The following is a 56341-nucleotide window of genomic DNA, read 5'->3' as shown; positions in this document are numbered from 1 at the left end:
CGTTCATCGCCAACGCCACCGACGGCAAGTCGAAATTCCTGTCGATCGACTACAAGGACCCCACCATCAAGGTCGTCGGTCCTGCAGCGATCGTGCGCTTCCACTGGCTGGGCGAACAGGAGATGGCAGCCGACGGGAAGAAAGTATCGACCAACCTTCACATCCTGATGAACTGGCAGAAGCAGGGCGACGAGTGGAAGCTCCTGTCGCGGGCAGCAACGAAGTTGTGACGACTCTTACCCTCTCCCCCTGTGGGAGAGGGTGGCTCGTCGCGTAGCGACGAGCCAGGTGAGGGGTTGCCTCAGCGAACCCCTCTCTCTGAATCTCGAGAACGCCGAAATATACCCGTCCTCCGGCGCTTCGCGCCACCTTCTCCCACAAGGGGAGAAGGAAGAAAACAGCAGTATCAAGGGCGGCAAAAAATTCCGACCTCGCTCCGCGAGCCCGGAATCACCAGCAGGCGCTTACGCCGCTTCCTTCACATCACCGTTCACCAGCTTGCGCGCGGCGCGTTCGGCTTCGCGGGCGTTGCGGAAGAGCTGGCCTTCGAGACGGTTGAATCGGTGGGACGAGGCAAAGAAGCAATAGCCTCCCGAAGAACGAACGACGATACCTGCGGTCTGCGAATTGACTTCGATGATGTAGCTGTCCGGCATGGTCCGTGGATTCCTCAGTGCGGGCAAATAACGGCACTCATGCCCAAAGGTTCCCAGGCATTTTGAGGCCGCTTCCACCCCGAATCGACACGCAATTGAGTACGCCGAGACCTCATCCGTTTTATGACTGGTTCTTGGCGAAGCGGCGACGAAGATGACTCACTGGTGCCGCGTTTGACGGCGCTTGCCACGCATTTGTGAGATGAGGCAGAGCGTCGCGCGCGATTACGTCGCGATGACAGTGTCGGTCGAGCGAACCGCTTGCGGGCGACCATGTTCGTCGATCGAGACGTAGGTGAAGTTGCCGTCGGTGACGAGGAACGGATGCTCCTCCCCGCGGCGCAGCGCCCACGCTTCCAGATGCACGGTGAGCGAGGTGCGGCCGACGCGCACGAGATTGGCGTAGACCGACACGAGATCGCCGACATAGACCGCCTTGCGAAAGTTCATCGCCTCGATCGCAACCGTCACGGTCCGCGATTTCGCGACCTTCGAGGCAAACACGCCGCCGCCGACGTCCATCTGACTCAGCAGCCAGCCGCCGAAGATGTCGCCATTCGCGTTGGTATCGGCGGGCATCGCCAGCGTACGGATGCAGAGATCGCCGTTAGGCCCGGGGGCGGAGCTGATAGGGGCGTGGACATGCGTATCGGTCATATGGTTGGTCTCCCGCGGCTCTCGGCTCTGGATACAAAGCCGCGGCGCCTTGCGCAACATCGACACGAGGCAAGCTTGCGCTATCCAATCGGCCGCGGCGACCCGACGAGGATTCCGGTATCGTTCAGTTTGCGTTGCCACTCCGCATCGTCAGCCCGCGGCGCGCGTCCGGTCGTCGCCGTTACCAACCGTTCCAGCCTGCTCCATAGCCGGAGACGGTCGCACGGATAATTGGCCCATCCATTGATGACACAATAGCGGATGGTGTGGTCACGGTGATGACACCAATGATGTTCGGGTGAGCAGACCAGATGCAGCCGTTGCGCCATGCGCAGGAGCAGCGGGCGGACCGGCCGGTGCGCGAGATTGTGAAAGCTCATGCCAAACAGCATGCAGGTCGCGATCACGAACCAGACGATCATCAGCGCATAGGTGAGCGCGGAAACCGGAAACAACGCCGTGACGGTGGCCGCGACTCCGATCACCGCCGCGCTCGGCGCCGCACCGAGAGACGCCTGGTCGAGGAATCCGTAGAGCAAAACGTGGCCGGGGTGGGTGTGATGCTCCCGCGTGATCGCGATGCCGCGGCCGAGCATCCCCTCGTCGAGCCAGGTGTCGACCACCCAATGCACCAGCCCTGAAAACAGATCAGCGAGGAAATATCCGGCCAGGAGCGCCACGATCAACCACGGCCAGCGCAATCCCACCGCGGGATAACGCCCGACGAGATAGCCTGCGCAACAAAGGATCACGACGACATCGGCCCCGCAGCACAGCCGCGTGATGATGATCTCGCGCAGGGTCGCTTGCTTGAAGAACGGGATCGTGGGCACCGGCGACGGCCCCCTATTGCAAACTGTCCCAGCCCGCATCCGGCGCAAAACGTCCGCCGAATCGCTCGGCGAGCCCGCGCAACGTGGACACGACATTCTCCACGCCGCGCGTGCGCGCATAGTTCAGCGGGCCGCCGCGGAACGGTGCATAGCCGGTCCCGAAGATCATGGCGCCGTCGACCGCATCGGCATCGTCGACGATGCCCTCGCGAAGGGCAGCAACGCAGACATTGGACATCGGCAGCATCAGGCGGTCGATCATCTGGTCGGTGACGCGCGGACCGGTCTCGGGTAGCGGTGCCTTCTCGGCCTTGCCGTCCTTCCAGGTATAGAAGCCCTTGCCGGTCTTGCGGCCGAGCTCGCCCTTGGCGACCTTGTCGCGCAGCCAGGCCGGCGTCGGCGGCAGGAGATCGCCGAACTTGGTGCGCAGCATGTCGCCGACGTCGAGGCAGATGTCGAGCCCGACCTGATCGGCCAGCTCGATCGGGCCCATCGGCATGCCGAACTGCTCGGCCGCGGCGTCGATCAGACGCTGGTCGATCTTCTCGTCCAGCATCACCATCGCCTCCAGCATGTAGGGCGTCAGCGCGCGGTTGACGAGAAAGCCCGGCGAGCTCTTCACAGGCAATGGCAAGCGATCGATCGCACCGACGAAAGCGAGCGCGTCTTTCAGCACCCGCGGGTCGTTGCCGTCATGGCTGACGACCTCGACCAGCTGCAGCCGCGACACCGGATTGAAGAAATGCAGGCCGACCAGCCGCTCCGGTCGCGCCAACGTGGTGCGCAGATCCTGAAGCGGGATGCTCGAGGTGTTGGTGGCAAGGATCGCGCCCGGCTTCATGCGCGGCTCCAGCCCGGCATAGACCTTCTGCTTGAGCTCGAGCTTTTCCGGCACCGCCTCGATGATCAGATCGGCGTTGCGGACGCCTTCGCCGTCCATGTCAGGGATGAGACGATCGAGCGCGTCGCGCACCTCGGTCGGCTTGCGGATGATCTTGCCGTAGAGTTCGGCGGCGCGCTTCACCGCGCCCGCGATCGGCGCCGCCTTCATGTCGGCGAGCGAGACGCGCAGTCCCTGCCCGGCTACCCAAGCCGCGATGTCGCCGCCCATGGCGCCGGCGCCGATGACGTGGACGTGCTTGATGATGTTGCCGCTGCCGGCCGCCTTCTTCATCTGCTCGCGCAGGAAGAAGACGCGGATCAGGTTCTGGGCGGTCGGCGTCACCATCAGCTTGGCGAACGAAGCCTGCTCCGCCTTCAGCATCGCGGCCTTGTTGCCGCCATGGGTCTCCCAGAGATCGATCAGCGCGTAAGGCGCCGGATAGTGCTCGCGGGACGCGGCCTTCGCCGCCTCCGAGCGCATGCGCCTGGCCAGGAGACCGCGCACGAAGCCAAAATTGGCTGCACGCCCGAGCAGGCCGGGCTTGGCCCGCTTCAGGCGGCCGAACAGCGCGTCCTTCACCGCGCCCCGGACATGGCGCTCTTGAGTCACGGTATCGACGAGGCCGAGCGATCTGGCGCGGCGTGCGTCGATGGTGCGGCCGGTCAGCATCAGCGCCATCGACTGGGTGGGATTGACCAGCGCGGTGAGCCGCGCGGTGCCGCCGAGGCCGGGATGCAGGCCCAGCATCACCTCCGGAAAGCCGAAGCGTGCGCCGTCGATGGCGATGCGCGACTGGCAGGCCAGCGCAACCTCGAGCCCGCCGCCGAGGCAGAAGCCGTGGATGACCGCGACCGTTGGTAGCTTCAAGGCTTCCAGATGATCGACCACCGCGTGCGCGGCGCGGATTCGCGTCTCCACCATCTCGGGATCATCAGCGCCGCGGAATTCGTTGACGTCGGCGCCGGCGATAAAGCCGGACGGTTTTGCCGAGCGGATCACGAGGCCGGCCGGGCGTTCGGTCTCGATCGCCGCGAGCACGGCGTCGAACTCCTCCATCACCTCCGAGGACAGCGTGTTGGCGCTTGCATTAGCGCGGTCGAACAGCAGCCAGGCGACGCCGTCTTCATCGCGCGTCAGCTTGAAGTGCCTGTACGGACTGTCCGTCGCGGGCTTGGGCCCGAGTTCGAGCACGCGGTCGCCGAGCGCGGTCATGATCTTGGAATCCATGGTCACACCGCCTCGATCAGCATGGCGCCGCCGAGCCCGCCGCCGATGCATTCGGTGGCAATTCCGCGCCGCGTGCCGAGCCGCTTCATCGCGTTGACCAGATGCAGCACGATGCGGTTGCCGGAAGTGCCGACGGGATGGCCGAGCGAGATGGCGCCGCCATCGACGTTGAGCTTGTCACGGTCGATCTCACCGGCCGCGCCGTCGAGCCTGAGAATCTCGCGGCAGAACTTGTCGTCATTCCAGGCAGCCAAGCAGCCGAGCACCTGCGTCGCGAAGGCTTCGTTGAGCTCCCAGGTCTCGACGTCCTTGATGGTGAGGCCGTTGCGTTGGAGCAGCGGCGTTGCCGACATCACGGGGCCAAGCCCCATGATGGCAGGATCGAGCGCGGCCCAGTGGCTGTCGACGATCGCGGCTTTCGGCGTGAGCCTGTGCTTTGCGACCGCGGCGTCGGAGGCGAGGATCACCCAAGAGGCGCCGTCGGTGATCTGCGAGGAATTGCCGGCGGTGACCTGGCCCCAGGGGCGCTCGAACACCGGTCTCAGCTTGGCCAGCGTCTCCGCCGTGGAGTCCGGCCGCACGCCATCGTCATGGTCGAAGAACTTGCCGTCGCGGGAGAACGCGGTCTCAACCTCACCCTTGAGAAAGCCCGCACTTTGCGCCTGGGCGAGCCGGCGGTGGCTCTCGGCGGCATAGGCATCGGATTGCGCGCGCGTAATGCCGAAGAGATGGCCGACGACCTCGGCGGTCTGGCCCATGTTCAGATCGGTGACGGGATCGGTCAGCCCGCGCTCGAGCCCGATGATCGGCTTGAGATCGCGCGGGCGCAACTTGAAGGCGGCCGCGAGCTTGGCGGCGACGCCCTTGGCGGTGGCAAGGCCGGCGAACCAGCGCACGCCGGAGTTAGGCCAAACCAGCGGCGCGTGGCTCAGCGCCTCGGTCCCGCCGGCGAGGATCATGTCGGCATGGCCTTCGCGGATGTAGCGGTAGGCGGTGTCGATCGACTGCATGCCGGAGCCGCAATTGATCTGCACGGTGAAGGCGACCATGTCCTCGCCCATGCCGAGCCGGAGCGCGGCAACGCGGGCCGGGTTCATCTCGTCCGCAATCACGTTGACGCAGCCGAGGATGACCTGGTCGAAATCCGTGGGCGCAAACGGCTGGCGCGCCAGCAGCGGCCGTCCGCATTGCACGGCGAGATCGACCGGCGTGAAGGGCCCCGGCCCCGAGCGCGCCTTTAGAAACGGCGTCCGGCTGCCGTCGACGATGAAAACCGGTCGTGCCATCAGCTCGCCGCCCTCTGTTCACCGAGTTCCTGGAAGAACTGATGCACATTGACGGTTTTCTTGTAAATCGGCGACAGCGCCTCCGGCGCAAAATCGTCGACCTCGATTACTTTTGTGACGGCTTCATGAGCCGCGGCCAGTTGCTCGCCCTCGGCCTGCGTGATCACGCCCTTAGCGACGGCATCCTTCCAGTCTCGGATATGCGCGGCGCGCATGCGCTTGGCGATGGCATCGGTACTTGCGACCAGCAGGAACGCGCGCTCCAGCCGGGCAAAGCCGCCGTCGTCATCGACATTGGCGAGATCCGGCGTGAGGCGCTCGCGCGCCGCCGACGGCTCCAGCACGATGGCCGCGCATTGGTGCACGACGCGGTCGGAGGGGCCGAGCACGCGGGCGCCGAACGGCTGGACCACGAGCTTGAGGAAGCCGGCAACAAAGCGGTTGGGCAGATTGGCGAGGATTTCGGCCAGCCGGTTCTCGATCGTCTTGAAGCCGGTCGCCATGCACCATTCCAGCGCGGCAAAGTCCTCCTTCTGCCGGCCCTCGTCCTGCCAGCGTTTTAGCGCGGCCGACAGCAGATAAAGCTCGGAGAGAATGTCGCCGAAACGCGCCGACAGCATCTCCTTGCGCTTGAGCGCGCCGCCCAGCGTCAGCAATGCCATGTCGGCGCAGAGCGCGAACGCAGCGGAGTAGCGCGAGAGCTGGCGATAGAACGGTGTGGCATCGCCCGCATCCGGCGCCATCGCAAAGGCGCCGAAGGTCCAGCTGCGGCCGAAGGCACGGAACAAGGTGCGGAGGCTATGGCCGACATGTTTCCAGAACGCCTTGTCGAACGCGGTCAGCCCGCGCTCGCGATCGGTATCGGCCAGCGCGTTCATCTCGTCGAGCAGGTAGGGATGCGCGCGGATGGCGCCCTGCCCGAACACGATGAGATTGCGGGTCAGGATGTTGGCGCCCTCGACCGTGATCCCGACCGGCACGGCGCGGTGCAGATTGCCGAGATAGTTCTGCGGACCGTCGATCACGGCCTTGCCGCCATGGATGTCCATGGCGTCGTCGATCGCGGTGCGCATTCGCTCGGTGGCGTGCAACTTCATGATGCCGGAGATGACGGCGGGATGAACGCCGGCATTCAGTGCCGCGCAGGTCAGCCGCCGGGCCGCGTCCAGCTGGTAGGCGGTCGCGACGATGCGCGCGAGCGGCTCCTCGACACCTTCGAATTTCGCGATGGAGATGCCAAACTGCTCGCGGATGCGGGCATAGGCGCCGGTGGTGCGTGCAGCATAGGCGGCCCCCGCAGCAGAGAGTGACGGCAGCGAGATGCCGCGGCCGGCGGCAAGCGCGGTCATCAGCATCTTCCAGCCTTGCCCCAGCCGCTCCTTGCCGCCAATGACGTAGTCGAGCGGGATGAAGACGTCGCGGCCCCGGTTCGGGCCGTTCTGAAACACCTGCATCGATGGCAGATGGCGATGGCCGATCTCGACGCCGGGCAGATGGGTCGGGATCAGTGCCACGGTAATGCCGAGCTCCTCCCGGTCGCCCACGAGGTGGTCGGGATCATAGGCCTTGAAGGCGAGGCCGAGCAGCGTCGCGACAGGGCCGAGCGTGATGTAGCGCTTGTGCCAGTTGAGCCTGAGGCCGACGACCTCGCGGTCCTCGAAGGTGCCCTTGCAGATGATGCCGGTGTCGACCATCGAAGCCGCGTCGGAGCCGGCTTCCGGGCTGGTGAGGCCGAAGCAGGGAATATCGCGTCCGTCGGCGAGGCGCGGCAGCCAGCGCGCCTGCTGTTCCGGAGTGCCGAAGCGCATCAGGAGCTCGCCCGGCCCGAGCGAGTTCGGCACCATGACTGTGACGGCAGCAGCGATCGAGCGGGTCGAGATCTTGCGCACCACTTCCGAATGGGCATAGGGCGAGAAGCCGAGGCCGCCAAACTCCTTCGGAATGATCATGCCGAAGAATTTTTCGTGCTTGACGAAGTGCCAGACATCCGGCGGCAGGTCGCGCCATTCCCAGAAGATCTTCCACTCATCGAGCATGGCGCAGAGCTCGTCGACGGGTCCGTTGAGGAACGCCCGCTCCTCCTCGGTCAGCCTGGCCTGCGGGACCTTCAGCAGCTTCGACCAATCCGGGTTGCCGGTGAAGAGATCGGCATCCCACCAGACATCGCCCGCCTCCAGCGCCTCGCGTTCGGTATCGGACATCGCCGGCAGCACGCCGCGGGCCCAGGAGAAGATCGGCTTTGTGATTTTGTCGCGGCGGAAGCTCATGGCTGACCTCATGCATCGGCGCGGTGTCGGGCATTTTAGCGGAAAGCGGCCGGCGGCGGTGAAGACTTCGCCTGCGACATTGACGCGGCCAAGCGCCCCCGGACCATAACGGCCAGGGTGCGACGGCGGTTCCGGGAGGGGAAAATGGCGATGGATCGTAGCCCGGATGGAGCGAAGCGCAGTCCGGGTAGGCCTATCCGCGCGGGGAGAATCCCGGATTACGCTGCGCTCCATCCGGGCTACGGGCGCGACCGATCAATCCGGCCGCACCATCTCGAACATGTTTTCCGGCTTGATCTCGAAATAATCGCCGCGGCGGCCGGCGCGGACGATCGGGCGGGCGGCGGCGGTCTGGTAGACCCCGTCCTTGATCATGGCCCTGTCGATGTGGACGGCGACGACCTCGCCCAGCGTCAGCCAGGCGTCGGCCTCCTTGCCGTCGGCGCCCTTGAGGCGGACGATGTCGGACACCTTGCACTCGAAGGCGACGGGGCTCTCAGCCACGCGCGGCACGTTGACTAGCTTGCCGGGCACGGCGGTGAGGCCCGCGATCTCGAACTCGTCGACCTCAGGGGCGACATGCGCGGCGGTCGCGTTCATGTGCTTGGCGAGGTCCATGGTGGCGAGATTCCAGACGAACTCGCCAGTCTGCTGGATGTTCTCGACCGTGTCCTTCCAGTTGGTGGAGGAGAAGCCGATGATCGGCGGCACGTAACAGAACGCATTGAAGAAGCTGTAGGGCGCGAGATTGACGTGGCCCTTGGTGTCGCGCGAGGAGATCCAGCCGATCGGCCGCGGCGCGATGATGGCGTTGAAGGGATCATGCTTGAGGCCGTGGCCCTTGGAGGGCTCGTAGAAGTACAGGTCTTTGTCGGTCACGCGCTTGCTTCTCCGTTTTCCGTCATTCCGGGGCGGTCCGGATGGGACCGCGCAAGCGCGGCCCGGAGGACCGAACCCGGAATCTCGAGATTCTCAGGTGCGCAATTGCGCACATAGTTCGCCTCTTCGAGGCGCCCCGGAATGAGAGAGGCAGCTTATAGGAGGAAACCCGCCGCCCCGTCAGTGGCGCGGAGACAGACCCGCGATGACGAAATCGATCATCTGGTCGATGGTCGGGCCCGGCTTGGTGGCGCACTGGGCGATCATCTGGGGGTGGAAGAAGCGTATCATCGCGGTGCAGGCGCACAGCGAGGCCAGCTGCAGGTCCGGCGCCTCGAACTCGCCGGAGGCAACGCCTTGCGCGATCATCTGGCCGATCACCCCGGCAATGCACTCCATGTGGGCGACGCAGACGTCCCAGTCCTCCTCCATCGCGATCGCGACCATCTCGTGCAGCTTGTTGTCGCCGACATAGCGCTCGGTGTTCATGCGATGGATGGTGGTGAGCAGTTCCCGGAAACGCTCCTTGACCGGACCGGGCCTCGCCACGATCCGCTGCGCTTCGAGCTCGACCTCGCCCATCAGGCCCTGCGCCACCGCCTGATGGATCGCCTTCTTCGATTCGAAGAAGCGATAGACATTGGCGGGGCTCATCCTGAGCTCCTTGGCGATGTCCCCGACCGTCGTCTTCTGGTAGCCGATCTGGCGGAACAGCCGCTCGGCCACCTCGAGGATACGATCCCGGGTGTCGACTTCGATATGTTCCGAAATAAGGGCCATCAGTCAGGACTCGTTGGTCAGCAGTCTTCTCATCTATTCAGCCGCTTCGGCAAGCGGAATTGCGCGCTGGTCATCGCTCCCATGCTGCGGCGCGGCAGGTTGCTCGGGGGTACCCGCCTCGTCCAGGCTCTTCCTGAACCACAGCGCGTAGAGGCCCGGCAGGTACAGCAGCGTCAGGAAGGTCGCGACGAACAGACCGCCCATGATCGTGATCGCCATCGGGCCCCAGAAGGCCGAGCGCGACAGCGGGATCATGGCGAGGATGGCTGCCAGCGCTGTCAGCACCACCGGACGGGCGCGGCGGACGGTTGCCTCCACGATCGCCTCGCGCCGGGTCAGGCCATGCGAGACGTCGGTCTCGATCTGGTCGACCAGGATGACCGTGTTGCGCATGATCATGCCGGCGAGCGCGATCAGGCCGAGCAGCGCCACGAAGCCGAACGGGGCGTTGGCGACGTTGAGCCCGAAGGAGGCGCCGACGATGCCGAGCGGCGCGGTCAGGAACACCAGGATCAGGCGCGAGAAGCTCTGCAGCTGGATCATCAGCAGCGTCAGCATCACCATGACCATCAGCGGGAAGAGGACGAAGATCGAGGCGTTGCCCTTGGCGGATTCCTCGAACGCGCCGCCCGGCTCGATGCGGTAGGCCGGCTCGAGGTGGTCCTTGATCGCCTTCAGCTTCGGCGTGATCTGGCTCGTGACGTCGGGCGCCTGCACGCCGTCGACGACGTCGGAGCGCACGGTGATGGCCATGTCGCGGTTGCGCCGCCACATGATCGGCTCCTCATGGGCATACTCGATCTTGGCAATCTGCTGCAGCGGCACCGCAACGCCGTTGCGCGAGGTGATGGTGAGGTCACCGACGCCGCCGAGGTCGAGGCGCTCGGACGGAATCGCACGGGCGACCACGCCGACCTTCTCGATGCCGTCGCGCACAGTCGTGACCTGCGAGCCCGAGATCAGCATCGCGAGCGCCTGGGACACGTCCTGCGGGGTCAGGCCCATGGCGCGGGCGCGGTCCTGGTCGACGACGAGCTTGAGATAGGGCGACTGCTCGTTCCAGTCGAGCTGGACGTCCTTGACGCTCTTGTTCTGCCGCATGACGTCGCGGACCTGGTAGGCGATCTCGCGCACCTTGTTGGCGTCGGGGCCGATCACGCGGAACTGCACGGGGAAGCCGACCGGCGGGCCGAAGTTGAAGCGGTCGACGCGGACGCGCGCCTCGGACAGCATGCCGTCCGCAACTGCGTTCTCGATCTTGGCCTTGACGCGCTCGCGCCCCTCAACGCCCTTGGCAACGATGACGATCTCGGCAAAGGCCTCGTTGGGCAGCTGCGGATTGAGGCCGAGCCAGAAGCGCGGCGAGCCCTGACCGACATAGGACGTATAGGTCTCGATGTCCTTGTCGTCCTTGAGCAGCGTCTCGGCCTTCTTCACCGCCTTTTCGGTGACGTTGAAGGCGGTGCCCTCAGGCAGGCGCAGCTGGAAGAACAGCTCGGGCCGCTCCGACAGCGGGAAGAACTGCTGCTGGACATGGCCGAAGCCGACGACCGAGGCGATGAAGACGCCGACGGTCGCGACCACCACGGTGATGCGGTGATTGACACACCATTGCACGATGGCGCGCAGGCCCCGGTACATGCGGGTCTCGTAGACCGCGTGCGGATCGTGGTTGTGGTGCGCCTTCATCTCCGGCAGCAGCTTGACGCCGATATAGGGCGTGAAGATCACCGCCACGAACCAGGAGGCGACCAGCGCGATCGCCACGATCCAGAAGATGCTGCCGGCATATTCGCCGACGGCGGAATTGGCAAAGCCGATGGGGAGGAAGCCAGCGGCCGTGACCAGCGTTCCCGTGAGCATCGGAAACGCGGTAGATTCCCAGGCAAAAGACGCCGCGCGCATGCGGTCCCAGCCCTGCTCCATCTTCACCACCATCATCTCGACCGCGATGATGGCGTCGTCGACGAGCAGGCCGAGCGCGATGATCAGCGCACCCAGCGTGATGCGGTGCAGGTCGAGCGACATCATGTTCATGACGACGAAGACGATGCCGAGCACCAGCGGCACCGACAGCGCGACCACGATGCCGGTGCGCCAGCCGAGCGCCAGGAACGAGACGAACAGCACGATGACGAGGGCTTCCATGAAGGAGTGCACGAACTCGCCGACGGCGTGCTCGACCACCTTGGGCTGGTCGGCAATCAGCTTGACGTCGACGCCCTGCGGCACCGCCTTCATGAACTCGGCCGTCGCCTTCTCGACCTCCTTGCCGAGCTCGAGGATGTTGGCACCCTTGGCGGTGACGACACCGATGCCGATCGCGGCCTTGCCTTCCTGACGCACGACGAAGCTGGGCGGATCGACATAGCCATGGGTGACAGTGGCGATGTCACCGAGGCGGAACACGCGGCCGTTGCTCTCGACCGGCGTCTCGGCGACAGCCTTGGCACCGTCGAGCGCGCCGGTGACGCGCAGCGGCACGCGCTGCGAGGAGGTTTCCACCGTGCCGGCCGGCGTCACGTTGTTCTGCTTGGCGAGCGAATCGAACAGCGCCTGCGGGGTGATGCCGAGGGTGGCGAGCTTGGCGTGGGAGAACTCGACGAAGATGCGCTCATCCTGGTTGCCGTAGACGTCGACCTTGGTGACGCCGGGCACCTTGAGGAGGCGCTGGCGGAATCCCTCCGAAACCTTCTTGAGCTGCGCATAGTCGGCGCCGTCGCCGGTCATCATGTAGAGGATGGAATCGACGTCCGAGAACTCGTCATTGACGACGGGTCCGAGGATGCCGGAGGGCAGCTGGCCCTGCACGTCGACCAGCTTCTTGCGCAGAAGATAGAAGAGGTAAGGCACGTCCTTCGGCGGCGTGGAGTCGCGGAAGGTGACCTGGAGCGCGGTGAAGGCTGGCTTGGAATAAGTCTGCACCTTCTCGAAATAGGGCAGCTCCTGGATCTTCTTCTCGATGGGATCGGCGACCTGGGTCTGCATCTCCTGCGCGGTCGCGCCGGGCCAGATCACGGAGACGTTGACCACCTTCACCGTGAAGAACGGATCCTCGGCGCGGCCGAGCTTCTCATAGGAGAAGAAGCCGGCGACGCCGAGCACGATCATCAGGAAGAGAACCAGCGTCGGATGGCTGACGGCCCAGGCCGAAAGGTTGAAGCGCTTCATCGCTCTCTCCGAAAAGACGATCCAATTGCCAAAAAACGACAGCCACTCTGTTCAGGCCGTCGTCGCGAGGCAGCGAAGCAATCCAGGGGGCTGGGCAGATTCTGGATCGCTTCGCCGCTTCAGCCTCTGCTTAGGGACAAAGGCCGAAACTCACCTCACACGACGTAACTCGACTTCTTCTGTCATTCCGGGGCGCCCGCAGGGCGAACCCGGAATGACAGGAACTAGAAAGACAGCGACGAGACAACCCGCACCCGCTGGGCCGGATCGAGCTTCTGCACACCGAGCGCGACGATCTTGGCGCCCTCTTCCACACCGCCGGTGATGACGACGTCGTTGCTCTCGTAGGACTTCACCGCCACCGGCTTCAGCGTGAGCGCACCGTTGTCGTCGACGACGTAGAAGGACGGCTTGCCGCCTTCGTTGAACAAGGCCGACAGCGGCAGCCGCGCGACGCGCTCGGTCGCGGCGTCCGACAGCGTCAGCGTCGCGGTCATGCCGAGCGCGACCTTGTCGTCGGCCTCCGGCAGCGAGAACTTTGCAAGATAAGTGCGCGTGGCCGGATCGGCCGTCGGCGCGATCTCGCGCAGCTTGGCCGTATACTTCTTGTCCGGCTCGGACCAAAGGGTGACGCTGGCGACGCCCGACTTGGCGCGTCCGACCAGCGTCTCAGGGATCGCGACGACCGCTTCCTTTTCGGCAAAGCGGGCGACACGGATCGAAGCCTGGCCCGCGGAGACCACCTGGCCGGGCTCGATCAGCGTTGCAGTGACGACGCCTCGGGCGTCGGCAACGAGCGTCGCGTAGGAAAGGGAATTCTTGGTCAGCTCGACCGAGCGGACCGCACGATCGAGGCGCGCACGGGCCTCATCGGCAGATGCCCGGCTCGAATCCAGCTGCGCGTCGGTGGTCCAGCCCTTGGCCTTCAGATCCTTGGCGCGCTGCTCGGCAGCGGCGGCCTGGGCCAGCACGCCGGTCGCGGCGGTCTGCTCGGCGACGGATTGCTCGGCCTGGAGCTTCAGGTCGACCTCATCGAGAGTGGCGAGCGGCTGGCCGATTTCAACGGTCTGGCCGACTTCCACGAGGCGCTTGGCGACCTTGCCGGCAACGCGGAAGCCGAGGTCACTCTCGATCCGGGGCCGGATGGTGCCGACGAAGCTGCGCTCCGGCGTCTCGGCATCATAATGGGCGGTTGCGACCAGAACCGGCCGCGGCGGCTCGGCTTTCTCGGCGACGGTGTCATTGCACCCGGCAAGGCTAGCCGCCATCAGGGCTAACGACACACCTGCCAACAGCCTGGAATAGCTCGACAAAACCGACCGGACGAACATCGAAGGACACTCCTGCATCTCGAATGAGAGGAATGTCGACTAATCACTGATAAAAGTCAATAATCGTCAGTCATCAGGAATGCGTGATCGTTAAGGGGTGGTAGCGAGGCGGAGATTGTTGTCAGGAAGGTCCCATCGTAGGGCTAGACAGAGGCGATGAGCCTGGATGGAGCGCAGCAGGCCTCAGCTCAGACGCCGTAGGGTGGGCAAAGGCGCGCTAGCGCCGTGCCCACGATCTCTCAGTTGAGGATCACAATAACGGTTTGGTGGGCACGCTTTCGCTTTGCCCACCCTACGAGACTGGTCGCTCGGCTTACCGCCCCTGCCCGGCGAACTCATGCTTGCTGTCGTGGCCACCGACGAACACCAGGATGCCGGCGATCAGGGGCAACACGGCGAGCACGAGCAGGCCGGTTGAGGTCTGGCCGGTGGCTTCCTTGACCCAGCCGATCAAATAGGGTCCGCCGAAGCCGGCGAGGTTGCCGATCGAGTTGATCAGGGCGATGGCGCCGGCGGCCGCGGTGCCGGAGAGCCAGGCGGTCGGCAGCGTCCAGAACACACCGAAGCAACAGAACACGCCGATCGCGGCCACCGTCAGCACCACCATCGTCATGGTGGGATCCGTGAGATAGGAGGAAACGGCGAGCGCGACGGCGGTGAGCAGCAGCGGCGCGCCGACATGCTTCACGCGTTCGCGCGTGGCATCGGAGTGCCGCGCCCACAGGATCATGGCGATGGTGCCGAACAGATACGGGATCGCGGTGACGAAGCCGGTCTGCGCGTTGGTCAACCCGAACGCCTTGACGATCTGCGGCAGCCAGAACTGCATGCCATAGAGCGCGCCGACGAAGCCGAAATAGATCAGACTGAGCGCGATCACCTTGGGCGAGGACAGCGCCTCGCCGAGCGAGAAATGCTTCACCGCCTGCTTGGCGGCGATTTCCGAATCGAGCTTCGCCTTCAGCCACGCCTTCTGCTCGGTCGACAGCCAATCCGCCTTCTCCGGCTTGTCGGTGAGATAGAACCAGGTGACGATGCCGAGCAGCACCGAGGGGATGCCCTCGATGATGAAGAGCCACTGCCAGCCCTTGAGGCCCATCGCACCGTCGAGCCCGAGCAACAGGCCCGAAATCGGCGCACCGATCACGGTCGACACCGGCACCGCGATGGCGAAGGCCGCAAGGAAACGGGCGCGATATTCGGCCGGATACCAATAGGTGAGATACAGGATGATGCCGGGGAAGAAGCCGGCCTCGGCGACGCCGAGCAGGAAGCGCAGGACATAGAAGCTCGTGACGCCGCTGACGAGCGCCATCAGAGCGGAGATGATGCCCCAGGTCACCATGATGCGGGCGATCCAGCGGCTGGCGCCGAACTTCTCCAGCGCGAGATTGCTCGGGACCTCGAAGATGAAATAGCCGAAGAAGAAGATGCCGGCACCCCAGGAAAAGATCAGCGGCGTGAACTTCAGCTCCGCATTCATGGTCAGCGCAGCGAAGCCGAGATTGACGCGGTCGAGATAGGAGAAGAAGTAGGCCAGCACCAGGAACGGAATCAGGCGCCAGGAGATAGCGCGGATCGTCGAGGTCTCGATTTCCGACTTGTTAAAGTTCTTGGCCGCGTCGGCGGAACCGGCATAGGTCGTGGTCTGGCTCATGGCTTCCCCCAGGGTTGTTGCTTTTATGGGCTGGTTGCGGTTTTCAGCATCGCGGGCGAAGAGTCAATGGAGCGAGCAATGCACGGGACGCAGCCGGATAAACCTGTTGCGCTGTTACGGACATCGCTGATCCGCGCCGCCCTCGCGCTCGCGGTGATCGTCTGCGGGCTGTCGCTGCGCTGGTACGGCTTTCCGCTCGGCCTGCCCGCCTTCGTCGTGAAGTATGGCGGCTCGCTGTTGTGGGCGACGATGGTGTTTCTGCTGGTCGGGGTTTTGCTGCCCCGGCTCACCCGGACTCAGATTGCGGCGATCGCCGTGGTCATCGCGGTGGTGGTCGAATTTTCCCGACTGGTGCATACGCCGTGGCTCGATGCATTCCGGCTGACCACGGCCGGCGCACTGCTGCTCGGGCGCATCTTCTCGCTGTGGAATCTGGTGGCGTATGCGGCGGGGATTGCGTTCGGCGACTGGATCGATCGGCTCGCCACGACGCACGCTCTCGTAGGGTGCGCAAAGGCGCCCTAGCGCCGTGCCCACGTCTTCTCATCAAATAGGCAGACGTGGGCACGCTACGCTTTGCCCGCCCTACGAGACCGACGCCGTGGCAATCAGCCTTCACTCCGCCAATTGAAACCGCTCGAAGCGATCAAGCTCCTCCTCGATCACGCGCTTGAGCTCCTTGCGCCCCACCGTCTTCTTGCCCTGCCCGACCCAGGTCCATTTCTGCATCAGCAGCTTCTTCGCCTGCCGGTCGGTCTTCAGATCAAGCGCGGCGATGATCTCGTCGCCGACCAGTACGGGTAGCGCAAAATAGCCGAGCTTGCGTTTGGCCTTCGGCACATAGGCCTCGAACAGGTGGTTGTAGCCGAAGATGAGACTGGTGCGTTTGCGCTGGATGATCAGGGGATCAAACGGCGAGAGGATGTGGACGAGATCAGGCGGGACCGCCTCGCCGTTCACCTCCAGCGCCGCCGGCGCCGCCCAATGCTCCTGCTTGCCGGCGCCGTCGATCGCAACAGGCACGAGCTCGCCGCGGCGGACGCGGGAGGCGATCAGGCCGGCCACCGCCTTCTTGCGCGGCGCGTCGAGGTGGCAGATCGAATCCAGACTCACCACGCCCTGCGACCGCAGCGCGCGGTCGAGCAGATAGGTCGTAATCTCCCTGGCCGACGCTGGCCTCGGCAGTGTGTCCCAGCCGAAATGCCGCGTCATCAGCTCATAGGTCTTGAGCATGCCCTGCCGCTCGCTAATGGTCACGGCGCCGGTATAGAAGGCGAGCTGCAAGGCCCGCTTCGAGGGCTTGCGGCTCTGCCACAGATGCTCCTTCTCGGTGAGCACGTCGTCCTCGATATCGCGGATCGTCAGCGGCCCGGCGCGCACCAGCCGCATCACCTTGCGCGTGTCGGCGGGCTTCACCGAGGCGAACCATTTGTGCCCTTCGCGGCGGTGCTCGCGCATCGCCGGCAGGAAGAAGCGGAAGTCGCCGGCGGGTACGTAGGAAAGCGCGTGCGTCCAATACTCGAACACGCTTCTGTCGACGCTCTGGGCGTGGCGCAGATCGGCGCGGCGATAGGACGGGATACGGCTGAACAGGATGTGGTGATGGCAGCGCTCGATCACGTTGATGGTGTCGATCTGCACATAGCCGAGATGAGCGACCGCGTCCGCGACGGCCTGCGCTCCCTCGCCGAACGGGGCGCGCTCATCCAGCCGCTGGGCATGCAGCCAGATCTGCCGGGCCTGTGTCGTGGTGAGGTGGAGCGGTTTGGGCGCGCGTGACATTGCGGGGAGGAATGTAGCGGGATTCGCGCCAAGAAAAAGAAGAAGAAAAAGAAGACCTCGAGGCAGCAGTCAAAAAAACCGCGCTGCCATCTGCTGACAGCGCGGCCGGATGCGGGGCGCCTCGCGCCTACTTCATCGTCATCGCCTTCTGCGACTTCATGTAGTGCATGCAGGCGCTCTTCATCTTGCCGTTGCTCATGTCCGTGTTGGCCATGGCCATTTCCTTGTTCGCCGCCATCTTGGCCGGCGTGTCGGGCGTACCGCCCATCATGGCTGCTGACTTCATCATGTTGTCCTTGGTGCACGCCATCATCGCGGCGGACGCGGGGGACAGCGAAACGGTGAACGCGACAAAGGCCGCAAACGTGAGCAAGATCTTCATCGAAAAGTCTCCTCGGTAAAACAAAACCGGCGTCATGCCGGCCTTCGCAATTACGTATTCTCTCGCGCTGACGTTTCGCGGAGAAGACAATTTTCTTGCTGCGGTGCGAAGGCGGAGGGCCTAGCGGCCATCCTTCGGGGTCTTGGGCCGATCCCCGAGGCTTCCGGTGGCGACATCCGGCTCGCACAGGGCCTTGCCGCGCCCCTCCGCCTGGCAGCGATAGACGCTGCCGGTGAGGCGGTCGACCAGCCACACGTTCTCGTCGGTCGGCGCTTCGAGCCCGACATAGCGGGAGGTCAGCCCCGTGATCAGGGTCGACAGCAGGATCGCCACCGCGATCATGGCCGCACCGATATAGATGGGCATTGAGCTCAGGGACACTGTCCGATCCGGCGGGCCGCTGCGATTGAAGTAGTCACGCTGATAGTCACTTGGCCTCGGCACTGGACGGAACTCGGCTCCTTCATTCGGCAATTGGCGGGGGCAAATCCTGCTAGGCGCGCATCTGGCCGATTTCTTGTTCGCGGCCGGGCCGTGCGGCGACGGCTTTGCGACGATCGGTGTGCAAAGGTTTCCCGCACGCCTGCCGGCCCTCGCCAGCGCCGGAACCTTTGGCCAGCACCTCCCCACCGGCACGGAAGGAATGAGCCTGCTCGCAGCGTGATTTCAATCACACGGGGATTGCCGCCGCCGTTTGAACCCACGCGGCGGAGGATGCGACCACTGCTATTGGGACCATCGGCCCCACCCGCGGACAGCCGCGAAACGCGCCGGTTCACCGCCCGGGACGCGGAGAAACACCCGAAAATGAGCCTGAGAGCGCTGTCGCCACAGTGACCAAGATCACATCAGGGCTTTTGAACCCGCCCTATGCTCGCAGCATCAAATCGCTATCAGGCGTAACAACGAGGATACGACAATGACCCGTTTTGATAAGTTCTTTGGACTGAAGGCGATAACTCTCTCCGCCGCGCTGTCGATGACGGCGGGCCTGGCTTTGGCCGGTGACAACAATGTCTCCACAGGCCAGATCCTGGATGCCCTGAAGCCGAAGCCGGCGACCCGTGGCCTGTCCGCCGGTCCGCAGGCCGATCCGGCGGCGCAGGCCAAGGAATCGACATTCCTGAATACGGTACGCAACCGCTCGACCCGGTCGCTCTCGACGGGCGAGCGCGAGCAGATCGCCGAACTCGCCGCGACCAAGCCGAAGATCGACCTGGAGATTCAGTTCGACTACAACTCGGCCGATATCGCCAAGACCTCGATGACCTCGGTGCAGGCGCTCGGCAAAGCCCTGTCCGATCCGGCGCTCAAGGGCTCGACCTTCGTGGTCGCCGGCCACACCGATGCGACCGGCGGCGAAGAGTACAATCAAGGGCTCTCCGAACGGCGCGCCGACACCATCAAGAAGTACCTGGTGCAGAACTACGGCCTCAACGCCACCGATCTGGTCACCGTCGGCTACGGCGAGACCAAGCTGAAGGATACTGCCAACGGTGCCGACCCGGTCAACCGCCGCGTCCAGGTCGTGAACATGGACACCAAGACCGCATCGAAGTGATCTCTCACTGATCCATACGCCGCCTGCCGCCCCGGCAGGCGGCGATGTCATATCCAGCTCTGGAACAGCATCAGCCGGCCGAAGCTCAGCATCGACGTGCCGATGAAGGCCGCAGAGATCGGCAGCATGACCGCAAAGCCGATCGCGGCGACACCGACATAGGCCCACAGCAGCCAGTGCGGCAGGCCGTCCCGGCGCAGCACATAGACCAGCGCGAGCGACGCCGCGGTGGCGGCCGGCATATAGTAGTAGATGAACCCGAGCGTACGCGGCAGCAATGCCCATGCAAGCCAGGGACCGAAATAGAACGCCGCGATCAGGAACGCATCCCACCGGCGCAGCACGATGAAATCGCGCAGCACGAGCGCGAGTGCGAGCAGAGCCGGCCACAACACCAGCGGATTGCCGAGCAAGACGATTGCGGAGACGTTGTCCTCCCCCGTCTTGTCGAACAGGAACCACACCGGGCGCGCGAGCAGCGGCCAGGATGGCCATGCGCTCATATAGGTGTGCCCGGCGATCGCGGTCGTGGTGTTGTCGGCGAAAATCCGGCGCTGCGCCTCGATCAGATCCGGCAACGACACGCCGTAGAGCGGAACGAAAGCCGCCAGATAGGCCACGCCTGGCAAGACGGCGAAGCAGAGCGCGACGTGGTGCAGCCTCAAGCCGGGCCAGAGGTCCGGCCGATACCAGTCGTCCGGCCTCGCGTCGGCGAACAGCGTGCGCCAGCTCTGCATCAGGCGGATCACCGCGACGATGACGATGCAGACGCCGAGCGGAAACAGGCCGCTCCATTTGCAGGCTGCGGCAAGACCGAACAGAGCGCCCGCGAATGCGAACAGTGCATGCGGTCGCTCCCTGCGAAAGCCATGCATGAAGGCGGCGGTCGCGAGCAGACCGAAGCCGAGCGCAAAGATGTCGAGCATGGCGATGCGCGCCTGCACGTAGAGCATCTGATTGAAGGCCGCGATCAGCGCCGCGGCGATCGCCGGCCCTTGCGCTGCGAACAGCGCGAGGCCGCACAGATAGATTGCGACGATCGCCAATGCGCCGAACAATGTCGCAGGATAACGCCAGCCGAGCGCGTTGTCGCCGAAGGTCGCGATCGACGCCGCGATCAGCTCCTTGGCCAGCGGTGGATGCATCGGATTGAGCATCGGCTGCGACATCGCCGGTGCCAGCATCTGCCGCGCCGCCGGCACGTAGTGCACCTCGTCGAAGACGAACTTTTCCGGCGTCGTCAGTCCGATCAGCAGCGCGAGATGGGCAGCTAGGAAAATAGCGACAGCAACTACTGCGCTTCGCGACAATCTCGGAACTGCAGACCGCTCAAGCGGCTGCTGTGGGGATGTTTTGCGTGGCAAATTTGCGTCACCGCGGACAAAAATAAGGATCGCGGTTTTCATTGAACGCATTCCGCCGCGACTGTCACTAAGCATAACGCACGTCCCGCGCCGCTTGTGATAATTTCGCCACATCAGAAGCGCGCGCGATCCGGTACGATCAGGGGCACATCGATCGGTTGTGAAATGAATTTGCGTTTCTGGCTTTTCCCCGCCCTGTTGTCGGCCGCACTGTGCGCGGCGCCCGCTGCGCTGGCGCAGACGCGCGTCGGCGAAGCCGTCGTGATCCAGAACGAAGTGGTCCGCGTGGCCGCGGCCACCACGCCGATCTCTGTCGGCGACAGCATGCTGCGCGACGAGACCGTGCGCACCGGGGCCGACAGTGCCGCGCGCTTCGTGATGGCCGACAGCACCAATCTGTCGCTCGGCCCCAGCGCCACGCTCAAGCTCGACCGCACCGTCTTCAACGACGAGCACAGCTATCGCGATGTGGCGATCCGCATGACAACAGGCGCGTTCCGTTTCGTCACCGGACATTCCGAGAAGACCGCCTACAAGATCACGACGCCGCTTGCGACCATCGGCGTGCGGGGCACCACGCTCGACATCCTCTCGCAGCGGGGACGCTCCGTCGTCGTGCTTCAGGACGGCGCGGCGAGCGTTTGCACGACGAGCTCACAATGCGTGCAGCTCACCCAGCCGGGCGACACCGCAATCATTACATCGACCGGCGGCAAGGTCAGCATCACCAAGACCAACACGCCGCCCTGGACCTTCGCCGCCAACTGCGCCGCAAGTGCCGGGCTGTGCGCGGTAAACCAATATGCCGGCGCCTCGCCGACCATCACGCCCGCCGTCCAGGACGACGGCATGCTGTGCGGGCGCTGACGATGGCGCCGCTCAATTTTCGGCTCTTCGCCCTCACCGGCCTGCTGACCGTGGCCGCTGCACTTGCGTTTGTCGCGCTCGACATTCGTCCCGCCGCAGCTCAAGCGACCTGCGAAATCGGATGCGGCGAGCCGACGCCCTACCCGACCTATTCACCGTCTCCGACGCCGACATATTCGCCCTCGCCCTCGCCCTCCCCTTCGCCGAGCCCCTATCCTTCGCCGTCGCCGAGTCCATATCCGTCGCCGAGCCCGACACCGACCGGCGCCGATTCCAGCGGCAATTCGATCGGCGGCCTCGCGGGCCAGCGCTTCAACCAGATGATCACCAACCGGGTGCTCGGCACGGTCCTGCTCGGCGTCAACGAGCAGGTCAATTGCAGCGACTGCATCAGCGCGTTCGGCTCGGCCGGCTCGTTCTCGGCCGGCATCCACGGCCGCAAGGAGCTCACCAACAATCTGTCGCTGCTCGCCGGCATCGCCTACACGCATTACAATGAGGGCGGCTACAAGATCACGAGCGCGCCGATCGGCGCCTTTGCGCTCCGCTACGACTTCACCGACTGGGGGTCGTCACGTCCGTTCTTCGACGTCGGAACGATCCTGACGCCGTGGGAGAAGGCTCGCTACACCCGCAGCTACAACACCAGCCTTGGCCCGGTGAGCGTGACGAGCTCGACCAACGCTTCGAACTACGCGGTCTACGGCCGCGCCGGCTGGATAAGCCGCCTCTCGCCGCGCGACGAGGTCGCGGCTTCGATCGAAGTCTGGCAGCTCTGGCAGCGCGTGTCCGGCTATAGCGACAATGCCGTGGCCTTCAACCCGTTCGACGCCACCATCGCGACCGGCACCGACCGCACCAGCCTGGTCAAGATCGGCGGCCAGTGGACGCATCTGTTCGGCAGCAACGTCGAGACCAACATCAATGGCGGCTGGGTGCAGTCGTTTGCGAGCCACAGCGGAATCGTCGCCACCGTGACCGGCGACGGCGTGGTGGTGCCGACCATGGGCAACCAGGGCTGGTTCGAATATGGCGGGCGGCTCGGCTTCCGCGTGCAGAAGGGCTGGGTCGTGGATCTCTTCGCCAACGGCACGCTCGGCCCACAGCCCGTCGGCAACACCATCCACGGTGGCGTGGGGCTGCGGATCAATTACTGAGGCAGCTTCGTAGGGTGGGCAAAGCGAAGCGTGCCCACCACCTCTCTCAACTGGAGACGGATCGTGGGCACGGCGCAAGAGCGCCTTTGCCCACCCTACGGCACCTCGTCGTCACGCTGCCGACTTGCCCTCGAACGCGCGGCGCAGCGCGGCGACATCCAGCTTCACCATCTTCATCATGGCCTGCATCGCGCGCGCGGCCGCTGCCCTGTCCGGGCTCGACAGGAATTCGAACATCACCTTCGGCACGACCTGCCAGGCCACGCCCCAGCGATCCCGGAGCCAGCCGCATTGCTCTTCCTTGCCGCCATCGGCGAGGAACGCATTCCAAACGCTGTCGACCTGGGCCTGGTCGTCGCAATGGATCATCAGCGAGATGGCGTGGGTATATTCCATCTTCATTCCGCCATTGAGCGCGACCAGCGGCTGACCGGCGACCGTGAACTCGACGACAAGCACGGAGCCTTCCTTGCCGGAGGGGCCGTCCGAAACATTGCGCTGAACGTGCGTGATCGCCGAATTCGGCACGAGCGAAACGTAGAACTTTGCGGCTTCCTCTGCATCGCCGTTGAACCACATGCAGGGTACGACCTTGGACATCGTGAATGCTCCTCGTTGGTTTAGCGTTCGACGGACTGCGATCAGGCATTCGCCATGGCGGGCTGCGGAGGGACAGCCGCCATGTCCAGCCAGTTCACACCCCACATGTGGCCATCCGGATCCTCGAAGCTGCGGCCGTACATGAAGCTGTATTCGTCCTTCGGGCTGGGATCGGCCACCCCGCCCGCCGCCTCTGCCTTGCCGACAATCGCGTCGACCTCGTCGCGGGTGTCGGCGGACAGGCAGAACAGCGCCTGGTTCGAGGTCTTGGCATCTGCGATCGGCTTCGGCGTGAACTGGCGGAATTTGTCGTGGGTCGCCAGCATCACGTAGATGGCCTCGGAAAAGACCATGCAGCTCGCCGTGTCATCGCTGATTTGCGGGTTCCGGGTCGCGCCGACCGCCTCATAGAAGGCGGTCGCACGTTTGAGGTCGGTCACGGGAAGATTGAGGAAGATCATCCTGGGCATCGGAAGCTCCTTGGGCGGGTTCTGCCCAAGGACGGACTGCCGGGGGGCCCACCCGACACGGCTTCCGAATATTTTTTCACCCCCCGGAGACGATCGCGCCTCCCACGGCAGGGCGGTCTTACTTCTTCTCGTTCGGATCCCGGTGGATGGGGTCGACCCACAGCACGGTCTCGGGCTTCTCGACCGGCTCGATGTCGAGGTTGATCGCCACCGCCTCGCCGTCACTGCGCACCAGCACGCATTCCAGCACCTCGTCCGGGCTGGCGTTGATCTCCTGATGCGGCACGTAAGGCGGCACGAAGATGAAATCGCCGGGGCCGGCCTCGGCGGTGAATTGCAGGCTCTCGCCCCAGCGCATCCGCGCCTTGCCCTTCACGACATAGATGACGCTTTCGAGATGGCCGTGGTGGTGTGCACCGGTCTTGGCATCCGGCTTGATGCTGACGGTGCCGGCCCACAATTTCTGGGCGCCGACGCGCGCGAAATTGATCGCGGCCGCGCGGTCCATGCCTGCCGTCGACGGCACGTTGGTATCGAGCTGGTTGCCGGGAATGACGCGCACGCCGTCATGTTTCCAGCGATCGTCGTGATCGTGGTCATGGTGGGAATGCGAATGGTCATGGCCGGTCATGGGACTTGCTTTCTGTTGGTTCCGTGCGCGGCAACCTAACCCGAAGCCGCACTCGCGAGCCATGCCAAAATCGGAACCCTCGTAGCTGCGGGACGTTGTCTTTGCGAGCAAAATGGATGGAGAGTTTCATGGGTAGCACGACCGACAAGATCAAGGGTAACGCCAACGAAGCGATCGGCAAGGCCAAGCAGGGCATCGGCGAAGCCACCGGTTCCGAACGCATGAAGGGCGAAGGCGTGGTCCAGGAAGTGAAGGGCAAGGGCCAGCAGGCCATGGGCGATGCCAAGGACGCCGCAAAGGACGCGATCGATCGCGCGGCGGCCGGGGCAAAGCGCGCGACGGAATAGCGCGCGCAGGACTGAACGCGAAAGACCGGCCGAAAGGCCGGTCTTTTTGTTCGTGTCGATTATCTCCGTCATGGCCGGGCTTGACCCGGCCATCCACGTCTTAGCAGCACGAAGAAAGAACGTGGATGCCCGCGACAAGCGCGGCCATGACGACGTGGAGACGTCAGTTATTTCACCGCTAGCAATTCGACGTCGAACATCAGCGTCGCATTCGGCGGGATCACGCCGCCGGCGCCGCGGGCGCCGTAGCCGAGCTGCGGCGGGATGATCAGCGTGCGCTTGCCGCCGACCTTCATCGAGGCCACGCCCTCGTCCCAGCCGGCGATGACACGGCCCTTGCCGATCGGGAATTCGAACGGCTCCTTGCGATCGACGGAGCTATCGAATTTCTTGCCCTTCTGACCGTTCTCATAGAGCCAGCCGGTATAGTGCATCACGCAGATCTGGCCGGGCTGCGGCGAGGCACCGGTGCCGACGGTGGAATCGATGATCTGCAAGCCTGAAGCTGTGGTCATGGTCTTTCCTGCGGTCTGGGCCGAGGCCGTGGTGGAAACGAAATGCGACACGCCCGCGATCACCGTGATCGCGAGTGCCGACATCAGGGTGAGGAGCGCGCGCTGGAAACGCTGCATAAGGCACCTTCCGTTTGAGGCGGAAGGTGTCTAGCGCAACGCGGGTGCTGTTTCCACCCCTCACACCTCGATATTTTCCAGCCGAACCGGGAGCTTGCGGATGCGCTGGCCGGTGGCATGGTGGATCGCGTTGCAGATCGCGGCATTGGTGCCGACATTGGCGAGCTCGCCGAGGCCCTTCACGCCGACGGGATTGATGCGGTCATCCTGCTCGGAGAGCAAAATGACCTCGACGCCGGCGACGTCCGCATTCACGGGCACGAGGTAGTCGGCAAGATTGTCGTTGACGTAGCGCGCATTGCGCTCATCGATTTCGGTGGCCTCGAGCAGTGCCGAGGACATGCCCCAGATCAGTCCGCCCATCAGCTGGCTACGCGCTGTGCGCGGATTCATGATCCTGCCAGCCGCAAACGCACCGACGAGGCGAGGACAGCGGATTTCGTGGGTGAAGCGATTGACACGGACCTCGACGAACTCGGCGCCGAACGCATAGGCGATCTGGTCTTTCATGGCGTGACCACCAACGAGCCGCACCTGCCCGTTGTGCATGGCGCGGAAGGAATCCAGCGGCGCGCCTTCCGGCTTCCACTCGCCATATTCCTCGACGACGCCGACACCGAGCGCATCGAAGGCCTTCTCGATGTCCAGCGGACGATCGCCCTTCGCCGCTTGCGTGGCCGGCGTCTGGCCAAGACCCACGGTCTCCTTGGCCCGGTCGGTCAGGCTTTGAGCCGGCATCGCGGCCTTGAACAGGCGCTGGCGAATCTGATCGCACACCATCATCACCGCCGAGCAGGTGCTCGCGGTCGAGTTCGAGCCGCCGGCAACCGGCGCCGGTGGCAGATCGCTGTCACCCATGAAGACGGCGACTTTCTCGAGGGGCACGCCGAGCCGTTCGGCCGCGGTCTGGGCGATGACCGTATAGGCGCCGGTGCCGATCTCGTGGCCGGCGATCTCGACCCGGGTCCGGCCGTCGCGCTGCAGGCGCACGCGCGCGGCCGACGGCCCCATCTGCGTCGGATAGCAGGTCGCGGCACAGCCATAGCCGATCAGCCAGTCGCCGTCCGACATCGATTTCGGCTGCGGCGAGCGCTGCGCCCAGCCGAAGGCCTTGGCGGCCTCGTCGAAGCACGCCATCAACGAGCGCGAGGTGTAGGGCTTGCCACCGATCGGCTCGTTGGTGGTGTCGTTGATGCGCCGAAGCTCGACCGGATCCATGTTCAGCTTGACCGCGAGCTCGTCCATCGCGCTCTCCAGCGCAAACAGATACGGCACCTCCGGCGGCGAGCGCATGAAGCCCGGCGTGTTGCGGTCGGCACGCACGATCGACACCAGGCTGTCGACGTTCGGGCAGGCATAGAGCCGCGTCGTCGTCTTGGTGCCGCCGACGCAATAGGCGTCGGCGCGCGAGGAGACCTCGGCGCCCTCATGCCTCAAAGCCAGCAGCTTGCCATCCCGGTTTGCGCCAAGCTTGATCTCCTGGCGCGTCTCGGCACGGTGGGTCGTAATGGTGAAACCCTGATCGCGGGTCGGGACCAGCTTGATCGGGCGGCCCAGGCGCTTGGCGATGCCGGCGATGATGGCGGTCCGCGGCGTCATCGAACCGCGCGAACCAAAGCCGCCGCCGACATAGGGATTGACCACGCGCACCTTGTCGGCGTCGATGCTGAGCTGCTCGGCGACGCCGTTCTTCAAGCCATAGACGAATTGGCTGCCTTCGTAGATGACGAGATTGTCGCCCATCCAGGCGCAGCTCGTCGAAAACAGCTCCATCGGATTGTGGTGCTGCGTCGGCGTGTCGTAGGCGGCGGTCAGCTTGACCTCGGCCGCATCGAATGCCTTGGCGAAATCGCCGACCGCGGGGTCTTCCTTGAACTGCGCGTTCTGGCCCTTAGCGGCTGCCGTGGTCGTTCCCGGCGAGTCGAAGCTCGCGCTGGGCGCGGTGGCGGTGTAGCTGACCTTGACACGATTGGCGGCCTCGCGCGCGGCCTCGTAACTCTCCGCGACAACGACAGCGATGATCTGGCCGTCATGGGCGATGTCGGCCGACTTCAGCGGCTGGATCGTGGTCCCGGCATAGCCGCCATTGCTGAACAGCTTCGACTCCTTCAGCTTCGGGGCGTTCTCGTGGGTGACGATCTCGATCACGCCGCGGACGCGCTTGGCGTCATCGAGATCGAAACGGTCGATGCGGCCCTTGGCAATCGCACTGGTGAGCAGGAATGCATAGGCCGGATTATCCAGCGGCATGTCGGACGCATAGGTTGCCCGTCCCGTGACCTTTGCAGCCGCATCATAGCGCGGCACGGGCTGGCCCATATTCGCCTTGGGCGAGGGAGCTGCAGCGGTCATGATCAGATCTCCATCGTTACGGCCTGCTGGAGCGCGCGCGCCACCACGCGCTTGCCGAGCGCGATCTTGAAGCTGTTGTGCCGGCGGCCGCGGGCGTCTGCGAAAGCGGCATCAGCGACGCGTTGCGCCAGAGCTTCGTCGAACTTTTGTCCCTTCAGCAGCGCCTCCGCCTCGCGCGCCCGCCAGGGCATGGTGGCGACGCCGCCGAGCCCGACGCGCGCATCCCGGATCGTGCCGTCCTGCACGTCGAGCGCGATCGCAGCAGAGGACAGTGCAAACTCGTAGGATTGCCGGTCGCGCGCCTTGAGATACACCGAGCGCGGCCAGCGGCCCTGGATCGAGAAGGCCGAAATCAGCTCGCCGGGCTGAAGCGTGGTCTCGATATCCGGGGAGTTCCCCGGCGCCTTGTGCAGCTCCGCGAACGGTATGCTGCGCGTGCCGGCCCTGCCCGTGATCTCGACCACGGCATCGAGGGCGATCAACGCCTGCGCGAGATCGCCGGGATAGGTCGCAATGCACTGATCGGACGTGCCAAGCACGGCATGCATCCGGTTGACGCCGTCCATGGCGGCACAGCCGGAACCGGGATTGCGCTTGTTGCAATTCTCATAGGAGACGTCGCGAAAATAACTGCAACGCGTCCGCTGCATCACGTTGCCGCCGAGCGTTGCCATGTTGCGCAACTGGGCGCTGGCTGCGAGCTTCAGGGAACTCGCGATCACCGGATAATTGCGCTGGATCTCGGCATGGGCCGCCACGTCGGACATCTTTGCGAGCGCACCGAGCCGCAAGCTGTCGCTGCCCGGCTCGATTGCCGACCAGGCCTGCGCGAGCGGATTGATATCGACGATCGCGGCGGGCCGCATCACGTCCAGCTTCATCAGATCGATCAGCGTGGTGCCGCCCGCAAGCGGCTGGGCTATCGCCTGCGACAACGGATGGTTGGCTGCTGCGGCGGCGCTCAGCGCCTGCACGGCCATGTCAGGGTCTGTTGCCCGCTGATACGAGAAGGGTCGCATGCGCCTAGCCTTTCATGATCTCGGGCGCGGCTTGCTTCACAGCCGCGACGATGTTGGGATAGGCCGCACAACGGCAGATATTGCCGCTCATGTATTCGCGGATGTCGGCCTCGCTCCCGGCATGCCCCTCCTTGACGCAGGCCACGGCGGACATGATCTGGCCGGGCGTGCAATAGCCGCACTGGAACGCATCGTTGTCGACGAAGGCCTGTTGCATCGGGTGCAGGCGATCGTCGGTCGCCAGCCCCTCGATCGTCGTGATCTCCTGCCCTTCCGCCGCGAGCGCCAGCGTCAGGCATGACACCACCCGCCGATCGTCGATCAGCACTGTGCAGGCGCCGCACTGGCCGTGGTCGCAGCCTTTCTTGCTGCCGGTGAGCTTGAGGTGATCGCGCAGCGCATCGAGCACCGTGGTGCGCGCGTCGATGCGCAGGCGCTTGTCCTTGCCGTTGACGTGCAGCGTGACCTCGACAGGAAGTGAGGGGTCCTGTGCAGCTGGGGCTTTGGCTTCCTCTGTGGCCGCGCGCGCTGTGATCGGGACGAGCGCACTGCCAGCCGCGCCGGCCATGAAGGCGCGCCGATCGAATGCTGATCGTTTGGAACTTGAGGTGTCGGACATCGAGGCCTCCGCCGCTTATCTGCAAAGCAGCGCACGCCCTGCACCGCTCATCGCCCCTTAACCGGAAGCGATGAACTCTGTTCCGAACGAGAAAGGGCGACGCAGCAAATGCCGCGCCGCCCTTCGTCAACTTTTCCTGATCTTGCGCGCGGAACCCCGCGCGGCAGCACTCAATAGCCGAGCGCGCAGCCGTCCTTTCGCGGATCGGAGCCGCCGGTGAGCGTGCCCTTGTCCCAGTCGATCCAGATCGCCTGCGCGCCGCCGAGCGGGCCGACCACGCTGGTGGTCTTGTGGCCGAGCTTCTTCAGGCCCTCGACGATCGCAGCCGGCACGCTGTCCTCGAGCTGATACTGGCCCTCGTAGTGCAGGCCGCGCGGCATGTCGATCGCCTCCTGCACGTCGCAGCCATAGTCGAGGATGTTGGTCACGACGCGGGTCTGGCCGACCGGCTGGTACTGCCCGCCCATCACCGCGAACGGCATCACGGAGCGGCCGCCCCTGGTGAGCAGGCTCGGCATGATCGTGTGCAGCGGCCGCTTGCCGCCGGCGATGCAGTTGGGATGGCCCGGCTGGATGCGGAAGCCGCCGGCGCGGTTCTGGAACAGGACGCCGGTCTTGTTCGAGACGATCGCCGAGCCGAAGGAATGCGCGATCGAATTGATGAACGAGCAGACGTTGCGGTCCTTGTCGACGACGGTGATGTAGATCGTCGACGGATTCATCGGCGGCGCGACGTTCGGCAGGTCAAGCATGCCGTCCATGCGGATCTTGGCGATGTGCTCGTCGCAGAATTCCTTGGCGAGGATCTTGGCGACCTCGACCTGCATGTGGTCGGGATCGGCGACGTGCAGCTCGCGATGCATGTAGGCGATGCGCGCGGCTTCCGCCTCGAGATGGAAACGCTCGATGCTGAGCGGCGCGTATTTCGTCAGGTCGAACCGCGACAGGATATTCAGCATCAGCAGCATGGTGAGGCCGGGCCCGTTCGGCGGGCACTGCCAGACGTCGTACCCTTTGTACATGGTGCCGATCGGCGTCGTCGTCTCGGTGGTGTGCGCGGCGAAATCGTCGAGCGTATGCAGGCCGCCGATGCCCCTGAGGGTCTCGACCATGTCTTCGGCAATCGGGCCCTTGTAGAAGGCGTCGCGGCCGTCCTTGGCGATCGCGCGCAGCGTTTTGCCGAGCTCGGCCTGGCGTATGACGTCGCCGGCCACCGGCGGCTTGCCGCCCGGCAACAGGTAACGCACGGTGTTGGTGCCGCCCTTCAGCTTCTCGAACTGGTTCTTCCAGTCGAAGGCGATGCGGGGGGCGACGACGTAACCTTCCTCGGCCGCCTTGATCGCGGGCTGGAGCAGCCGGTCGAAGCCGAACTTGCCATGGTCGCGAAGGACGGTCGCGAACGCATCGACCACGCCGGGAATCGAGACCGCATGCGCCGAGGTCAGCGGCACCGAGTTGATCTTGCGCTCCAGGTACCAGTCGGCGTTCGCCGCCTTCGGGGCACGGCCGGAGCCGTTATAGGCGATGATCTTGCCCTCGCCGCGCGGCTGGATCAGCGCAAAGCAGTCGCCGCCGATGCCGGTCGATTGCGGCTCGATCACGCCAAGCAGGGCCGAGCCCGCAACCGCCGCGTCCACCGCGGTGCCCCCCTCGCGCAACACCTCGATCGCGGCGAGCGAGGCCTGCGGATGCGAGGTCGCCACCATCGCGTTGGTAGCGTGGACCGTGGACCTGCCTGGGAAATGAAAGTTTCTCATCGAATGCTTGCTCTCTTGGGCCCGTGGCGCGGATGGCGCGCCATCTCGGAAAAACCGGGGTTACATGACACATTCCGGCAGCTTTCGGCAATGCTGGCATACCAGGGAAATGGCTGCCATCCGCTGGGCGAATAGACCTTTCGAGGCCGGCGGCCATGCGGGTTTTCCGGGCCGCACGCGCCTGCTAAACGAACCGCCATGTCTGATCCGAATTCGATCAAAGTCGCCGCCTTCTACCAATTCGCCACCCTCCCGGATTACCGCGAGCTGCGCGAGCCGCTGCGCGCGTTCTGCGCCGGTATTGAGCTGAAGGGCAGCGTGCTGCTGGCGCAGGAGGGCATCAACGGCACGCTCGCCGGTGCGCCGGCGGCGATCGACGCTCTTGCCCATGAGCTGGCGAACGGCGACATGTTCGGCGGCAGGCTGCACAATCTCGAATTGAAATTCTCGGCCGCCGAAGCGATGCCGTTCGGGCGGCTCAAAGTGCGGCTGAAGAAGGAGATCGTCACGCTTGGCGATACGGCTGCCGATCCGACCCGCCAGGTCGGCACCTATGTCGATGCGAGCGAATGGAACGCGCTGATCTCCGCGCCCGACATGCTGCTGCTCGACACCCGCAACGCCTTCGAGGTGGCGATGGGAACGTTCGAAGGCGCCGTCGATCCCGGCATCAGGAGCTTTGGCCAGTTCAAGGATTTTGCCGCCGTCGAGCTTGATCCAGCAAAGCACCGCAGGATCGCGATGTTCTGCACCGGCGGCATCCGCTGCGAAAAGGCGAGCGCGCACCTGCTCGCGCGCGGCTTTACCGAGGTCTATCACCTCAAGGGCGGCATTCTCAAATATCTGGAAGAGGTGCCGGAGGCGCAGAGCCGCTGGCGTGGGGAGTGCTTCGTGTTCGACGAGCGCGTCGCGCTCGGCCATGGTCTGCAAGAATCGCGCTTGCAAGAATCCGGTTTGCGCGAACGAAACAAGGATGCGACGCGTGACGAATGAGATCAAGACGCTGAGCGAGCGCATCGACACGCTTGAAACGCGCCTCGCCTACCAGGACGACACGATCGAGACGTTGAACCAGACCATCACCGCGCAGTGGAAGCAGATCGATCTGCTGACCCGGAAGATCGCAGAGCTCGGCGAGCGGCTGCAGGAGGCCGAGGCCAATGCGCCCGGGCCCACCAACGAGCCCCCGCCGCATTATTGAGCCATCTTACTGGCCGGAGGCCTTGGGCAGCAGGTTCATGAGCTCGCCGGACATCACCAGGCGGTCGCGGCCTGCATCCTTGGCGGCGTAGAGCGCCCGGTCGGCGGCCTCAACCAGCGAGGCCACGCCCGCCGTGCGCTCCAGCGCCGGCCGACAGGTCGCACCGCCGACCGAGGCGGTGACACATCCGGACTCCGGATTGGTGGCATGAACGAGGCCGGCTTCGTGGATGGCACTGCGGATCCGTTCGCCGAAAAGGGCGCAGCCGACGGCATCGGTGTTGGGCAGCAGCATGGCGAATTCCTCGCCGCCATAGCGCGCCGCCAGATCGCCCGCGCGTTGCGTCTCGGCCGCGATGATCTTTGCGACCAGACGCAGGCAGGCATCGCCCGCGGGATGGCCGTATTCGTCGTTATAGGCCTTGAAGTGATCCACATCGATCATCAGCAAAGCAAGGCTCGAGCGGTCGCGATAGGCGCGCGCCCATTCCTCTTTCAGCCGCTCGTCGAAGCGGCGGCGATTGGCAAGGCCGGTGAGGCTATCCTCGATCGCAAGCGTCTCGAGCCTGGTTTCCAGCTTCTTGTGCTCGGTGATGTCGCGGGAGATCGCGACCACGCCGTCGACGCGGCCATTGTCCTTGCGCGTCACCCGCATGGTCGATTCCAGCCAGACTTCACCGTTCTGCCGGTGCGAGTTGCGGTAGGTGAGACGCGCCTCCTCCCGCTCGCCACGCTTCATGGCGTCGACGATCGCCTGGACCTCCGGCAGATCCTCCGGATTGATGCCCGCCAGCGCCGGCGTGCCGATCAATTGATTGGCGCGCCAGCCGACGACGCGCGCGGACGAGGGCGAGACATAGCGCAGCCGCTCGTCGAGCCCGATGCGGGTCACCATGTCGCTGGAGCCTTCGGCGAGCAGGCGGAAATGCGCCTCTTTCTCGACCAGGGCCGCGGCCATGCGCTGGCCCCGCTGCAACTGCCGCACCAGCACGGCGCCGATGACCGCAATCAGCATCACTAGCGCGGTGACGTAGAGCATGCGGGAGATTGCCGCGGCGCGCCAGGGCGCGAGCAACTCGTCCTTGTCGACTGTGGCAAGCAGAAGGAGCGGGAAACGGCCGCTGCGCTTGAAGAAGCTGACGCGCTCGGCGCCGTCCAGGGGAGACTTGAAATAATAGGCCCCGCTCGGCCGTTGCAGGCTCGCGTCGCGGAATAACGGCTTGTCGGAAACGCTGCGTCCGACAAATGTCTCGTTGCTGGGGTTGCGAGCGATGATCAGGCCATCGCCATGCGTGAGCGACACCGAGCTGTTGCGGCCGATCTCGAACTGCTCGTAGAAATGCGAAAGATATTTTGAGCTGATGGTCGCGAGCACTACCCCGCCGAAGCTGCCGTCGGGCTTGTTGAAGCGGCGCGACAGGGTGACGACCCATTCGCCGTCCAGGAGGCTCTTTACGGGACGGCCGACATAGGGCTCTCGTTTCGGGGAGAGCTGATGATAACGGAAAAACGCATCGTCGCTGAGCGTTGAGCCGATCGTGCCGGGCGCGGTCAGCCAGTTGCCTTGGTCGTCGATGATGGCGAGGCTGTGAACGCGCTCGATGGCCTTTTTGCGTACTTCCAGCAGGGTGCGCAGTTTGGCGATCGTGGCCGGTGCAGTGCCGTCCATCTCGAGCCGGCTGACGACGCCGACGACGCCGGAATCCAGCAGATCGAGGCTGTCCTCGGCATGCTGGGTCAGCGAGCGGGCGACGTTCGCCATCTCGGTCTCGGCACCCCTGAGCACCGCGTCGCGCGCAGCCCATTCGCGCCAGCCACTGACGCCGAGGATGGTCGCGCAGGTCAGCACGACGAACGCCGCCGCGCGCAGCGGCAGGCGGCTCCATCCGGCTCTTTGGGTCGCAAGGCTCATGCGGCAGAATTCTCCGATCGTCGGAAACTCTGCTGCTTCTATTATTGAACTCTGAAATCACTACTGGAATACGCGGCCATCTCCCCGGTTTCCAGTAGTCCTACGGACACCGCGATCAGCACATCGCTAACAAGGTATTAGCAAGCCGATCGGAATCGGGCCTCGCCTGCCCTTAGCTGAATATCGCCTTGACCTTGTCCCAGAGCGAGGGGCTGTCGGCTTCCGCATCAGCCTTCGTGGGTGTTGGCTGGGTGGCGCTTACGGGATCAGACGCTGGGAACGTGTCCTTTAGCCCGGCGTCGAGCTTGGATTGCCGATCAGCGGCGAGCGCCTCGTGCGGATCGACGGCGTGCTTGTCGTGCGGGGCGGGATTGAATCTCTCAGCCATGATCTCCTCCATCGGCTGGATCAACGCGGCCCTCTTGCGCTGGTTCCCCTGTTCCGCTGAGGGCCGGAGCGGTGTATCAGAGGCCATAACCTTGCTCAGGACCATTCGTGCCCCAATCTGCGACGAAACCTTTCATCGACGTGCTCTCCGGCCAGCGCCAGAGCATCCCGCCCATGTGGATGATGCGGCAGGCCGGCCGCTATCTGCCGGAATATCGCGAGGTCCGCGCCAAGGCCGGCGGCTTCCTCGACCTGTGCTTCAACCCGGAGCTTGCGGCCGAGGTGACGCTGCAACCGATCCGCAGGTTCGGCTTCGATGCGGCGATCATCTTCTCGGACATTCTCGTGATCCCCTACGCGCTCGGACGCTCGGTGCGGTTCGAGGTCGGCGAGGGCCCGCGGCTGGATCCGCTGGATGATCCGGCGAAGGTCGCAACGCTTGCCGCGCGCGCCGACTTTGGCAAGCTCGAGCCGGTGTTCGAGGCGCTCAGGATCGTGCGCGGCACGCTCGATCAAAAGGTCGCGCTGATCGGCTTCTGCGGCGCGCCGTGGACGGTCGCGACCTACATGGTCGCGGGCCAGGGCACGCCCGACCAGGCGCCGGCGCGGATGATGGCCTACCGGCATCCGGAGGCGTTCGCTGAAATCATCGACGTGCTGGTCGAGAACTCGATTCAATATCTGCTGGCGCAGCTCGCCGCCGGCGCCAATGCCTTGCAGATCTTCGACACCTGGGCCGGCGTGCTGCCGCCGGCCGAGTTCGCGCGCTGGTCGGTCGAGCCGACGCGCCGCATCGTCGAGGGCGTGCGGGCCAAGGTGCCGGATGCGAAGATCATCGGCTTCCCCCGCGGCGCCGGTGCGCAATTGCCGGGCTATGTCGAGGCGACCGGCGTCAATGCGGTCAGCATCGACTGGACCGCGGAGCCCGGTTTCATTCGCGAACGCGTGCAAAGCAAGGTCGCCGTGCAGGGCAATCTCGATCCGCTGGTGCTGATCACGGGCGGCGCCGCGCTCGACCGCGCGGTCGACAACACGCTGGCGAATTTTGCCCAAGGGCGGCTGATCTTCAATCTCGGCCACGGCATCCAGCCGGAAACGCCGATCGCCCATGTCGAGCAGATGATCAAGCGCGTGCGGGGCTAGTTCGCCCGCCCCCAACGGGGCGGAAACAAAAAACGCGAAAACAACCCCATGCACAGTAGACAAGTCATTGAAAAAGCTGGGCCGGCAAGATCCGACTCACCAGCCGCGTTTGACACGTCGGGCAAAACAGGCGCACGCCCGCATGATCTCGTGATCGCGGCAGCCTAGCGCGGCCGGCTGCGCTCGATGATCTCGGCGGCGCCCTTCGTCAGCAGATCCAGACCCACGGCACGGCCGAGCTCGCGCGGGCGATTGGCGGGGCCTGCGCGCGAAGCCTCGATAATGATGTTGCCGGAAAGATCGAGCACGGATGCGGTGAGCGACATCTGATCGCCCGTGATGGTCGAGAAGCCCGCCACCGGCGAATTGCAGTGGCCGTTCAGCACCCACAGCACCTCGCGCTCGGCGTCCGCGCTGGCATGCGCGGCGGGATCGTCGATCGACGACAGGATCTGCCGCGTTTGCCAGTCCTGCGCGGCGCATTCGACCGCGACGATGCCCTGCCCCGCCGCGGGCAGCATCTCGGCCGCGGTGAACTCATAGGCGATGCGGCCGGCGAGGCCGACACGGTCGAGGCCCGAACGCGCCATGATCAGCGCATCGGCCGGTCCCACCGTGCCGCCATCCGGCAGGCGCTGCTTCTCGCCATTGTCGAGCTTTCGCACGCGCGTGTCGGCGGCGCCGCGGAAGTGGATCACGTCTACATCCGGAAACAGGCGTCGCGCGTAAGCGGCGCGACGGACCGCATTGGTGCCGATTTTGAAACCCTTGCCGCGGGACTGGCGCAGCGCCTCCAGCGTCACGCCGTCGCGCAGCACCAGCGCGTCGCTCGGCGGATCGCGGGACAGCGTGGCGCCAATGACGAGGCCGGGCGTGTCCTCATTGCCCGGCATGTCCTTCAGCGAGTGCATCGCCGCCTGCAATTCGCCCGACAGCACGGCGGCGCGGATCTGCGCCACGAAGGCGCCGCCCTTGCCGCCATGCGGCAGGAGCTTGCTGGTCTGGTCGAGATCGCCCGTGGTGTCGAACTTGACGATCTCGACGTCGAGACCGGGCACGGCGGCGGTCAGGCGGCGCGCGATCTCTTCCGTCTGTGCCAGCGCCATTGTGCTCTTGCGTGTGCCGATCCGAAATCGAGTAGCCAAGTCTAAACCCTCTCAAGACGCGAATTTACCGCGCATCCTCCAATATCATGTCGGAGGCCTTTTCGGCGATCATGATGATCGGCGCGTTGGTGTTCCCCGAGACGAGGTCCGGCATGACCGAGCCGTCGACGACGCGAAGGCCTTCGAGCCCCCTCACCTTCAGCCGCTGGTCGACCACCGCGAGCGCATCATTGCCCATACGACAGGTCGAGGTCGGATGGTAGATGGTGCTGCCGCGCTCGCGGCAATATTCCAGCAGCTCGGCGTCCGTGGATACCTTCGCCCCGGGATCGTACTCATTGACAACGAATGGCTTCAGCGCCGGCGCATTCAAGATCTTGCGCAGGATCTTCAGACCTTCGACGTTGGTGGTGCGGTCGGTCTCGGTCGACATGTAGTTGATGCGGATCTCCGGCGGCACCGTCGGATCGGCGCTTCGGATGCGCAAGGTCCCGCGGCTTTCAGGACGGAGCTGGCACACAGAGGCGGTGAAGCCGGAGAAATCGTGCAGCTTCTCGCCCATCTTGTCGGTCGAGAACGGCAGGAAGTGCACCTGGATGTCGGGCGAAGCCAGCCGCGGGCTGGTCTTGAAGAACGCGCCCGCCGTGCCCGCCGCAATCGTCAGCCATCCCTTGCGGAACAGCGCATAGCGCGCGCCGGCCATGGTGCGGCGGAGCGGATGATTGACGGTGTCGTTGAGCGTGATCTTCTGCGAGCAGCGCATCACGATGCGGACCTGCATGTGGTCCTGGAGGTCGTGACCGACGCCCGGCGCGTCCAGCACGACATCGATGCCGTGCTTGCGCAGGAGATCGCCAGGGCCGACGCCGGAGAGCTGCAGCAGTTGCGGCGAGTTGTAGGCGCCGCTCGACAGCACGATCTCTCTTCGCGCGCGGGCCCGGCGCACAGCTGCGCCTTGCCGATATTCGACGCCGACGGCGCGGCGGCCCTCGAACAGCACGCGGTGGCCGAGCGCGGAGGTTTCGATCTTGAGATTGCCGCGGGTTTTTGCCGGGCCGAGATAGGCCACCGACGTCGAGGCGCGACGGCCGTTGCGCGTCGTGGTCTGGAACAGGCCGACGCCTTCCTGCGTGGCGCCGTTGAAATCAGGGTTGTAGGGCAGTCCGGTCTCGACCGCGGCGTCGATGAAGGCCTTTGACAACGGATCGGTCACGACCATGTTGGAAACCGGCAGCGGACCGCCGCTGCCATGATACTGGTCGGCCCCGCGCGACTGGTTCTCGGCCTTCTTGAAATAGGGTAGCACGTCGTCGTAGCCCCAGCCGGTGTTGCCGAGCTGGCGCCAGCGGTCGTAGTCTTCGTGCTGACCGCGGACGTAGAGCAGGCCGTTGATCGAGCTCGATCCGCCCAGCGTCTTGCCGCGCGGCTGGAACACCTGGCGTCCCTTCAGCTCGGGCTCCGGCTCGGTCTGGTACATCCAGTTGACAGACTTCTCCTTGAACAGCTTGCCGTAGCCGAGCGGCACGTGGATCCAGATGTTGGAATCCTTCGGGCCGGCCTCGAGCAGTAGCACGCTGTGCTTGCCGTTCGCCGAGAGCCTGTTGGCGAGCACGCAGCCGGCCGAGCCGGCGCCGACGATGATGTAGTCGAATTCGGGATCGGACGGCGCGAGGGAGGAGTTTATGGTCATGTCTTGTCAGTCTTCTTGTTGGTTGGGGCGTTTCCGTCTGCGTGGCTTAGCACAATCATTCCCGCAAGCGCAGCGCCTCGACCAGCGACTTGAACGCACGGGCATATTCCGCGCCTGCCCTTGCGATATCAGCGCGTCCGGCGCAGGCGACCGCGGCCTCCGTCACCGCGCCGAGCAATAGCCGCGCCAGCGGCTCGACCGGCTGCTTTGCGATCAGGCCATTCTCCATCGCCGCCGCAATCGCGCGCGGCAGCTTGCCGCCAAAATGCTGCGCGTCGATCTCGCGCCAGCGCTCCCAGCCGAGCACGGCCGGGCCGTCGCGCAGGATGATCTGGCCGGTCGGGCCCTTGGCGGTCGCCGCGAAATAATGCTGCGTGCCGGCGACCATCGCTGCGAGCACGTCCTTCTCGGCGCGAGCCGTGCCATCGATCTCGACGACGAGGTCGCGCGAGACCTGGTCGAACACGGCTTCGAACACCGCCTCCTTGGTCTTGAAGTGATGATAGACCGCGCCCTTGGCGACGTGGGCTGCTTCCGCGATCTCGTCCATGGTGGTAGCGGCAAAGCCTTGCGTCCCGAACAGGCGGCGCGCCGCCGACAGGATCGCTTCCGATGTCGCCGCCCGCCGCTCCGCCTGTTTCGCCATGAGTCTCGTCTAGTCGAATTCGGCAGGGGCGGCCAGTTGACTTTTTGACCCTCGGTCGGTATTTACCGACTATCAGTCGGTTTTAATCGCGAGGTTTGCCATGCCGAGCCGTGACGTCATCGAAGCTTTTGCGCAGCGGTTGGAGGCCGGGGATTTCATCGGCGCAATCGAGCAGTTCTGCACGCCCGACGCCGCGACCTATGAGAACAACGGCGCCCCGACGATCGGCCGTGACAAGCTCGTCGCCAAGGAGCGTGCCGTGCTGGCGGCCTCGAAAGAGGTCAGGGCCGTCCGCATCGGACCGAGCCTGATCGACGGCGACCATGTGGCGACGCGCTGGACGTTCAGCTTCACCAACGCAGAGGGTGTCTCACGGACGCTGGACGAGATCGCGTGGCAAACCTGGCGCGGCGACCAGCTCATCGAAGAGCGGTTCTACTACGATCCGAAGCAGCTGGGGCGGTGACGACGTCTCTCCACACAGGTGTCATCGCCCGGCTTGACCGGGCGATCGAGTATTCCAGAGACGGTTGGGATTCCTCGATAGGCCGCGGCGTACTGGATGCCCCGGTCAAGCCGGGGCATGACGGCGAGCTAGTGGGGAGCCCCTGCTCTCATTACAGCCGTAATCCGAAGTCTGCATTTGTATCGATTTGTTATCGATATCACGTCACGAACACGCAGAAGTGGTCGCGGCGAGCGCCGCAGTCAGGGATAATTCATAGTTCGTCAAAGGTTTGCGGCGAATTTCCCTGAAGGAGCCGACCAACGGCCCGTCCTGCTAGGCTCTGAAATGCGGACTCAAACGACCAGCTATGTCGCGCGGCTGTTCGCGGGCGATTTATCGGCCTTTGGCGGTCCCGCAACCGACGAAGCCGTGGCCGGCCATATCCGCGCCGAGCAGATGTCGATGGTGCTCGGCTATTCAGTCGGCATCATGCTCGCCAATGCCTGCAACGCCATCGTGCTCGCCATTGCGCTTTGGCAATCGCCGGACAGGATAGCCGCCCTCATCTGGGCCGCCGCCGTCGCCAGCGCAGCGATCGCATTCGGCCTGCAATCCCGCGCGGCCCGCCGCATCACCAAGCCGCAATTCGTCTCGCGCCGCGCCATGCACCGGCTGGTGCGCAACGCCTTCGTCCTCGGCACCGCCTGGGGCATCGTCCCCGTCGCCTTCTTCGACAATGCTTCGACCGGCGGCCAGCTCGTCATCACCTGCCTGTGCTCGGGCATGCTGGCCGGCGGCGCGCTCGCCTTCGCCACCATCCCGATCGCAGCGATCGCCTTCACCGCCCCGATCTTCGTCGGGATCGCGATCTGCCTCGGCAGGAACGGCGATCTGGCCTTTCTGCTGATCGCCTTCCTCGTCGTGGTCTATGGCAGCGTGCTGATCCGCGGCGTGTTCGTCAATTCCTTCTCGTTCGCGCGGCGCGTGATGCGGCAGATCGAGGCGGAGCGCACGGTGCGGCTGGATCCTCTGACCCACCTGCCCAACCGCGTCGCCTTCAACGAGACGCTCGAGGCCGCGCTCAAGCGACTGGCATTGTCCGGCGAGGAGTTTGCGGTGCTGCTGCTCGATCTCGATCGCTTCAAGGAGGTCAACGACAAGTTCGGCCATCCCGCCGGCGACGAATTCCTGGTCCAGGTCGCAAGCCGCCTGCGACGCTGCACGCGCGCCGCCGAGCATGTCGCGCGCATCGGCGGCGACGAGTTCGCGCTGGTGATGGCCAATCTGGCGCGTCCCGAGGATGCCCTCGAAATCGCCGAACGCTTCGTCGCGGCCTTCACTGAACCGTTCCGCATCGAGGGCCGCCAGATCGGGGGCGCGACCAGCGTCGGCATCGTGCTGGCGCCGCGCGACGGCACTACACCGCTTGACGTCATGAAGAATGCCGATGCCGCACTCTACCGCGCCAAGAAGGTGGGACCTGGCACGATCCGCTTCTTTGACGCCAGCGACGACAGGGTGTCACGCGATCGCAAGGCGCTGCAATCCGACCTCGAGGGCGCGATCGCGCGAGACGAGCTGTTGCTCGTGTTCCAGCCGTTCCTCGATCTCGACCAAAGCCGGATCACCGGTTTCGAGGCGCTGCTGCGCTGGCAACATCCTGAGCGCGGACTGGTGCCGCCGAGCGAATTCATCCCGATTGCGGAAGAGACCGGGCTGATCCACGAGATCGGCGAATGGGTCGTCCGCCGCGCCTGCGCGACGGTTGCCGAGTGGCCGGACGAGATCAGGGTCGCCGTCAACTTCTCGGCCGCGCAGTTTCATAACGCCGGCATCCTCCAGATCATCGTGCAGGCGCTGGCGGACGCGAAGATCGCGCCGCACCGGCTCGAGATCGAGATCACGGAATCGATGCTGCTGTCGAAATACGGCTCGGCCGAGCCGGTTCTGAACGCGCTGCTGCAGCTCGGCGTCACGGTCGCGCTGGACGATTTCGGGACGGGTTTCTCGTCCCTCACCTATTTGCGCAAGTTGCCGTTCAGCCGCATCAAGATCGACCAGTCCTTCATCCGCGACATGCTGGTGCAGCCGGACTGTGCCGCCATCGTCAAGTCGGTGATCTCGCTCGCGCGCGACCTGCGCATCGCCGTCGTCGCAGAAGGCGTCGAGACTGCCGACCAGCTCGACTATCTCAGGCAGATCAGTTGCGACGAGGTCCAGGGCTATCTGATCAGCCGGCCGGTGTCGGTGGATGGCGTGCTGGCGCTGCTGGACAGGAAGAAGCTTCGGGCGACGTTTGCGGCGTAGTTTGCGGTAGATCCTGAGTGCAGGCAATGAGGGAGGTGAGCCCCCTCCCCCGCAAGCGGGAGAGGTTGGGGAGCCTGCCGCCCGACTTCCCTAAGCCATTCCCTCAGATCGCATCCGCCCGCAGCAACGTATCCACCGTGATCGTGCCCCGCGCGCGGGAGACGCAGGCGCAGATCTTCTGGTTGCTTTGCTTCTGATGGTCGCTGAAGAAGACGTCGCGATGGTCGATCTCGCCGTCGACCTCGACCACGTCGATGGCGCACAGGCCGCATTCGCCGCGCTTGCAGTCGTACATCACGTCGTGACCGCTGGCGTTGAGCACGTCCAGCATCGAGCGCTCGCGCGGGATTTCGAGCTCGACATCGGAGCCCTTCAGGCGCACGCGAAACGTCTCGGTCGGCAGCGTGCCGCTGGAGCCGAAGGTCTCGTAGCGGAGATCGGGCAGCGGATGGCCCGCGCCGATCCAGGCGTGGCGTGCGGCATCGAGCATGCGCATCGGGCCGCAGAACAGCGACAGCGTGCCTTGCGGCAATGACGCGAACACCGCATCGAGGTCGAGCCGTTTGCCTTCATCGCTGGCATGAACGACCAGGCGATCGCCGAGAATTCCGGCGAGATCGTCGAGATAGGCAGCCTCGCCGCGCGAGCGCACCGCATAATGCAGCGTGACGTCAGCCCCGCGCCGCGCCAGCGCCTGCGCGGCGCCGAGGATCGGCGTGATGCCGATGCCGCCGGCGATCAGGCAATAATTTTCACGGGACCAGTCCACCGCAAGCAGCGAAGCGGGCTGCGTGATGTCGAGCCGCGCGCCCGGCGCGAGCTGCCACATGTAGCGCGAGCCGCCGCGGGAATCATCGGCACGGCGCACCGCGATCTTGAAGCCGGTCGAGATGGCTTCGCCGACCAGCGAATAGGACCGCGTCTCCGGCAGGCCGTCGATGGTCACGCTGACATTGATGTGGCTGCCGACCGGATAGGCGGCGGCGTCGAACTGATCCGGCCGGATCAGGAATTCGCGGATGCCGGGGGCAAGATCGCGCGTCGAAACGAGCGTTGCCGGAATCCAGGTTTCGATGAAGCGCATGATGATTGCCCTCAATCGGTTGTGGTCTTGATCAGTGCGAGCGCCGGCAAGAGGTCGAGATGGGTGCGGTTGCGCAGCGCGAGGCGCAGATTGCGCACCGCCAGCCGCGCATGCTCGCGCATGACGGCTTCGGCACGCGCGCCTTCGCGGTTCTCGATGGCGTCGATCACGACACGGTGGTGCTCCTGCCCGATGATCAGGATCTGCTGCGCCTCGGGCAGCGCCGATTGCGCCATCACGAAGCCGCTTGGGGATGCGAACGGCAGCGCCGAGGCGCGGTCGATCTGGCGGATCAAGGGTGGGCTGCGCGACAATTCCGTGAGCAGGGCGTGAAAGCGCGCGTTCAGCGTGACATAGGACGAGAACGCTTCGATCGAGATCGGCACCTGCCGCAGCAGTTCGTCGATCGCGGCAAGGCACTCCTTGAGCGGCTCCAGCTCGCGCGCGGAGACGCCGCGCTCGGCGGCGAAGCGCGCAGCGAGCCCTTCCAGCGTGCCGCGCAGCTCGATGGAATCGGAGATGTCGCGCTCCGAAAACGCCTTCACCATGAAGCCGCCGGACGGGATCGCCTCCAGCAGGCCTTCCTCCTCCAGTCGCACCAGCGCCATGCGCACGGGGGTGCGCGAGGCCCCGGTGGTCTCTACCGCCTGGAGCTCGGAGATGCGCTCGCCCGGACGTAGGGAGCCGGACAGGATCTGGTCGCGCAGCGCAAGCTGCGCCTTGACGGTCTGCGAGACGGAGCGGTCGACCTCACGTTCGGCCATGATCTACTCCGCCGCCTGAAGGTGCTGCGGCCCGTTTTCCTTGGCCACCATCCTGTCGATCAGCTTGCGCGTCCACATCGCGCCGGCGTCGATGTTGAGGTTATAGAAGATGCGATCGGGGTTCTCGTCCATGGCGCGCTGCTGCGCCTCGAGGATCAGCTCGTCCTCGTGGAAGATGCCGGAAACGCCCTCGCGGATCTCGGAGGTGATGCGCTGCTCACCGAGCTGATAGTTGCGCACGAAGGCCCAGAAATAATGGCAGGTCTTCTCGGTCTCCGGCGTGATGGTGTTGAGCACGAAGCCGTTGACGCCCTGCGAGCGGTCGCCTTCCGGCGCGCCGGTGCCTGTGGGCGCCACGCCGACGTCGATCGCTATGGTGCAGGGAGCCTCGAAACGGATGATCTGCCAGCGATCGACGGGACCGGACTTGCCGAGTTGTTTCGCCCAGAACGGCGGCGGCTCGATGTTCCGCATCCAGCGCGTCACCGTGACCGTCTTCTCACCATGGGTGACGTCGAACGGCGCCTCCGCCACCGCCTCGTTGCCGATGGAGGAGCCGTGCACGAAGGTCTCGTGGGTGAGATCCATGAGATTGTCGAGCACGAGGCGATAGTCGCATTTGACGTGGATGGTCTTGCCGTCGCCGGCCCAGGCCGGATCGTGATTCCAGTGCATGTCGGGGACGAGCGCGGGATCGGCCAGCGCGGGATCGCCCATCCAGAGCCAGATGTAGCGGTGGCGCTCGACCACGGGATAGGCGCGCACGCAGGCCGACGGATTGATGGTCTCCTGCGAGGGCATGAAGGTGCAGCGTCCCTGTGCATTGTATTTAAGGCCGTGGTAGCCGCAGACGACGGTGTCGCCTTCGAGCCGGCCCTTGGACAGCGGCACCAAGCGGTGCCAGCAGGCATCCTCAAGCGCCGCGACCGAGCCGTCGGCCTTCCGGTACATCACGACATGCTTGCCGCAGATCGTTCGCGGCAGCAGCGCAGCTTTCACGTCCGCGTCCCAAGCCGCGGCGTACCAGGCGTTCATCGGGAAGGGCTTTGTCATTGTCTCACTCCCACGGCTTGTGAATACGTTATGTATACAATAGTGGAGGCAAAGAAAGGTTCAAGTGGCAATTTAGCTGTATTATAATACCTTTATGTATTTTGATGTATACACACCAAGGTAGCGGGTCATTCCCCGCGAAAAGCGGGGAATCCAGTACTCCGCAGCAGGCATGAGACTCACACAACTGGAGCCGCGGCATACTGGATCACCCGCTTTCGCGGGTGATGACAGCGGTGGATGCGGCAAGCGGTCCGCTTCGGAGCGGCAGAGGTATCCCTGCGGGCAGCAGCGAGAGCCGTAAGCGTTCGGACCCTTAAGCCCCGAATACCTTGGCCAGTCCTGCCTTGGCCTCTTCCTGAATCCGCGTCAGGTGCTCGGTGCTGCGGAAACTCTCGGCATAGATCTTGTAGACATCCTCGGTCCCTGACGGCCGCGCGGCGAACCAGCCGTAGTCAGTCTCGACCTTGATGCCGCCAAACGGCTGGCCGTTGCCGGGCGCCTTGCTCAGCGTTGAGCGGACGGGGTCGCCGGCGAGATCCTTCAGGCCGAGCTGCTCGGGCGTGACGGATTTGAGGATGTTCTTTTGCGGCCCGGTCGCGGCGACGTCGATGCGCGCGTAATGCGGCACGCCGAACTCGGCGGTCAGATCATTGAAGAGCTGGCTGGGATCGCGGCCGGTCTTTGCCATGATCTCCGCTGCGAGCAGGCCAAGGATGACGCCGTCCTTGTCGGTGGTCCACACCCCGCCATCGCGGCGCAGGAACGAGGCCCCTGCACTCTCCTCGCCGCCGAAGCCGAAGCCGCCGGTGAGGAGGCCGTCGACGAACCATTTGAAGCCGACCGGCGTCTCGACCAGCTTGCGGCCGAGTTTTTTCGCGACGCGGTCGATGATCGAGCTCGACACCACGGTCTTGCCGATCGCGGCATCCCGGCTCCAGTTCGGGCGGTGCGCGAACAGATAGGAGATCGCGGTCGCCAGATAATGGTTCGGATTCATCAGGCCGCCGGTGCGCGTCACGATGCCGTGGCGATCGGCGTCGGTGTCGTTGGCAAAGGCGACGTCGAAGCGGTCGCGCATCCCGATCAGGCTCGCCATCGCATAAGGCGATGAGCAGTCCATGCGGATCTTGCCATCCCAGTCCACCGTCATGAAACGGAAGGTCGGGTCGATCGCCTCGTTCACCACGGTGGCCTTCAGGCCGTAACGCTCGATGATCGGATGCCAGTAATGCACGGCGGCGCCGCCGAGCGGATCGATGCCGATCTTGATGCCGGCGGATTTGACGAGGTCGAGATCGACGACATTGCCGAGATCGGCGACGTAGGGCGTGACGAAGTCATAGGCATGGACGTTCGAAGACTTCAGCGCCTTGGCATAGTCGATGCGCTTCACGCCCTTGAGGCCGTCGGCGAGATAGGCATTGGCGCGCTTTTCGACCACGCCCGTGACATCCGTGTCGGCCGGGCCGCCATGCGGCGGATTATATTTGTAGCCGCCATCCTCCGGCGGATTGTGCGAGGGCGTGATGACGACGCCGTCGGCAAGGCCGCTGGTGCGGCCCTTGTTGTAAGTCAGGATCGCGTGCGAGATCACCGGCGTCGGCGTGTAGCCGCCGTCCTTGTCGATCATGATGTCGACGCCGTTGGCGGCGAACACCTCGACGGCGCTGACCAGTGCCGGCTCGGCCAGCGCGTGGGTGTCGATGCCGATGAACAGCGGTCCGGTCAGCCCCTTTTCCCGCCTGTAGTCGCAGATCGCCTGCGTGGTCGCGAGGATGTGGCCTTCGTTGAAAGTGTTCTTGAACGAGGTGCCGCGATGGCCGGAGGTGCCGAACGCCACGCGCTGCGCGGGATCTGTGACATCGGGCTTGCCGGCAAAATAGGCCGTCACCAGCCGCGGAATATTGGTGAGCGCGTCCGGCGAAGCCTGCTTGCCCGCCGCGGGATGAACATCAGCCACTGAACTATCCTCGTCGTTGTCAAATTGAGGCCCTGCCGCACCATAGCATTGGGCTTGCACACGCCAACTCAAAAGCCATCGGCCGACGCCGGCAACAAATGGCCGCATTTGGGTCCATGAATGGGGACATGACCATTCTCGCAACGGCCCTGCTGCTCGCCAGTTCCTTGGTGCTATCGTCTCCCGGATACGTCGAGCAAACCGGCGTCGAACGCAACCCGATGCTGCGCAACGCAGCCGTGGATCATGACCTCGCCAAGGTGAGGCGCCGGTTCGAGCGGGAGCTCCGTAGCGACACCACGGACACCTCTGGCGCATCCACCGGGCGCTAGCGCCGCGCGTCGTGCACGTAGGCACCGCAATGCAAATTGCGGGATCGTGCTATGGTCGAGGCCTTCCGGCTGTTCGAATCGCCTCATGGCTGTCCTGCGCAAGCTGCTCCCTCTGCTGATCGCCTGGCTGATCCCGGCGGACGGGCCGTCGTCTGCGGTGGCCGCGGAGTTCTACACCGAGGATCTCCGCATCCCCATGGCGGAGGCCGGGCCGCAGGGGCTCGAGGCCTTCCTGGTCCGCCCGGCCGGGACGAAGCGCTATCCGCTGGCGCTGCTCAGCCACGGCTCGCCGCGAAGCTTCGACGACCGCGCGACGATGTCCGCGCACAAATATTACGGCATCGCGCTGGAATATGCCCGGCGCGGCTTTGCCGCGCTGATCGTGATGCGGCGCGGCTACGGCAGCTCGCCCGGCGGACGCGTCGACAGCGTCGGCGGCTGCGCGAAAGCCGCTTATCTGCCCGCAGTCGCGGTCGCGGTTGCCGACTTACGGGCCGCGATCGATGCGATGGCGCGCCGCCCTGACGTCACAACAACGGGCATGATCGCGGCCGGCCATTCCGCCGGCGGGCTCGCCACGATCGCGCTCTCTGCGCAAGCGCCGTCCGGTCTCGTCGCCGCGATCAACTTCGCCGGCGGCCGCGGCTCGCGCGACGACAACGACGTCTGCAATCCCGATGGGCTGGTGCAGGCCTTCGCCACCTTCGGCAAGACCTCGCGCGTACCGACGCTGTGGGTCTATGCGACCAACGATTCCTATTTCGGCCCCGACCTCGCGCGCCGCCTCCATGACGGATTTCGCACCAGTGGCGGCAATGCAAAATTCATTGCGGCGCCGCCGTTCGGTGCCGACGGCCACTACCTCTATTCGGTGGCGAGCCGTGCGCAATGGACGCCCTATGTCGACGCTTTCCTGCGCGAGCGCAGCCTTGTCAGCCGCGACATCCTGAGCCCGCCCGATCCGCTACCGCCGCCGCGCCAACTCAATGAGGCTGCGCGGGCCGAGTTCGCGCGCTATCTCGCCAGCATGCTGCCGCACAAGGCGTTCGCGGTGTCGCCGAATGGCGGCTACGGCTGGCGCTCGGGGCACATCACGGCCGACGACGCCCGGCGCGAGTCGCTGGCGGCCTGCATGAAATGGTCGCCGACCTGCACGCTCTATGCGATCGACGACCGGCTGGCTGAACCTGCGCAAGCGACGTCCACCGATCAGAGCGCCCGCGCGCGCTAGTTGCCGCAGCGGAGGCCGGTTTATTAACTCCGGAGCTCTATGACGGACCGATGCTGTGGGATCGGGCAGGCTTCAATCTCGGCGCGACGTGGAGACACGTGGCGATCGTCCTGCTGTTGTCGGCCCCGATCTGCGCACGTGCCGGAGATGGCGATCTGGACGGGCCGCACACGAACTCGGCGGTCTCCACCGGCGGGACGGAGCTCGGCGCCGGCGAAACGCCGTCATCCCGGGTCATGATCCGGAAGATCATCGAGCGAGAAACCGCAAACACCAATTTACCGGCCGATGTCGCCGAAGCGGTCGTGTTCGTCGAAAGCGGCTACAATTCGGCCGTCATCGGCAGCGTCGGCGAGATCGGCCTGATGCAGGTGCGGCCCGAGACGGCGGCGATGCTGGGCTTCCGGGGCAGCGATGCGGAACTCGCCGAACCCGACATCAACATCCATTACGGGGTGCTTTATCTCAGCCGGGCCTGGCGCCTCGCCGGCGGGGATCTCTGCCGGGCCCTCATGAAGTATCGGGCAGGCCATGGCGAAGAAGATATGACCGCGCGGTCGCAGGTCTATTGCAATCGGGCCCGCAACCGTCTTGCCGCCATGAATTCGAAGGCTCTTGAGACCGAGGTGGCGGCCGCTCCGAATCCGGCGCCCCGGCCCACTCCCGCAGCTGCTTCCGCAAAACGGGTGAGCGCGCCGAAGGTCGCGGCGCAGCCCAAAGCCGTCTATGCCCGCTATCGTCAAGGCACCGCGGCCGCCAGCCGCGCCTATTGGGCCGTGCACGAGGCCAGAGTCAGCCAGATCAAGGCTCGCATCGCAGCGCGATGGAAGCGCGTCGCATCGCGCTGACGACAAGTGCCCTATAGCCGCTCGCTGAGCGCGAGCTTGTAACCGACGCCGGTGACGGTCGCGATCACGGGCGTACCGCTGCCGACGAGCTTGCGGCGCAGCCGCGCCACCAGCGCATCGACCGTGCGGATGTCGACCTCGGCCTGGCGGTTGCTGACGACCTCGATCAGATAGTCGCGGCTGAGCGGCCGTCCGTCGGCACCGACCAGCGCCGCGAGCAGGTCGAATTCGGCGCGCGTCAGCGCCACCGGCTTGCCGTCGCTGCCGAGCAATTCACGCCGGGTGAGGTCGATGATCCAGTCGCCGAACGCGATCGAATTGTGGTTGCGCGCCGCCTTGCGATCGAGCGAGCGCCGCCGCAGCACGCTGCGTGCGCGCGCCAGCAGGTCGCGCAGATTGATCGGCTTGGTGACGTAGTGGTCGCCGGCGATCTCGAGGCCGAGGATGCGATCGACGTCGGTGTCTCGGCGCGTCACGAAGATGATGCCCGCGTTGCTGGTCGCCTGGATCTCCTTGGCGAGCTCGAAGCCGTCGCCATCGGGCAGTTGCACATCGAGGAAAATGAGATCGGTTCGGGCGCGCAACGCCTGGCGGCACTCCGCGCAGGAGCTGGCGCCGACCACGTCGAAATTGTTCTCGCTGAAATAGCCGACCAGCATGGTCCGCGTCACCGGATCGTCCTCGACGACGATCAGCCGCTCGCGGCCGGCGGGACGCAATTCCTTAAGTGCGGGATCAACCACTGTCTTGGATGTCCTGTGTGCCTGGGACCCGACCTGGAAATTCAAGTCACCGCGCAATGCGCTGTCATGTGAACGGACATTCACGACTTGTTCGAGCCCCCGAAATTGCCTGCTGGAATATTAGGCGCGTTGCGACGCGCAAACAATATTGCTCATGGTCTCCAGGGATTAAGTATGAATTGGCCCACAATTCTCATTCCGCGCATCGTACGCAGGATGCCTTGAGGGCCTTACGCCGGCCCCCGGGCCGCCGATCCCACACATTCAGCTTTGGACTCAACCGGCGGTTAACGTAAAGACAGCCTTCGGCTTCGGAAAGCCCACCTGCACCTCTATTGTCCCGCCTGCACAATACGAAACCACGGAGCAGGCGTGATGCAGGGGCAGGCCCGGTTGGCTGCCGGTCGAATCGAGCAAGGCATAGCGCCGTTCGGCCGTTCGCACACGCTCGATGTCCTGCGCGGCCTAGCCATCGTCGGCGTGATGGCCATCCACGTCTCGCAGTCGTTTCCATCAAATATCCACGCCGTCGATTACGCCTTCATGTGCGGATGGACCGGCGTCAACGTGTTCTACTTCGTCAGCGCCATGACGATGTGCCTGATGTGGACGCAACGTGTCGAAACCGGTCCGACGCGGAAGTTCTACATCCGCCGCTTCCTGCGCATCGCGCCGCTGTTCTGGCTCGCGATCCCGGTCTACCTCGTCATCAACGGCGCCGGCCCGAGCGCCAATGCGCCTGGCGGCATCGGGCCAGCTCAAGTGATCCTCACCGCGACGTTCCTGCACGGCTTCTGGCCGGACAGCGTCAACAGCGTCGTGCCCGGCGACTGGTCGATCGCGGCCGAGATGACCTTCTATCTCGTCTTCCCGCTTCTGATCACCGCGTTCGGTTCGCGCCGCCATCTCTATCTCGCGCTGGCGATCGTGCTGCATCTCGTCAATGTCTGCCTGTTCAAGCCGTGGGCTTTCGCGCTGTTCTCCGCCTATTACGGCCCCGGTCACGAGGCATTCGTTTGGACCACGCTGCACATCAGCTTCCTGAACCAGCTTCCGGTCTTCCTGGTGGGATGCGCGCTGTTCTTCGCGCTACGCGACGGATTTGCCAAGTCGGACGCCGCGATCTACGCGGTCTTCATCGCGCTGTCCTTCGCCGCCGACCGCATAACCGGCTCGCATGAGTTCAACTATCTCATGATCAACCTCGTGCTCGGCGCGCTGGTTACGGGCTGCATCAAGCTTGCCATCCGCTTCCAGCCGCTCGAGGCGCTCGGCCGCAATTCCTATTCGATGTACCTGTCGCACTTCGCGGTGATCTACGGCCTACATCAGCTCTGGCCGCTCGCCGATGGACTGGTCTCGCTGCTCATCGCCTATGCCGTGACCGCCGCGCTGAGCTATCTCGTCGCGCGCGCGACCTGGCATCTGGTCGAACGGCGCGCGCAGGATCTCGCGCACCGCCTGACCTCGGCGGGATCGGACCGATCAATCGTCCCGCCGACCATCGCCGCCACCGCGGCCAGCATCCCCTAAGTCCCCCGCTGCATGCTCCGGGCCTGATGCGGCTTGCCTCGCTGCCGCCTCCGAATCTACTGTGGAGACTGTTCACGCTGGAGAAGGCGCCATGGAGGTCATACTGCTCGGCACCGGCGGCCCGCGCCCGGACCCGCGCCGCATGGCGACGACCACGCTGATCAGGCTCGGCGACGAGAACATCCTGTTCGACGCCGGCCGCGGCGTCGTGGTGCAGCTCAGCAAGGCCGGCGTTCCGCTCGGCGCGATCAACACGGTCTTCCTCACCCATCACCATTTCGACCACATCGGCGATCTCTACGATGTGATGCTGAATTCATGGATGCATGGTCGCAAGGACGAGCTGCGCATCTATGGACCGCCGGACACCGAACGGCTTGTCAACACGCTGGTCACGCAGGTCTACGACAAGGACATCGCCTGGCGCGATCAGGGCGAGCCGACCTTCGGCGGCTGGAAACCCGTGGTCGCGACGGACATCATCCCCGGGCCCGTGCTCGACACCGGACGCTGGAAGATCAGCGCCGAGCTCGTCTCGCACGGCGACGGCCTCGACATGTCGCCGGCGTTCCTGGCGCGCTGGATGTGTCTCGGCTACCGCTTCGAGGCGGAGGGGAAGGTCATCGCAATTTCGGGGGACACGGTCCCCTGCCCCGGGCTCGAGCGGCTGGCCGAGGGAGCCGATTTGCTTGTCCAGTGCTGTTTTCTCGCAACGCCCGAGATCAACAACGAGCATCTCCGCCGCCTTGCGAAATTCACGATCGCCTGCGGCGACACCGTCGGCAAGGTGGCGGCCAAGGCCGGCGTCAAGAAGCTCGCGCTGACCCATCACCGGCCGCGCACGGATGACGCCATGCTGAAAGAGCTGCTTGCGGATGTCAGGCAGGATTATGCGGGGCCGGTCGTGCTCGGCGAGGATCTCACGCGCATCGAGGTCTGAGGGCCGACGCTCGGCTCGCCCTTCGGCTTCAGGACGATCCGACCTCGATCCGGAACGACAAGCGCTCTTCCGCACCCGGCGCGATATGCATCAGGCCCGGCTTGTCCGTGAACTCACCGTCAAAGCCGGCGGGACTGGCATAGCCGCGCCAGGGCTCGATGCAGAGGAACGGCGCGCCCGACGGTTTCGACCAGACGCCGAGCTCGCGAAAGCCGCGCCAGGACATTTTGAGCCAGGGGCCGCTGGACGCGGCATAGCGGACCGCGTCGCTTTCGATTCGGTCGAAGATGACGGCGTCATCGACGAACAGGGATTCCGACAAGGGGAGCACGGCACCTTTGACTGGGCTCGGCTCCGTTGCCGCGCGCAGCAGCCCGCCATCAAGACGGCGGACGGGAGAGGATTCCACCTTCGCAAAGGTCAGCGCGTAGTCCGCTTTCGCGCTTTCGGGCTGGAGCGGCCAGTTGAAGGCGGGATGACCGCCGATCGAAGCCGGCAAAGTCTCCTTGCCGGTGTTGGCGATCGTGAGCGTCAGGTCGAGGCCGGCCTCATCGAGGACATACGCGGCCGTCAGACGGAACGCGAACGGATAGAGCGCGCGGGTCGTCTCGCTGTCTTCGAGCACCAGCGTGCAGCGGCTCTCGCCGCGCTCCGCCCATGCAAAGCGGCTGTCCCGCGCAAAGCCGTGCTGGGTCATCCGGTATGTCTTGCCCCGGTGCCGCAATTCGTCCCCGGCGAGGCGCCCCACGATCGGAAACAGCAGCGGCGCATGGCGCGGCCATTCTGGCCCGGCCTGCCAGACGAATTCGGTGACATTGTCCTTCAACGAGCACAGCTCGGCGCCGTGCGCCTTGATGGTCGCGGTGAGCCCCCCGCTGCGGAGGGTGTGGGTGTCGTCACTCATGGCGGACATCTACACCGCGACCTCACACGCAGCAAGGCAACGTCAGCCATGCAGGCGGAACGTCTCCACCGTGCAGGGCTGCGTCATATTTCTGTACCTAACGGTTGCTCCTTTGCGGTTCGTCCCCCGCCTGCCTGCTGCAGGGCGGCCCGGACTCCGATCAACACTATGGTAGCCAATTGAAATTCTTCATCAACGGTCGTTTTCTGTCGCAAAAGCTCACCGGCGTTCAGCGTTATGCCGCCGAGATCGTCAAGGCGATCGACGTGCTTTTGGCGTCGGAGCAAACTCCCGCCTCGCTGCGGAACGCAGACTGGCAGTTGCTGACGCCCGTGGATGCAAGCGAGCAGCTCCAGCTGGAGCGAATCAAGATTCGCGCCGTCGGCCGCTTGCGCGGGCACGCCTGGGATCAAATCGACCTGGCGCGCGCCGCTGCGGGTGGCCGCTTGATCAGTCTCGCCAATTCCGGCCCCGTGTTCCATCGCGACCACATTGTGGTGATCCATGACGCACAGGTCTTTCGCAGGCCCGACTTCTTCAACTGGCGCTATCTGGCAGTTCACCGAACCATGGGCCGGCTGCTCGCCCGGCACGCAAGCATCGCAACCGTATCGGCCTTTTCGCGCAAAGAGCTTGCCGAGGTGCTGAATCTGTCAGCAACGGCGATCCCGGTTTTCCCCAATAGCGCCGAACACTTTGCCAGGACGAAGCCGGATCCCGACATCATTGCCCGGCTCGGCGTTCAGCCGCAAAAGTTCTTCCTCTTCGTGGGCTCAAAGACCAAGAACAAGAATCTCTCCATCGCGATCCGCGCTGTCCAGCTGCTCGATCGAGCCGACGTTCCCCTGGTCATCGTCGGAGGGGATAATAGCAAGGTCTTTCAAGACAATTCGGGCGACGGGGTTTCCGGCCTGCTGCTCGCCGGGCGTCTGACGGACGGCGAGATCGCCGCTCTCTACGCGCATGCATCGGCATTCGTGTTTCCCTCGCTGTACGAGGGCTTCGGCGTGCCGCCACTCGAAGCCATGATCTTCGGTTGCCCAGTCATTGCCTCGACGGCCGATGCGGTCGTGGAGACGTGTGCCGACGCCGCTGCGTATTTTGACGCCAATGATGCCGAATCGTTGAAGCAGCTGATGCTCGAAAGATTGGCAATCGGCGCCATCTCCGATCAGGAACGGCGGCGGCAGCAGGAACGCGTTGCGTTCTTTTCGTGGCAAAAGTCGGCGAAGTCGTTGCTCGATCATCTCGCACCATCGGCAAACATTGCCAGCGCTGCTTGAAGTTCGATGCACTTCGCTTATCCCGCGCATCGGTTTTCGCACAAACAATTTGCAACTGGCTGCAACTCGCACACCTGCGCATGGTTCCACGAAAAGTTTTCGTTCTTCCCATGACAATCACGCGCACAAAGAGCTTGGCGCAACATCACCACATCGCTGCCCCAATATCGCTACGTATTCGAGGAACTGTCTCTCGCACTAGCGAACACTAGCGAACTCAGAACAGGGATACAGGATGTCCGGCTCTCCAACGCGGCCCTACGGAAGGCAAACGATGAAAGTGCTGCACATCGCCGAGACGATCCGGGGCGGGATTGCCAGCTACCTGAACGAGTTGCACCCACAGCAACAGGCGAGCTTCGGCACCGGGAACGTGCACTACGTCGTGCCGTCGGATCATCGCCGCGATCTTCCGGCGATCAATGACAACCAGATTACGACGTTCGAACGATCCGGTCGCGGCATCTCTGGGCTATTCCAGATGCTGCGCGCAAGCATGCAGGCGCTGGATGCCTTTCGCCCTGATGTCGTTCACCTGCATTCCTCGTTTGCGGGCCTGGTGCTGCGCCCGGCGCTGGCGGCCCGCTCCGACGGTCCGCGCGTCGTCTATTGCCCGCACGGCTGGGCGTTTTCACGCGAGACCGGCCGCCTCAGTCATCTCGTGACGAAAGCGGCGGAGAACCTCCTTGCCCGCACGTCGGACCGAATCATCTGCATCTCGAGCGACGAGTTCAACGAAGCCGTCCGCGCCGGGATTCCCGCCGAGCGCCTCACCCTCGTCCATAACGGCATCTCGAAGAGCCGCACACCGCAGCCTGTCGCGGCCGACTGGACGTCCGAAAAGGTCAAGGTCCTGTTCATCGGACGGCTGGACCGCCAGAAGGGCTTTGATCTCCTGATCGAAGCGGCACGCTCGCTCGAGGACGTGCTGGAGATCCGCATGATCGGCGCCTCCGTCGTCAACAAGTACGAAGGCCCGAGCGTCCCGTCCAACGTGTCCCTGCTGGGCTGGCTCGATCGCCCGACCATTGAGACCCAACTCGAGGCCGCCGACCTCGTCGTGATCCCGTCACGATGGGAAGCCTTCGGCCTCGTTGCCCTGGAAGCGATGCGCGCGGCCAAACCCATCCTGGCGTTCCGCAGCGGAGCATTGCCCGAGATCGTCGTCGATGGCGTGACCGGCGTGCTTTGCGAGCCCGTCGCGGTCCAGCCACTCGTCGACGGTTTCCGGCGAGCACTCGATCTCGACCTCAAGGTGCTCGGACAGCGCGGTTACGACCGGTTCAAGCAGTTTTATGACGTTCAGAAGACGCATGGGCAATTGCAGCAGGTCTATGCCGAGCTGCTCCATGACGACCGGACACCGATCGACGCGAAGGCGGGGCTGCAGTCGGACCTCTCCAAGAATTTCTGATGGCTCGACGTTCTCACTTGCCCTCGCAGATGCAGGAGATCGCGATGGCGATGTCATGGACCGGACTGGGTGTCACCGCGAACGCAGCACGCGCGAGCATGAACTAGCCGATGATATTCTCACGCACCTTGGTTCGCGGCAGCTTCCGCCTCGCGGGCATCATGGCATCGATTTTTCTGCCGGTCTCCGTCTGCGCACAGCAGGCGCAACCGCTCGATGCCCGATTCCTGCTGGGCGTCGGCA

Annotated in this window: 52 protein-coding genes and 1 pseudogene (2 of these 53 cut by a window edge); 19 read left to right on the top strand and 34 right to left on the bottom strand. The window is 64.8% G+C overall.

Translation table 11 applies throughout. From position 1 onward, the window contains the following. A protein-coding gene (locus GGD66_RS29165; RefSeq protein WP_026202902.1) for a nuclear transport factor 2 family protein crosses the window boundary here: on the top strand, nucleotides 1-230 show its 3' portion. It extends 223 nt beyond the left edge of the window; only the last 230 of its 453 coding nucleotides appear in the window; its start codon lies off the left edge, out of view; it ends in the stop codon at nucleotides 228-230. Nucleotides 231-464: 234 nt separating this feature from the next. Here the strand turns inward: GGD66_RS29165 and GGD66_RS29160 are convergent, their stop codons facing one another. The 11 genes and pseudogenes from GGD66_RS29160 to GGD66_RS29110 form a co-directional block, all read right to left on the bottom strand. Continuing rightward, nucleotides 465-656 (bottom strand): hypothetical protein, encoded by a 192-nt coding sequence (locus GGD66_RS29160; RefSeq protein WP_018323258.1) that lies wholly within the window; start codon nucleotides 654-656, stop codon nucleotides 465-467. A gap of 225 nt (nucleotides 657-881) precedes the next feature. Further along, nucleotides 882-1313, bottom strand: coding sequence for an acyl-CoA thioesterase (locus tag GGD66_RS29155; RefSeq protein ID WP_183237625.1), 432 nt, complete (start codon nucleotides 1311-1313; stop codon nucleotides 882-884). A gap of 161 nt (nucleotides 1314-1474) precedes the next feature. Beyond that, nucleotides 1475-2185, bottom strand: a pseudogene (locus GGD66_RS29150) (fatty acid desaturase CarF family protein); the annotation flags it as partial. Next, entirely contained in the window at nucleotides 2160-4256 is a 2097-nt protein-coding gene (locus GGD66_RS29145) for a 3-hydroxyacyl-CoA dehydrogenase NAD-binding domain-containing protein (protein WP_183259752.1), read from the bottom strand. The gene GGD66_RS29145 and the pseudogene GGD66_RS29150, both read right to left, overlap by 26 nt. Before the next feature lie 2 nt (nucleotides 4257-4258). Next, complete coding sequence (locus tag GGD66_RS29140; RefSeq protein WP_183259751.1) at nucleotides 4259-5542, bottom strand: acetyl-CoA C-acetyltransferase; 1284 nt, start codon at nucleotides 5540-5542, stop codon at nucleotides 4259-4261. Then, on the bottom strand, nucleotides 5542-7809 hold the full coding sequence (locus GGD66_RS29135; RefSeq protein ID WP_183259750.1) for an acyl-CoA dehydrogenase: 2268 nt from the start codon (nucleotides 7807-7809) through the stop codon (nucleotides 5542-5544). Before GGD66_RS29135 ends, GGD66_RS29140 begins: the two co-directional genes overlap by 1 nt. 255 nt (nucleotides 7810-8064) lie before the next feature. After that, on the bottom strand, nucleotides 8065-8688 hold the full coding sequence (locus GGD66_RS29130) for a flavin reductase family protein (RefSeq protein ID WP_183237620.1): 624 nt from the start codon (nucleotides 8686-8688) through the stop codon (nucleotides 8065-8067). 180 nt (nucleotides 8689-8868) lie between these two features. Next, nucleotides 8869-9468 (bottom strand): TetR/AcrR family transcriptional regulator, encoded by a 600-nt coding sequence (locus GGD66_RS29125; protein ID WP_018323253.1) that lies wholly within the window; start codon nucleotides 9466-9468, stop codon nucleotides 8869-8871. 33 nt (nucleotides 9469-9501) lie between these two features. After that, nucleotides 9502-12639, bottom strand: coding sequence for an efflux RND transporter permease subunit (locus GGD66_RS29120; RefSeq protein WP_026202898.1), 3138 nt, complete (start codon nucleotides 12637-12639; stop codon nucleotides 9502-9504). 224 nt (nucleotides 12640-12863) lie between these two features. Next, complete coding sequence (locus GGD66_RS29115) at nucleotides 12864-13970, bottom strand: efflux RND transporter periplasmic adaptor subunit (RefSeq protein WP_018323251.1); 1107 nt, start codon at nucleotides 13968-13970, stop codon at nucleotides 12864-12866. A 313-nt stretch (nucleotides 13971-14283) separates the two neighbouring features. Beyond that, a complete protein-coding gene (locus tag GGD66_RS29110) occupies nucleotides 14284-15627 on the bottom strand; it encodes an MFS transporter (RefSeq protein WP_183259749.1) in 1344 nt (447 codons plus the stop codon). A gap of 78 nt (nucleotides 15628-15705) precedes the next feature. Between GGD66_RS29110 and GGD66_RS29105 the strand changes: the two genes are divergently transcribed. Next, entirely contained in the window at nucleotides 15706-16152 is a 447-nt protein-coding gene (locus GGD66_RS29105) for a DUF2809 domain-containing protein (RefSeq protein ID WP_183259748.1), read from the top strand. A 90-nt stretch (nucleotides 16153-16242) separates the two neighbouring features. On the opposite strand, the gene GGD66_RS29100 is transcribed toward GGD66_RS29105, so the two are convergent. The 3 genes from GGD66_RS29100 to GGD66_RS29090 form a co-directional block, all read right to left on the bottom strand. Next, the gene (locus GGD66_RS29100; protein ID WP_092261579.1) at nucleotides 16243-17409 is read right to left on the bottom strand and encodes a winged helix-turn-helix domain-containing protein; all 1167 of its coding nucleotides are present in this window, start codon (nucleotides 17407-17409) and stop codon (nucleotides 16243-16245) included. Between the two features lie 127 nt (nucleotides 17410-17536). Then, nucleotides 17537-17791 (bottom strand): hypothetical protein, encoded by a 255-nt coding sequence (locus tag GGD66_RS29095; RefSeq protein WP_183259747.1) that lies wholly within the window; start codon nucleotides 17789-17791, stop codon nucleotides 17537-17539. A gap of 120 nt (nucleotides 17792-17911) precedes the next feature. Continuing rightward, nucleotides 17912-18157: a hypothetical protein gene (locus tag GGD66_RS29090; protein ID WP_091956132.1), complete on the bottom strand. Its 246-nt coding sequence runs from the start codon at nucleotides 18155-18157 to the stop codon at nucleotides 17912-17914. A 553-nt stretch (nucleotides 18158-18710) separates the two neighbouring features. On the opposite strand from GGD66_RS29090, the gene GGD66_RS29085 reads away from it, so the two are divergent. After that, entirely contained in the window at nucleotides 18711-19352 is a 642-nt protein-coding gene (locus tag GGD66_RS29085) for an OmpA family protein (protein WP_183259746.1), read from the top strand. Nucleotides 19353-19399: 47 nt separating this feature from the next. Here GGD66_RS29085 and GGD66_RS29080 read toward each other — a convergent pair whose 3' ends face one another. Next, nucleotides 19400-20830 carry a phospholipid carrier-dependent glycosyltransferase gene (locus GGD66_RS29080; RefSeq protein ID WP_183259745.1) on the bottom strand — a complete coding sequence of 477 codons (1431 nt, stop codon included), beginning with the start codon at nucleotides 20828-20830 and terminating at the stop codon, nucleotides 19400-19402. A 51-nt stretch (nucleotides 20831-20881) separates the two neighbouring features. On the opposite strand from GGD66_RS29080, the gene GGD66_RS29075 reads away from it, so the two are divergent. Beyond that, nucleotides 20882-21583, top strand: coding sequence for a FecR domain-containing protein (locus GGD66_RS29075; RefSeq protein ID WP_177237412.1), 702 nt, complete (start codon nucleotides 20882-20884; stop codon nucleotides 21581-21583). Nucleotides 21584-21585: 2 nt separating this feature from the next. After that, on the top strand, nucleotides 21586-22740 hold the full coding sequence (locus GGD66_RS29070) for a hypothetical protein (protein ID WP_183259744.1): 1155 nt from the start codon (nucleotides 21586-21588) through the stop codon (nucleotides 22738-22740). Nucleotides 22741-22851: 111 nt separating this feature from the next. On the opposite strand, the gene GGD66_RS29065 is transcribed toward GGD66_RS29070, so the two are convergent. The 3 genes from GGD66_RS29065 to GGD66_RS29055 all read right to left on the bottom strand — a co-directional run bounded on the left by GGD66_RS29065 (nucleotide 22852) and on the right by GGD66_RS29055 (nucleotide 24441). Beyond that, the gene (locus GGD66_RS29065) at nucleotides 22852-23340 is read right to left on the bottom strand and encodes a VOC family protein (RefSeq protein WP_183231093.1); all 489 of its coding nucleotides are present in this window, start codon (nucleotides 23338-23340) and stop codon (nucleotides 22852-22854) included. 41 nt (nucleotides 23341-23381) lie between these two features. Beyond that, nucleotides 23382-23810 (bottom strand): VOC family protein, encoded by a 429-nt coding sequence (locus GGD66_RS29060; protein ID WP_183231094.1) that lies wholly within the window; start codon nucleotides 23808-23810, stop codon nucleotides 23382-23384. A 118-nt stretch (nucleotides 23811-23928) separates the two neighbouring features. Then, nucleotides 23929-24441: a cupin domain-containing protein gene (locus tag GGD66_RS29055; protein WP_007606929.1), complete on the bottom strand. Its 513-nt coding sequence runs from the start codon at nucleotides 24439-24441 to the stop codon at nucleotides 23929-23931. Nucleotides 24442-24569: 128 nt separating this feature from the next. Between GGD66_RS29055 and GGD66_RS29050 the strand changes: the two genes are divergently transcribed. Further along, nucleotides 24570-24788, top strand: coding sequence for a CsbD family protein (locus GGD66_RS29050; protein ID WP_026202894.1), 219 nt, complete (start codon nucleotides 24570-24572; stop codon nucleotides 24786-24788). 167 nt (nucleotides 24789-24955) lie between these two features. Here the strand turns inward: GGD66_RS29050 and GGD66_RS29045 are convergent, their stop codons facing one another. From GGD66_RS29045 to ggt, 5 genes are all read right to left on the bottom strand, one after another. Continuing rightward, the gene (locus GGD66_RS29045) at nucleotides 24956-25420 is read right to left on the bottom strand and encodes an FKBP-type peptidyl-prolyl cis-trans isomerase (RefSeq protein ID WP_018323238.1); all 465 of its coding nucleotides are present in this window, start codon (nucleotides 25418-25420) and stop codon (nucleotides 24956-24958) included. A gap of 60 nt (nucleotides 25421-25480) precedes the next feature. Continuing rightward, nucleotides 25481-27772 carry a xanthine dehydrogenase family protein molybdopterin-binding subunit gene (locus tag GGD66_RS29040; protein WP_183259743.1) on the bottom strand — a complete coding sequence of 764 codons (2292 nt, stop codon included), beginning with the start codon at nucleotides 27770-27772 and terminating at the stop codon, nucleotides 25481-25483. Between the two features lie 2 nt (nucleotides 27773-27774). After that, a complete protein-coding gene (locus GGD66_RS29035) occupies nucleotides 27775-28791 on the bottom strand; it encodes a xanthine dehydrogenase family protein subunit M (protein ID WP_092261587.1) in 1017 nt (338 codons plus the stop codon). Nucleotides 28792-28795: 4 nt separating this feature from the next. Next, nucleotides 28796-29410: a (2Fe-2S)-binding protein gene (locus GGD66_RS29030; protein ID WP_026202892.1), complete on the bottom strand. Its 615-nt coding sequence runs from the start codon at nucleotides 29408-29410 to the stop codon at nucleotides 28796-28798. A 170-nt stretch (nucleotides 29411-29580) separates the two neighbouring features. Continuing rightward, nucleotides 29581-31167 carry a gamma-glutamyltransferase gene (gene ggt, locus GGD66_RS29025; RefSeq protein WP_092261588.1) on the bottom strand — a complete coding sequence of 529 codons (1587 nt, stop codon included), beginning with the start codon at nucleotides 31165-31167 and terminating at the stop codon, nucleotides 29581-29583. Between the two features lie 198 nt (nucleotides 31168-31365). Between ggt and GGD66_RS29020 the strand changes: the two genes are divergently transcribed. Together GGD66_RS29020 and GGD66_RS29015 are read left to right on the top strand one after the other, a co-directional pair. Then, nucleotides 31366-32160, top strand: coding sequence for a rhodanese-related sulfurtransferase (locus GGD66_RS29020; protein ID WP_183231097.1), 795 nt, complete (start codon nucleotides 31366-31368; stop codon nucleotides 32158-32160). Next, nucleotides 32150-32368, top strand: a complete 219-nt coding sequence (locus GGD66_RS29015; RefSeq protein WP_092261590.1) for a SlyX family protein — start codon at nucleotides 32150-32152, stop codon at nucleotides 32366-32368. Before GGD66_RS29020 ends, GGD66_RS29015 begins: the two co-directional genes overlap by 11 nt. A gap of 6 nt (nucleotides 32369-32374) precedes the next feature. On the opposite strand, the gene GGD66_RS29010 is transcribed toward GGD66_RS29015, so the two are convergent. Both GGD66_RS29010 and GGD66_RS29005 read right to left on the bottom strand, forming a co-directional pair. Beyond that, nucleotides 32375-34279 (bottom strand): diguanylate cyclase, encoded by a 1905-nt coding sequence (locus GGD66_RS29010; RefSeq protein WP_092261591.1) that lies wholly within the window; start codon nucleotides 34277-34279, stop codon nucleotides 32375-32377. Between the two features lie 172 nt (nucleotides 34280-34451). Next, nucleotides 34452-34667: a hypothetical protein gene (locus tag GGD66_RS29005; protein WP_177237414.1), complete on the bottom strand. Its 216-nt coding sequence runs from the start codon at nucleotides 34665-34667 to the stop codon at nucleotides 34452-34454. A 107-nt stretch (nucleotides 34668-34774) separates the two neighbouring features. Between GGD66_RS29005 and hemE the strand changes: the two genes are divergently transcribed. After that, nucleotides 34775-35809 carry a uroporphyrinogen decarboxylase gene (hemE, locus tag GGD66_RS29000; RefSeq protein WP_179737084.1) on the top strand — a complete coding sequence of 345 codons (1035 nt, stop codon included), beginning with the start codon at nucleotides 34775-34777 and terminating at the stop codon, nucleotides 35807-35809. Nucleotides 35810-35973: 164 nt separating this feature from the next. Here hemE and hemC read toward each other — a convergent pair whose 3' ends face one another. From hemC to GGD66_RS28985, 3 genes are read right to left on the bottom strand one after another with little or no spacing between them, the layout of a single operon-like run. Beyond that, nucleotides 35974-36954 (bottom strand): hydroxymethylbilane synthase, encoded by a 981-nt coding sequence (gene hemC / locus GGD66_RS28995; protein WP_092261593.1) that lies wholly within the window; start codon nucleotides 36952-36954, stop codon nucleotides 35974-35976. 25 nt (nucleotides 36955-36979) lie between these two features. Continuing rightward, nucleotides 36980-38605, bottom strand: a complete 1626-nt coding sequence (locus GGD66_RS28990) for a GMC family oxidoreductase (RefSeq protein WP_183259742.1) — start codon at nucleotides 38603-38605, stop codon at nucleotides 36980-36982. 55 nt (nucleotides 38606-38660) lie between these two features. Next, on the bottom strand, nucleotides 38661-39251 hold the full coding sequence (locus tag GGD66_RS28985) for a TetR/AcrR family transcriptional regulator (RefSeq protein ID WP_183259741.1): 591 nt from the start codon (nucleotides 39249-39251) through the stop codon (nucleotides 38661-38663). A 100-nt stretch (nucleotides 39252-39351) separates the two neighbouring features. Here GGD66_RS28985 and GGD66_RS28980 point away from each other — a divergent pair, with 100 nt between their 5' ends. Together GGD66_RS28980 and GGD66_RS28975 are read left to right on the top strand one after the other, a co-directional pair. Further along, a complete protein-coding gene (locus tag GGD66_RS28980) occupies nucleotides 39352-39717 on the top strand; it encodes a nuclear transport factor 2 family protein (RefSeq protein ID WP_092261596.1) in 366 nt (121 codons plus the stop codon). A gap of 327 nt (nucleotides 39718-40044) precedes the next feature. Further along, nucleotides 40045-42006 (top strand): bifunctional diguanylate cyclase/phosphodiesterase, encoded by a 1962-nt coding sequence (locus GGD66_RS28975; protein ID WP_092261597.1) that lies wholly within the window; start codon nucleotides 40045-40047, stop codon nucleotides 42004-42006. Nucleotides 42007-42109: 103 nt separating this feature from the next. Here the strand turns inward: GGD66_RS28975 and GGD66_RS28970 are convergent, their stop codons facing one another. The 4 genes from GGD66_RS28970 to pgm all read right to left on the bottom strand — a co-directional run bounded on the left by GGD66_RS28970 (nucleotide 42110) and on the right by pgm (nucleotide 46870). Continuing rightward, the gene (locus GGD66_RS28970; RefSeq protein WP_018323222.1) at nucleotides 42110-43090 is read right to left on the bottom strand and encodes a PDR/VanB family oxidoreductase; all 981 of its coding nucleotides are present in this window, start codon (nucleotides 43088-43090) and stop codon (nucleotides 42110-42112) included. 11 nt (nucleotides 43091-43101) lie between these two features. Then, a complete protein-coding gene (locus GGD66_RS28965; RefSeq protein WP_092261598.1) occupies nucleotides 43102-43854 on the bottom strand; it encodes a GntR family transcriptional regulator in 753 nt (250 codons plus the stop codon). A 3-nt stretch (nucleotides 43855-43857) separates the two neighbouring features. Next, nucleotides 43858-44907 carry an aromatic ring-hydroxylating dioxygenase subunit alpha gene (locus GGD66_RS28960; RefSeq protein WP_183259740.1) on the bottom strand — a complete coding sequence of 350 codons (1050 nt, stop codon included), beginning with the start codon at nucleotides 44905-44907 and terminating at the stop codon, nucleotides 43858-43860. Between the two features lie 316 nt (nucleotides 44908-45223). Further along, nucleotides 45224-46870 carry a phosphoglucomutase (alpha-D-glucose-1,6-bisphosphate-dependent) gene (gene pgm / locus GGD66_RS28955; RefSeq protein ID WP_183259739.1) on the bottom strand — a complete coding sequence of 549 codons (1647 nt, stop codon included), beginning with the start codon at nucleotides 46868-46870 and terminating at the stop codon, nucleotides 45224-45226. Between the two features lie 128 nt (nucleotides 46871-46998). Between pgm and GGD66_RS28950 the strand changes: the two genes are divergently transcribed. The 3 genes from GGD66_RS28950 to GGD66_RS28940 all read left to right on the top strand — a co-directional run bounded on the left by GGD66_RS28950 (nucleotide 46999) and on the right by GGD66_RS28940 (nucleotide 49281). Continuing rightward, the gene (locus tag GGD66_RS28950) at nucleotides 46999-47202 is read left to right on the top strand and encodes a hypothetical protein (protein ID WP_143109112.1); all 204 of its coding nucleotides are present in this window, start codon (nucleotides 46999-47001) and stop codon (nucleotides 47200-47202) included. Nucleotides 47203-47287: 85 nt separating this feature from the next. Further along, on the top strand, nucleotides 47288-48433 hold the full coding sequence (locus GGD66_RS28945; protein WP_183259738.1) for a S9 family peptidase: 1146 nt from the start codon (nucleotides 47288-47290) through the stop codon (nucleotides 48431-48433). A 98-nt stretch (nucleotides 48434-48531) separates the two neighbouring features. Then, complete coding sequence (locus GGD66_RS28940; protein ID WP_312014197.1) at nucleotides 48532-49281, top strand: transglycosylase SLT domain-containing protein; 750 nt, start codon at nucleotides 48532-48534, stop codon at nucleotides 49279-49281. 11 nt (nucleotides 49282-49292) lie between these two features. Here the strand turns inward: GGD66_RS28940 and GGD66_RS28935 are convergent, their stop codons facing one another. Then, nucleotides 49293-50108, bottom strand: a complete 816-nt coding sequence (locus tag GGD66_RS28935) for a response regulator transcription factor (protein WP_018323215.1) — start codon at nucleotides 50106-50108, stop codon at nucleotides 49293-49295. A gap of 291 nt (nucleotides 50109-50399) precedes the next feature. On the opposite strand from GGD66_RS28935, the gene GGD66_RS28930 reads away from it, so the two are divergent. Both GGD66_RS28930 and GGD66_RS28925 read left to right on the top strand, forming a co-directional pair. Next, nucleotides 50400-51557, top strand: coding sequence for an acyltransferase (locus GGD66_RS28930; protein ID WP_183259736.1), 1158 nt, complete (start codon nucleotides 50400-50402; stop codon nucleotides 51555-51557). A 91-nt stretch (nucleotides 51558-51648) separates the two neighbouring features. After that, on the top strand, nucleotides 51649-52497 hold the full coding sequence (locus GGD66_RS28925) for an MBL fold metallo-hydrolase (RefSeq protein ID WP_183259735.1): 849 nt from the start codon (nucleotides 51649-51651) through the stop codon (nucleotides 52495-52497). Nucleotides 52498-52525: 28 nt separating this feature from the next. On the opposite strand, the gene GGD66_RS28920 is transcribed toward GGD66_RS28925, so the two are convergent. Continuing rightward, on the bottom strand, nucleotides 52526-53401 hold the full coding sequence (locus GGD66_RS28920) for an aldose 1-epimerase family protein (RefSeq protein ID WP_183259734.1): 876 nt from the start codon (nucleotides 53399-53401) through the stop codon (nucleotides 52526-52528). A 179-nt stretch (nucleotides 53402-53580) separates the two neighbouring features. On the opposite strand from GGD66_RS28920, the gene GGD66_RS28915 reads away from it, so the two are divergent. The 3 genes from GGD66_RS28915 to GGD66_RS28905 all read left to right on the top strand — a co-directional run. Next, nucleotides 53581-54684, top strand: coding sequence for a glycosyltransferase family 1 protein (locus tag GGD66_RS28915; RefSeq protein ID WP_183259733.1), 1104 nt, complete (start codon nucleotides 53581-53583; stop codon nucleotides 54682-54684). A gap of 274 nt (nucleotides 54685-54958) precedes the next feature. Then, nucleotides 54959-56098, top strand: a complete 1140-nt coding sequence (locus tag GGD66_RS28910; protein WP_092261604.1) for a glycosyltransferase — start codon at nucleotides 54959-54961, stop codon at nucleotides 56096-56098. Between the two features lie 161 nt (nucleotides 56099-56259). Then, nucleotides 56260-56341 carry the 5' end (the start) of a hypothetical protein gene (locus tag GGD66_RS28905; protein WP_244550778.1) on the top strand. 1199 nt of this gene lie beyond the right edge of the window, so the window shows 82 of its 1281 coding nt (coding positions 1-82); it begins with the start codon at nucleotides 56260-56262; its stop codon lies beyond the right edge, outside the window.

The sequence above is a fragment of the Bradyrhizobium sp. CIR48 genome (genome assembly GCF_014198315.1).
GTDB lineage: Bacteria > Pseudomonadota > Alphaproteobacteria > Rhizobiales > Xanthobacteraceae > Bradyrhizobium.
The sequence above is the reverse complement of the archived record's forward strand: the minus strand, read 5'-3'. Positions and strand labels throughout refer to the sequence as shown.

Coding starts and splice junctions, on each gene's coding strand:
- GGD66_RS29160 (WP_018323258.1), bottom strand. CDS start 656: ATGCCGGACAGCTACATCATCGAAGTCAATTCGCAGACCGCAGGTATC.
- GGD66_RS29155 (WP_183237625.1), bottom strand. CDS start 1,313: ATGACCGATACGCATGTCCACGCCCCTATCAGCTCCGCCCCCGGGCCT.
- GGD66_RS29145 (WP_183259752.1), bottom strand. CDS start 4,256: ATGGATTCCAAGATCATGACCGCGCTCGGCGACCGCGTGCTCGAACTC.
- GGD66_RS29140 (WP_183259751.1), bottom strand. CDS start 5,542: ATGGCACGACCGGTTTTCATCGTCGACGGCAGCCGGACGCCGTTTCTA.
- GGD66_RS29135 (WP_183259750.1), bottom strand. CDS start 7,809: ATGAGCTTCCGCCGCGACAAAATCACAAAGCCGATCTTCTCCTGGGCC.
- GGD66_RS29125 (WP_018323253.1), bottom strand. CDS start 9,468: ATGGCCCTTATTTCGGAACATATCGAAGTCGACACCCGGGATCGTATC.
- GGD66_RS29120 (WP_026202898.1), bottom strand. CDS start 12,639: ATGAAGCGCTTCAACCTTTCGGCCTGGGCCGTCAGCCATCCGACGCTG.
- GGD66_RS29115 (WP_018323251.1), bottom strand. CDS start 13,970: ATGTTCGTCCGGTCGGTTTTGTCGAGCTATTCCAGGCTGTTGGCAGGT.
- GGD66_RS29110 (WP_183259749.1), bottom strand. CDS start 15,627: ATGAGCCAGACCACGACCTATGCCGGTTCCGCCGACGCGGCCAAGAAC.
- GGD66_RS29105 (WP_183259748.1), top strand. CDS start 15,706: ATGCACGGGACGCAGCCGGATAAACCTGTTGCGCTGTTACGGACATCG.
- GGD66_RS29100 (WP_092261579.1), bottom strand. CDS start 17,409: ATGTCACGCGCGCCCAAACCGCTCCACCTCACCACGACACAGGCCCGG.
- GGD66_RS29095 (WP_183259747.1), bottom strand. CDS start 17,791: ATGAAGATCTTGCTCACGTTTGCGGCCTTTGTCGCGTTCACCGTTTCG.
- GGD66_RS29090 (WP_091956132.1), bottom strand. CDS start 18,157: ATGCCCATCTATATCGGTGCGGCCATGATCGCGGTGGCGATCCTGCTG.
- GGD66_RS29085 (WP_183259746.1), top strand. CDS start 18,711: ATGACCCGTTTTGATAAGTTCTTTGGACTGAAGGCGATAACTCTCTCC.
- GGD66_RS29080 (WP_183259745.1), bottom strand. CDS start 20,830: ATGTGGCGAAATTATCACAAGCGGCGCGGGACGTGCGTTATGCTTAGT.
- GGD66_RS29075 (WP_177237412.1), top strand. CDS start 20,882: ATGAATTTGCGTTTCTGGCTTTTCCCCGCCCTGTTGTCGGCCGCACTG.
- GGD66_RS29070 (WP_183259744.1), top strand. CDS start 21,586: ATGGCGCCGCTCAATTTTCGGCTCTTCGCCCTCACCGGCCTGCTGACC.
- GGD66_RS29065 (WP_183231093.1), bottom strand. CDS start 23,340: ATGTCCAAGGTCGTACCCTGCATGTGGTTCAACGGCGATGCAGAGGAA.
- GGD66_RS29060 (WP_183231094.1), bottom strand. CDS start 23,810: ATGCCCAGGATGATCTTCCTCAATCTTCCCGTGACCGACCTCAAACGT.
- GGD66_RS29055 (WP_007606929.1), bottom strand. CDS start 24,441: ATGACCGGCCATGACCATTCGCATTCCCACCATGACCACGATCACGAC.
- GGD66_RS29050 (WP_026202894.1), top strand. CDS start 24,570: ATGGGTAGCACGACCGACAAGATCAAGGGTAACGCCAACGAAGCGATC.
- GGD66_RS29045 (WP_018323238.1), bottom strand. CDS start 25,420: ATGCAGCGTTTCCAGCGCGCGCTCCTCACCCTGATGTCGGCACTCGCG.
- GGD66_RS29040 (WP_183259743.1), bottom strand. CDS start 27,772: ATGACCGCTGCAGCTCCCTCGCCCAAGGCGAATATGGGCCAGCCCGTG.
- GGD66_RS29035 (WP_092261587.1), bottom strand. CDS start 28,791: ATGCGACCCTTCTCGTATCAGCGGGCAACAGACCCTGACATGGCCGTG.
- GGD66_RS29030 (WP_026202892.1), bottom strand. CDS start 29,410: ATGTCCGACACCTCAAGTTCCAAACGATCAGCATTCGATCGGCGCGCC.
- ggt (WP_092261588.1), bottom strand. CDS start 31,167: ATGAGAAACTTTCATTTCCCAGGCAGGTCCACGGTCCACGCTACCAAC.
- GGD66_RS29020 (WP_183231097.1), top strand. CDS start 31,366: ATGTCTGATCCGAATTCGATCAAAGTCGCCGCCTTCTACCAATTCGCC.
- GGD66_RS29010 (WP_092261591.1), bottom strand. CDS start 34,279: ATGAGCCTTGCGACCCAAAGAGCCGGATGGAGCCGCCTGCCGCTGCGC.
- GGD66_RS29005 (WP_177237414.1), bottom strand. CDS start 34,667: ATGGCTGAGAGATTCAATCCCGCCCCGCACGACAAGCACGCCGTCGAT.
- GGD66_RS28990 (WP_183259742.1), bottom strand. CDS start 38,605: ATGACCATAAACTCCTCCCTCGCGCCGTCCGATCCCGAATTCGACTAC.
- GGD66_RS28985 (WP_183259741.1), bottom strand. CDS start 39,251: ATGGCGAAACAGGCGGAGCGGCGGGCGGCGACATCGGAAGCGATCCTG.
- GGD66_RS28980 (WP_092261596.1), top strand. CDS start 39,352: ATGCCGAGCCGTGACGTCATCGAAGCTTTTGCGCAGCGGTTGGAGGCC.
- GGD66_RS28975 (WP_092261597.1), top strand. CDS start 40,045: ATGCGGACTCAAACGACCAGCTATGTCGCGCGGCTGTTCGCGGGCGAT.
- GGD66_RS28970 (WP_018323222.1), bottom strand. CDS start 43,090: ATGCGCTTCATCGAAACCTGGATTCCGGCAACGCTCGTTTCGACGCGC.
- GGD66_RS28965 (WP_092261598.1), bottom strand. CDS start 43,854: ATGGCCGAACGTGAGGTCGACCGCTCCGTCTCGCAGACCGTCAAGGCG.
- GGD66_RS28960 (WP_183259740.1), bottom strand. CDS start 44,907: ATGACAAAGCCCTTCCCGATGAACGCCTGGTACGCCGCGGCTTGGGAC.
- GGD66_RS28950 (WP_143109112.1), top strand. CDS start 46,999: ATGACCATTCTCGCAACGGCCCTGCTGCTCGCCAGTTCCTTGGTGCTA.
- GGD66_RS28945 (WP_183259738.1), top strand. CDS start 47,288: ATGGCTGTCCTGCGCAAGCTGCTCCCTCTGCTGATCGCCTGGCTGATC.
- GGD66_RS28930 (WP_183259736.1), top strand. CDS start 50,400: ATGCAGGGGCAGGCCCGGTTGGCTGCCGGTCGAATCGAGCAAGGCATA.
- GGD66_RS28925 (WP_183259735.1), top strand. CDS start 51,649: ATGGAGGTCATACTGCTCGGCACCGGCGGCCCGCGCCCGGACCCGCGC.
- GGD66_RS28920 (WP_183259734.1), bottom strand. CDS start 53,401: ATGAGTGACGACACCCACACCCTCCGCAGCGGGGGGCTCACCGCGACC.
- GGD66_RS28910 (WP_092261604.1), top strand. CDS start 54,959: ATGAAAGTGCTGCACATCGCCGAGACGATCCGGGGCGGGATTGCCAGC.